This is a genomic window from Pseudomonas sp. 2024-210 (genome assembly GCF_045062345.1).
Lineage (GTDB): Bacteria > Pseudomonadota > Gammaproteobacteria > Pseudomonadales > Pseudomonadaceae > Aquipseudomonas.
Map to the genome: position 1 here is coordinate 112,822 of NZ_JBJGEJ010000010.1, position 43,257 is coordinate 156,078.

At 57.8% G+C, this 43,257-nt stretch carries 40 protein-coding genes and 1 pseudogene (1 of these 41 only partly in view); 23 read left to right on the forward strand and 18 right to left on the reverse strand.

Going from position 1 to position 43,257, the window contains the following annotated elements:
* From ACI7MX_RS15495 to ACI7MX_RS15555, 13 genes are all read left to right on the forward strand, one after another.
* Positions 1-589, forward strand: partial view of a glutamate-5-semialdehyde dehydrogenase gene (locus ACI7MX_RS15495; RefSeq protein WP_405589971.1) — the final stretch only. It extends 683 nt beyond the left edge of the window; only the last 589 of its 1,272 coding nucleotides appear in the window; its start codon lies off the left edge, out of view; the stop codon is at positions 587-589.
* Between the two features lie 64 nt (positions 590-653).
* The gene (gene nadD, locus ACI7MX_RS15500) at positions 654-1,280 is read left to right on the forward strand and encodes a nicotinate-nucleotide adenylyltransferase (protein WP_405590051.1); all 627 of its coding nucleotides are present in this window, start codon (positions 654-656) and stop codon (positions 1,278-1,280) included.
* A gap of 69 nt (positions 1,281-1,349) precedes the next feature.
* Positions 1,350-1,844: a ribosome silencing factor gene (rsfS, locus tag ACI7MX_RS15505; RefSeq protein ID WP_405589974.1), complete on the forward strand. Its 495-nt coding sequence runs from the start codon at positions 1,350-1,352 to the stop codon at positions 1,842-1,844.
* 9 nt (positions 1,845-1,853) lie between these two features.
* Entirely contained in the window at positions 1,854-2,321 is a 468-nt protein-coding gene (gene rlmH, locus ACI7MX_RS15510) for a 23S rRNA (pseudouridine(1915)-N(3))-methyltransferase RlmH (protein ID WP_003444191.1), read from the forward strand.
* 12 nt (positions 2,322-2,333) lie between these two features.
* Positions 2,334-4,229 carry a penicillin-binding protein 2 gene (gene mrdA / locus ACI7MX_RS15515; RefSeq protein WP_405589978.1) on the forward strand — a complete coding sequence of 632 codons (1,896 nt, stop codon included), beginning with the start codon at positions 2,334-2,336 and terminating at the stop codon, positions 4,227-4,229.
* Positions 4,230-4,260: 31 nt separating this feature from the next.
* Entirely contained in the window at positions 4,261-5,364 is a 1,104-nt protein-coding gene (rodA, locus tag ACI7MX_RS15520; RefSeq protein WP_314485076.1) for a rod shape-determining protein RodA, read from the forward strand.
* Positions 5,365-5,381: 17 nt separating this feature from the next.
* A complete protein-coding gene (gene mltB / locus ACI7MX_RS15525) occupies positions 5,382-6,392 on the forward strand; it encodes a lytic murein transglycosylase B (protein ID WP_314485062.1) in 1,011 nt (336 codons plus the stop codon).
* Positions 6,392-7,387: a septal ring lytic transglycosylase RlpA family protein gene (locus ACI7MX_RS15530; RefSeq protein WP_314485065.1), complete on the forward strand. Its 996-nt coding sequence runs from the start codon at positions 6,392-6,394 to the stop codon at positions 7,385-7,387. Before mltB ends, ACI7MX_RS15530 begins: the two co-directional genes overlap by 1 nt.
* 172 nt (positions 7,388-7,559) lie before the next feature.
* On the forward strand, positions 7,560-8,717 hold the full coding sequence (locus tag ACI7MX_RS15535) for a D-alanyl-D-alanine carboxypeptidase family protein (RefSeq protein WP_405589982.1): 1,158 nt from the start codon (positions 7,560-7,562) through the stop codon (positions 8,715-8,717).
* Positions 8,718-8,796: 79 nt separating this feature from the next.
* Positions 8,797-9,072, forward strand: a complete 276-nt coding sequence (locus tag ACI7MX_RS15540; RefSeq protein ID WP_405589985.1) for a DUF493 domain-containing protein — start codon at positions 8,797-8,799, stop codon at positions 9,070-9,072.
* The gene (lipB, locus tag ACI7MX_RS15545; RefSeq protein ID WP_405589988.1) at positions 9,072-9,725 is read left to right on the forward strand and encodes a lipoyl(octanoyl) transferase LipB; all 654 of its coding nucleotides are present in this window, start codon (positions 9,072-9,074) and stop codon (positions 9,723-9,725) included. The genes ACI7MX_RS15540 and lipB overlap by 1 nt, the downstream gene beginning before the upstream one ends.
* 1 nt (position 9,726) lies before the next feature.
* On the forward strand, positions 9,727-10,767 hold the full coding sequence (gene lipA, locus ACI7MX_RS15550) for a lipoyl synthase (RefSeq protein ID WP_405589991.1): 1,041 nt from the start codon (positions 9,727-9,729) through the stop codon (positions 10,765-10,767).
* A gap of 4 nt (positions 10,768-10,771) precedes the next feature.
* Complete coding sequence (locus ACI7MX_RS15555) at positions 10,772-11,743, forward strand: LD-carboxypeptidase (protein ID WP_405589994.1); 972 nt, start codon at positions 10,772-10,774, stop codon at positions 11,741-11,743.
* 358 nt (positions 11,744-12,101) lie between these two features.
* Here the strand turns inward: ACI7MX_RS15555 and ACI7MX_RS15560 are convergent, their stop codons facing one another.
* The 5 genes from ACI7MX_RS15560 to leuS all read right to left on the reverse strand — a co-directional run bounded on the left by ACI7MX_RS15560 (position 12,102) and on the right by leuS (position 18,087).
* On the reverse strand, positions 12,102-13,415 hold the full coding sequence (locus ACI7MX_RS15560; RefSeq protein WP_405589997.1) for a lytic murein transglycosylase: 1,314 nt from the start codon (positions 13,413-13,415) through the stop codon (positions 12,102-12,104).
* Between the two features lie 50 nt (positions 13,416-13,465).
* Positions 13,466-13,615: an alternative ribosome rescue factor ArfA gene (arfA, locus tag ACI7MX_RS15565; RefSeq protein WP_055102822.1), complete on the reverse strand. Its 150-nt coding sequence runs from the start codon at positions 13,613-13,615 to the stop codon at positions 13,466-13,468.
* An 88-nt stretch (positions 13,616-13,703) separates the two neighbouring features.
* Positions 13,704-14,741 (reverse strand): DNA polymerase III subunit delta, encoded by a 1,038-nt coding sequence (gene holA / locus ACI7MX_RS15570; RefSeq protein ID WP_122783220.1) that lies wholly within the window; start codon positions 14,739-14,741, stop codon positions 13,704-13,706.
* Between the two features lie 43 nt (positions 14,742-14,784).
* Positions 14,785-15,390 (reverse strand): LPS assembly lipoprotein LptE, encoded by a 606-nt coding sequence (gene lptE, locus ACI7MX_RS15575; RefSeq protein WP_314489608.1) that lies wholly within the window; start codon positions 15,388-15,390, stop codon positions 14,785-14,787.
* Between the two features lie 90 nt (positions 15,391-15,480).
* On the reverse strand, positions 15,481-18,087 hold the full coding sequence (gene leuS, locus ACI7MX_RS15580) for a leucine--tRNA ligase (protein WP_405590002.1): 2,607 nt from the start codon (positions 18,085-18,087) through the stop codon (positions 15,481-15,483).
* A 234-nt stretch (positions 18,088-18,321) separates the two neighbouring features.
* Here leuS and ACI7MX_RS15585 point away from each other — a divergent pair, with 234 nt between their 5' ends.
* Together ACI7MX_RS15585 and ACI7MX_RS15590 are read left to right on the forward strand one after the other, a co-directional pair.
* A complete protein-coding gene (locus ACI7MX_RS15585; RefSeq protein ID WP_314489603.1) occupies positions 18,322-18,618 on the forward strand; it encodes a hypothetical protein in 297 nt (98 codons plus the stop codon).
* Positions 18,619-18,764: 146 nt separating this feature from the next.
* Positions 18,765-19,526 (forward strand): YdcF family protein, encoded by a 762-nt coding sequence (locus ACI7MX_RS15590; RefSeq protein WP_405590006.1) that lies wholly within the window; start codon positions 18,765-18,767, stop codon positions 19,524-19,526.
* A gap of 113 nt (positions 19,527-19,639) precedes the next feature.
* Here ACI7MX_RS15590 and lnt read toward each other — a convergent pair whose 3' ends face one another.
* The 5 genes from lnt to miaB all read right to left on the reverse strand — a co-directional run bounded on the left by lnt (position 19,640) and on the right by miaB (position 25,066).
* Positions 19,640-21,163: an apolipoprotein N-acyltransferase gene (lnt, locus tag ACI7MX_RS15595; RefSeq protein ID WP_314489601.1), complete on the reverse strand. Its 1,524-nt coding sequence runs from the start codon at positions 21,161-21,163 to the stop codon at positions 19,640-19,642.
* A 23-nt stretch (positions 21,164-21,186) separates the two neighbouring features.
* A complete protein-coding gene (locus ACI7MX_RS15600) occupies positions 21,187-22,026 on the reverse strand; it encodes an HlyC/CorC family transporter (protein ID WP_153378967.1) in 840 nt (279 codons plus the stop codon).
* Between the two features lie 38 nt (positions 22,027-22,064).
* Entirely contained in the window at positions 22,065-22,526 is a 462-nt protein-coding gene (ybeY, locus tag ACI7MX_RS15605; protein ID WP_405590011.1) for an rRNA maturation RNase YbeY, read from the reverse strand.
* On the reverse strand, positions 22,519-23,538 hold the full coding sequence (locus tag ACI7MX_RS15610; protein ID WP_153378969.1) for a PhoH family protein: 1,020 nt from the start codon (positions 23,536-23,538) through the stop codon (positions 22,519-22,521). The genes ybeY and ACI7MX_RS15610 overlap by 8 nt, the downstream gene beginning before the upstream one ends.
* A gap of 199 nt (positions 23,539-23,737) precedes the next feature.
* The gene (miaB, locus tag ACI7MX_RS15615) at positions 23,738-25,066 is read right to left on the reverse strand and encodes a tRNA (N6-isopentenyl adenosine(37)-C2)-methylthiotransferase MiaB (RefSeq protein ID WP_314489596.1); all 1,329 of its coding nucleotides are present in this window, start codon (positions 25,064-25,066) and stop codon (positions 23,738-23,740) included.
* A 132-nt stretch (positions 25,067-25,198) separates the two neighbouring features.
* Here miaB and ACI7MX_RS15620 point away from each other — a divergent pair, with 132 nt between their 5' ends.
* Positions 25,199-25,525: a DUF1820 family protein gene (locus ACI7MX_RS15620; RefSeq protein ID WP_122783210.1), complete on the forward strand. Its 327-nt coding sequence runs from the start codon at positions 25,199-25,201 to the stop codon at positions 25,523-25,525.
* 63 nt (positions 25,526-25,588) lie between these two features.
* Here ACI7MX_RS15620 and ACI7MX_RS15625 read toward each other — a convergent pair whose 3' ends face one another.
* The 4 genes from ACI7MX_RS15625 to ACI7MX_RS15640 form a co-directional block, all read right to left on the reverse strand.
* Positions 25,589-26,137, reverse strand: a complete 549-nt coding sequence (locus ACI7MX_RS15625; protein ID WP_405590016.1) for a tetratricopeptide repeat protein — start codon at positions 26,135-26,137, stop codon at positions 25,589-25,591.
* Positions 26,138-26,359: 222 nt separating this feature from the next.
* Complete coding sequence (gene hemL / locus ACI7MX_RS15630; RefSeq protein ID WP_405590019.1) at positions 26,360-27,643, reverse strand: glutamate-1-semialdehyde 2,1-aminomutase; 1,284 nt, start codon at positions 27,641-27,643, stop codon at positions 26,360-26,362.
* Between the two features lie 30 nt (positions 27,644-27,673).
* Positions 27,674-28,297: a thiamine phosphate synthase gene (thiE, locus tag ACI7MX_RS15635; protein WP_405590022.1), complete on the reverse strand. Its 624-nt coding sequence runs from the start codon at positions 28,295-28,297 to the stop codon at positions 27,674-27,676.
* 17 nt (positions 28,298-28,314) lie between these two features.
* A complete protein-coding gene (locus ACI7MX_RS15640) occupies positions 28,315-29,112 on the reverse strand; it encodes a hydroxymethylpyrimidine/phosphomethylpyrimidine kinase (RefSeq protein ID WP_314489588.1) in 798 nt (265 codons plus the stop codon).
* Between the two features lie 286 nt (positions 29,113-29,398).
* Between ACI7MX_RS15640 and ACI7MX_RS15645 the strand changes: the two genes are divergently transcribed.
* From ACI7MX_RS15645 to ACI7MX_RS15660, 4 genes are all read left to right on the forward strand, one after another.
* Entirely contained in the window at positions 29,399-31,753 is a 2,355-nt protein-coding gene (locus tag ACI7MX_RS15645) for a 7TM diverse intracellular signaling domain-containing protein (protein ID WP_405590025.1), read from the forward strand.
* An 82-nt stretch (positions 31,754-31,835) separates the two neighbouring features.
* On the forward strand, positions 31,836-33,485 hold the full coding sequence (locus ACI7MX_RS15650) for an acyl-CoA dehydrogenase family protein (protein WP_314489585.1): 1,650 nt from the start codon (positions 31,836-31,838) through the stop codon (positions 33,483-33,485).
* 76 nt (positions 33,486-33,561) lie between these two features.
* Positions 33,562-35,034: an AMP nucleosidase gene (gene amn, locus ACI7MX_RS15655; RefSeq protein ID WP_314489583.1), complete on the forward strand. Its 1,473-nt coding sequence runs from the start codon at positions 33,562-33,564 to the stop codon at positions 35,032-35,034.
* 143 nt (positions 35,035-35,177) lie between these two features.
* Complete coding sequence (locus ACI7MX_RS15660) at positions 35,178-35,744, forward strand: pseudouridine synthase (RefSeq protein WP_167654247.1); 567 nt, start codon at positions 35,178-35,180, stop codon at positions 35,742-35,744.
* On the opposite strand, the gene ACI7MX_RS15665 is transcribed toward ACI7MX_RS15660, so the two are convergent.
* Together ACI7MX_RS15665 and ACI7MX_RS15670 are read right to left on the reverse strand one after the other, a co-directional pair.
* Complete coding sequence (locus ACI7MX_RS15665; RefSeq protein ID WP_314489581.1) at positions 35,739-35,948, reverse strand: DUF2788 domain-containing protein; 210 nt, start codon at positions 35,946-35,948, stop codon at positions 35,739-35,741. The two genes, ACI7MX_RS15660 and ACI7MX_RS15665, sit on opposite strands and share 6 nt — an antisense overlap.
* 185 nt (positions 35,949-36,133) lie before the next feature.
* Positions 36,134-36,631, reverse strand: coding sequence for an Lrp/AsnC family transcriptional regulator (locus ACI7MX_RS15670; protein ID WP_314489579.1), 498 nt, complete (start codon positions 36,629-36,631; stop codon positions 36,134-36,136).
* A gap of 394 nt (positions 36,632-37,025) precedes the next feature.
* On the opposite strand from ACI7MX_RS15670, the gene ACI7MX_RS15675 reads away from it, so the two are divergent.
* Positions 37,026-38,057, forward strand: coding sequence for a DUF6515 family protein (locus ACI7MX_RS15675; RefSeq protein ID WP_405590031.1), 1,032 nt, complete (start codon positions 37,026-37,028; stop codon positions 38,055-38,057).
* On the opposite strand, the gene ACI7MX_RS15680 is transcribed toward ACI7MX_RS15675, so the two are convergent.
* Complete coding sequence (locus ACI7MX_RS15680) at positions 38,047-38,952, reverse strand: cation diffusion facilitator family transporter (RefSeq protein WP_405590034.1); 906 nt, start codon at positions 38,950-38,952, stop codon at positions 38,047-38,049. The genes ACI7MX_RS15675 and ACI7MX_RS15680 overlap by 11 nt on opposite strands.
* A gap of 14 nt (positions 38,953-38,966) precedes the next feature.
* A complete protein-coding gene (locus tag ACI7MX_RS15685; RefSeq protein WP_314489573.1) occupies positions 38,967-39,386 on the reverse strand; it encodes a polyribonucleotide nucleotidyltransferase in 420 nt (139 codons plus the stop codon).
* A gap of 103 nt (positions 39,387-39,489) precedes the next feature.
* Between ACI7MX_RS15685 and hrpB the strand changes: the two genes are divergently transcribed.
* Both hrpB and ACI7MX_RS15695 read left to right on the forward strand, forming a co-directional pair.
* Complete coding sequence (hrpB, locus tag ACI7MX_RS15690; protein ID WP_405590038.1) at positions 39,490-42,009, forward strand: ATP-dependent helicase HrpB; 2,520 nt, start codon at positions 39,490-39,492, stop codon at positions 42,007-42,009.
* A 722-nt stretch (positions 42,010-42,731) separates the two neighbouring features.
* Positions 42,732-43,257 (forward strand): annotated as a pseudogene (locus tag ACI7MX_RS15695) (hypothetical protein); the annotation flags it as partial.

A 43,257-nucleotide genomic window follows, 5' to 3' on the forward strand; every position in this document is an offset into this window, starting at 1 on the left:
GGATGGCATTTGCCATGTGTACGTGAGTGCCTCGGCTGATCTGGCGAAGGCGCAGCGCATCGCGTTCAATGCCAAAACCTACCGTTATGGCATTTGCGGCGCGATGGAAACCTTGCTGGTGGATCAGTCAGTAGCGGCGCAGTTTTTGCCGGCTATGGCTGAGCAGTTCCGTGCCAAGGGCGTCGAATTGCGCGGCTGTGAGCGTACGCAGGCGCTGATCGACGTGAAACCCGCCACCGAAGAAGACTGGCACACCGAGTACCTGGACGCGATTTTATCGATTCGCGTGGTGGATGGGCTGGATCAGGCAATTGAGCACATCAATCACTATGGCTCCCATCACACCGACTCGATTGTGACCGAACATCAGGGCGACGCCCGGCGTTTTATGGCTGAAGTCGACTCCAGTTCGGTGATGCTCAACACGCCAACCTGCTTTGCCGATGGATTTGAATACGGATTGGGTGCCGAGATTGGCATTTCTACTGATAAGCTGCACGCCCGCGGTCCGGTAGGTCTCGAAGGTCTGACCTGCGAGAAGTACATTGTGGTCGGTGACGGCCAGTTACGCGGTCAGGAGCCAGTCTGACTTGGTCGACCTTAGCCCGATAGCGGAACAACCGGTCATCGAAGCGTTACCGCTGCGCATTGGTATGCTGGGTGGAACCTTCGACCCGGTGCACATCGGTCATTTGCGGGGTGCGCTTGAAGTGGCGGAGATGATGACGCTCGATGAGCTGCGTCTGATCCCCAATGCCAGGCCGCCTCATCGCGATACGCCAAGAGTGTCGGCCCTCGATCGTCTGGCGATGGTGGAGTGTGCGGTTGCCGGAGTGGCGACGCTCAAGGTCGACCCTCGGGAGCTGCATCGGGACACACCGTCCTACACGATTGACACCCTGGAACTGATGCGGGCCGAGCTGGCCGCAGCTGACCAGTTGTTTTTATTGCTGGGTTGGGACGCTTTTTGCGGCCTGCCCACGTGGCACCGCTGGGAAGAGTTGCTCCAGCATTGCCATATCCTGGTGCTACAGCGCCCGGATGCCGACAGCGAACCGCCGGATGCCTTGCGCAACCTGCTGGCAGCGCGCTCGGTAAGCGACCCGCTGGCCCTGAAAGGGCCGAGCGGACAGATTGCATTCGTCTGGCAGACACCGCTCGCGGTATCCGCCACCCAGATCCGTCAACTGCTGGCCAGCGGTAAGTCGGTACGTTACCTGGTGCCCGACGCGGTCCTGGCCTATATCGATGCGCACGGGCTTTACCGTGCGTCGAACTGAAAGGCGTGGTTCATGGCACGATCTAACGTGTAATGAACCCCCCGAACATACGAGCAAAACGAGTTTTATATGACTGACAAAGATGTAAGCAAAGTAAAGCGTAAAGGCACCTTCAAAAGCGCGCCACTGCCAGAAAAAACCTTCGCTGCCGAGCCTCTGAAAGGCGAAGAGCTGGTCAAGATTGCAGTGGCCGCGCTGGAAGATGTCAAGGGCCAGGACATTCAGGTCATCGACGTGCGTGACAAGCACAGCATCACTGACTTCATGATCATCGCCACCGGTACCTCCAACCGTCAGATCGGCGCGATGCTGGACAAGGTCCGTGAAGCCGTCAAAGCCCTGGGCATCAAGCCATTGGGTGAAGAAGGCAAGGGCGACAGCGATTGGGTGCTGTTGGACATGGACGACGTGATCGTACACATGATGACCGCCAGCGCCCGTCAGTTCTACGACCTGGAACGCCTGTGGGCCGGTGCTGCACAGAGCCGTGCTGAAAGCGCTGCTCACCACAGCCCGGAAAACACCCATGAGCATTTCACCAAGCTCAACAAAGACCAAGAGTAAGGGTTCGTTGTGCGCCTGCGCCTGATTGCTGTCGGTTCGCGTATGCCCAAGTGGGTGGAAGAAGGCTGGCATGAATATGCCAAGCGTCTGCCATCCGAGCTGGCCCTTGAACTGGTAGAAATACCGCTCAATACCCGCGGCAAGAATGCCGACGTGGCCCGTTTTATCCGTCAGGAAGGCGAGGCCATGCTGGCCAAGGTCGGCCCGGGCGAGCGGATCGTCACCCTTGAGGTGCACGGTAAGCCTTGGAGCACGGAGCAACTGGCGGTCGAACTCGACCGCTGGCGCCTGGACTCGCGCACGGTGAACTTTATGGTCGGTGGCCCTGAAGGGCTGGCACCGGAAGTCTGCGCCCGCGCCGATCAGCGCTGGTCGCTGTCGCCGTTGACGTTGCCGCACCCGTTGGTACGGATTCTGATTGGTGAGCAGTTGTATCGCGCCTGGACGGTGTTGTCCGGGCACCCTTATCACAAATAGTCAGCGTCCCGAATGTCTCAGCCGATTCGCCTAAAAGATCACGAGAAAGACGCCCGCCTTGTGCGCCGACGTGTCGTGGTCGGCGCATGTGTGGTGGTGGGACTGATTTGTGTGCTGATCGCCCGCCTGTATTTTCTGCAAGTGGTGCAGTACGAGTATCACTCGACGCTGTCAGAAAATAACCGGGTGCACGTACAACCGATCCCTCCGACACGGGGTCTGATCTTTGACCGCAACGGTGTGGTGATCGCAGACAACCGACCCAGCTTTAGCCTGAGCATGACACGCGAACGCTCCGGTGATTGGTCACAAGTGCTCGACACCATCGTTCAGGTGTTGGAGCTCACCCCGGATGATCGTGCGCTCTTTGAAAAGCGCATGAAGCAGGGGCGGCGGCCGTTTGAACCAGTGCCCATTCTGTTTGAGCTTAATGAAGAACAGATCGCCCGCATTGCCGTGAACCAGTTCCGCTTGCCCGGGGTTGAGGTCGTGGCGCAATTGGTTCGCCACTACCCGCAGGGCGCGCATTTTGCGCATTCGGTGGGCTATATGGGGCGAATTAACGAGAAAGAGCTTAAAACCCTCGATCCGGTTAATTACAGCGGCACCCATCACATCGGCAAAACCGGCATCGAGCGTTTTTACGAAGCCGAGTTGCATGGTCAGGTGGGTTACGAAGAAGTCGAAACCAACGCAAGGGGCCGGGTGTTGCGGGTGCTTAAACGCACCGACCCGATCCCGGGCAAAGACATCGTGCTCAGCCTCGATATCAAGCTGCAAGAGGCGGCCGAAGAGGCGCTGGCAGGGCGCCGAGGCGCGGTGGTAGCACTGAATCCGATGACCGGTGAAGTGCTGGCAATGGTCAGTCAACCCAGTTTTGACCCCAATCTGTTCGTCACCGGCATCAGCTTCAAGGCGTATGCCGAGTTGCGTGACTCGATTGACCGGCCCTTGTTTAACCGTATCCTGCGTGGCCTGTACCCGCCAGGTTCGACCATCAAGCCGGCGGTGGCTATTGCCGGTCTGGACAGTGGTGTGATCACGGCCGGCTCACGGGTCTACGACCCCGGCTATTACCAGTTGCCCAATTACGATCACAAGTACCGTAACTGGAACCGCACAGGCGATGGCTATGTGGATCTGGACACGGCAATCATGCGTTCCAACGACACCTACTTCTATGATCTGGCGCACAAGCTGGGCATTGATCGTCTGTCCACTTACATGAACCAGTTCGGCATTGGCCAAAAAGTCTCCCTCGACATGTTTGAAGAGTCGGCAGGGTTGATGCCGTCCCGTGACTGGAAGCGCGCCACCCGACGCCAGGCCTGGTTCCCGGGCGAAACCCTGATTTTGGGGATTGGCCAGGGCTATATGCAATCAACCCCGTTGCAACTGGCGCAGGCGACCGCGTTGATCGCCAGCAAGGGCAAATGGATACGTCCGCATCTGGCCAAAACCATTGAGGGCGTACCGCCGGTTGATCCGAACCCGATGCCCGATATTGTGCTGCGTGACCCGTCCAACTGGGCCAAGGTCAACCACGGCATGCAGCAAGTGGTGCATGGCGCTCGCGGTACGGCTCGGGTGGCGGGCGTTGGTGCGCAGTATTTGATTGCGGGCAAGAGCGGTACGGCGCAGGTGGTCGCGATCAAGCAGGGTGAGAAATATGACCGCTCCAAAGTACAGGAGCGTCACCGTGACCACGCCTTGTTCGTGGGCTTTGCGCCAGCCAACAATCCGCAAATTGCCGTCTCGGTGATGATTGAAAACGGTGAAGCCGGCAGCCGGGTGGCGTCGCCCGTTGTGCGCAAGGTTATGGATGCCTGGCTGCTGGACGCCGAAGGCAAGCTCAAACCTGAGTACGCCGGCCCTATGAAAGCCGAGGTTACGGCCAATGATGAGTAATTTTGACCGCATCCTCTCCAGTGAGGATGTGATGCGTCGGCGTGCCACGCTGCTTCAGCGTTTGCACATTGATGGCCCTTTGCTGATTCTGCTCCTGACCCTGGCGGCGGGCAGTTTGTTCGTGCTGTATTCAGCCAGCGGCAAAAGCTGGGATTTGCTGGCCAAGCAGGCCACCTCATTCGGTATCGGGCTGGTGTCGATGTTTATCATTGCCCAACTGGAGCCGCGTTTCATGGCGCGCTGGGTGCCCATCGGTTATCTGGCTGGCGTATTGTTGCTCGTAGTGGTGGATGTCATGGGCCACAACGCCATGGGCGCGACGCGCTGGATCAACATCCCGGGGGTTATTCGCTTCCAGCCGTCGGAATTCATGAAGATTCTGATGCCCGCAACGATTGCCTGGTATCTGTCCAAACGCACCTTGCCGCCGCAACTCAAGCACGTGGCCGTGAGTTTGTTGCTGATCGGCATTCCCTTTGGCTTGATCGTTCGCCAACCCGACCTCGGCACCGCGCTGTTGGTGCTGGCGGGCGGTGCGTTCGTGCTGTTTATGGGGGGCTTGCGCTGGCGCTGGATTATCAGCGTGCTGGCGGCAGCCGTGCCGGTGGCCGTGGCCATGTGGTATTTCATCATGCACGACTACCAGAAACAGCGCGTATTGACCTTTCTCGACCCTGAAAGCGACCCGCTGGGCACCGGCTGGAACATCATTCAGTCCAAAGCCGCGATCGGTTCAGGCGGGGTATTTGGCAAGGGGTGGTTGCTGGGTACGCAGTCGCATCTGGACTTTTTGCCTGAAAGCCACACCGACTTCATTATCGCGGTGATGGGTGAAGAATTCGGCCTGGTCGGCATCTGCGCGCTGCTGCTCATCTACCTGCTGTTGATTGGTCGCGGCCTGGTGATCACCGCCCAAGCGCAGACCCTGTTTGGCAAATTGCTGGCGGGCAGCCTGACCATGACCTTTTTTGTGTATGTCTTCGTCAACATCGGTATGGTCAGTGGCTTGTTGCCGGTGGTGGGCGTGCCCTTGCCGTTTATCAGTTACGGCGGTACTTCGCTCGTGACGCTGTTGTCAGCGTTCGGGGTTTTGATGTCGATCCACACACATCGCAAATGGATCGCACAAGTTTGATTAAGGTGAATTATTCAATGCAAGTAATGCGTGGCTGGGCCGCTCGATTTGCGCCGTGGATGGGCTTTGTTGGCCTGTTCGGTGCAGCGCAAAGCGCGGTAGCCGGCGACTATGAAGGCTCGCCCCAAGTAGCAGAGTTCGTCGGTGAAATGACCCGCGATTACGGCTTTGCCGGCGAGCAACTCATGGCCGTGTTCCGTGAGGCGCAGCGCAAGCAGAGCATCCTCGATGCCATCTCGCGCCCGGCAGAACGCGTCAAACAATGGAAAGAGTACCGTCCGATCTTCATTTCCGACGCTCGCGTGGCTCGGGGTGTCGATTTCTGGCGTGAACATGAAGCGGTATTGGCTCGCGCCGAGCAGGAATATGGCGTGCCAGCGCAGGTCATCGTGTCGATCATTGGCGTTGAAACCTTCTATGGCCGCAACACCGGTAATTACCGAGTGATTGATGCCCTGTCGACGCTGGGCTTTGACTATCCGCCGCGCGCCGAGTTTTTCCGCAAGGAGCTGCGTGAGTTTCTGCTGCTAAGCCGCGAAGAGCAGGTCGACCCGTTGACCCTCAAGGGCTCATACGCCGGAGCCATGGGCTTGCCACAGTTCATGCCCAGTAGCTTTCGCGCCTACGCCGTGGATTTCGACAACGATGGCCACATCAATATCTGGAGCAACCCGGACGATGCCATTGGCAGCGTGGCCAGCTACTTCAAACGTCATGGCTGGGTCGCCGGTGAGCCCGTCGTGGTTCGCGCACAGGTGCAGGGCGAGCGCGCAGACGAAGGGTTGACCCAAGGCATCGAACCGATCAAAACCGTCGGGGAGTTGCGAGCGCTGGGCTGGTCGAGTCATGATGCGCTGCATGACGAAATGCCCGTCACGGCATTCCGTCTGGAAGGCGCTAATGGCCCTGAATACTGGATGGGCCTGAAGAATTTTTATGCCATCACGCGCTATAACCGTAGCGTGATGTACGCCATGGCAGTGCACCAACTGTCCGACCTGCTGGTTCAAGCCCGGGGCAACAAGTAATGCCGTTTTTAGCGATCCGCACACCTTTGAAACTCGTAGCCTGCGCGTCGATCGCGCTGGTGGTGGTGAGCTGCTCCAGCAGCCGCCCGAGCACCCCGCAAAAAAAGCCTACCGTGGCCGTTGCTGCCAAGCCGGGGCTGGACATCAACCGTGCGCATAAAGATGGCGCACCGTGGTGGGACGTCGATGTTTCTCGCATCCCGGATGCCACCCCGACCCTGCACACCGGGGCTTACAAGGCCAACCCGTATACCGTGCTGGGCAAGACCTATTTCCCGATGCAAGAGTCCAAGACTTACGTGGCGTCGGGTACCGCGTCCTGGTACGGCACCAAGTTTCACGGTCAAAACACGGCCAATGGCGAGGTCTACGACTTGTACGGCATGAGTGCCGCCCACAAAACCTTGCCGCTGCCCAGCTATGTCAAAGTGACCAACCTGGATAACGGCAAAGCGGTGGTACTGCGGGTCAATGACCGTGGCCCGTTTTATTCGGACCGCATCATTGACCTGTCTTACGCGGCGGCCAAGAAGTTGGGTTATGCCGAGACCGGCACCGCGCGGGTCAAGGTTGAAGGCATTGACCCGCAAGCCTGGTGGGCTCAGCGTGGGCAACCGGCACCGTTGATGCTCAACGAGCCAAAAGTGGCTCAGGCTGCGCCGGGTCCGACGGTCAATACGGGTAAGGTCGAGCAATGGACGCCGCCCGCACAGCAGCACGCCTCGGATGTGATTCCGTTACAGACTGCTCAGAAGGGGCAGGGCACCTACTTGCAAGTGGGTGCATTCGCCAATCCTGATGCGGCAGAGTTGCTTCGCTCCAAGCTCAGTGGCATGGTCAGCGCCCCGGTGTTTATCAGCTCGGTGGTGCGTAACCAGCAAACCTTGCACCGCGTTCGCATGGGGCCGATCGGCTCGGTGAATGAAGTGCAGCAGACCCAAAACAGCGTGCGATTGGCCAACCTGGGCCAACCGAGCGTTGTGACGGATCAGTAACACTGATTAAAGCGTCGGGCATTCATGCGTGAAGGCTCGACGCAGTTGGCAGGCTCTAAAATAAAAAGCCTTTAACGGCTGACCTGCAACTGAACACGCGACAGCCTGTCAAACGGCTGCCACACCCGTTTTGCCCGTGAGGGTAAGTTTTATTAACAATTTCGAGAGACGGATGAACATCACCACCTTTGCCAAACGCCTGTGTCTGCTTGTACCGCTGATCATCACGCCCGCTGCTTGGGCCGTCGAGATGATGCCATCGGCCCCCCAGCTTGCAGCCAAAGCCTACGTTTTGATGGATGCCAGCAGCGGTAACGTACTGGTTGAGAACAATGGCGACCAGCGCCTGCCTCCGGCCAGCCTGACCAAGCTGATGACAGCCTATATCGCGACATTGGAAATCCGTCGCGGTCAGATCGGCGAAAATGACCCGGTCACGGTCAGCGAAAACGCGTGGCGCACCGGTGGCTCGCGGATGTTCATCAAGGTCGGCACTCAAGTGTCGGTCAGCGACCTGCTGCACGGCATCATCATTCAGTCGGGTAACGACGCCAGTGTTGCGCTCTCCGAGCACATCGCCGGCAGCGAAGACGCCTTCGCCGACATGATGAACAAAACCGCTGGCGAGCTGGGCATGAGCAACAGCCACTTCATGAACCCGACCGGCCTGCCGAACCCAGAGCACTATTCGTCGGCACACGACATGGCGTTGCTGGCCCGGGCGATCATTCACGAAGATCCGACTCACTACGCGATCTACTCGCAGAAAGAGTTCTTCTGGAACGGTATCAAGCAGCCTAACCGCAACCTGTTGCTGTGGCGCGACAAGACCGTTGACGGTCTGAAAACCGGTCACACCGATGAAGCCGGTTACTGCATGGTGTCCTCAGCGGTTCGTGACGGCCAGCGCCTGATTGCCGTGGTGTTCGGCACCAACAGCGAAGTGGCTCGTGCTGCCGAAACACAAAAGCTGCTGACGTACGGTTTCCGTTTCTTCGAAACCCAGACCTTCTACCAGAAGGGTGTTGAGCTGGCCCAGGCTCCTGTCTGGAAAGGCACGACTAATCAGGTCAAAGCCGGTTTGGCAGAAGACTTGACCATGACCATGCCTAAAGGCCAATTGAAAAAACTGGCTGCCAGCATGACCATGAACCCGCAATTGATGGCACCTATTGCCCAAGGTGACGTGATCGGCAAGGTAGAAGTCAAACTGGACGACAAGGTTGTGCACAGTGCAGACCTGATCGCCCTTGAACCCGTTGAGGAAGGTGGTATTTTCCGACGCGTGTGGGATAGCATCCGTCTATTCTTCTATGGACTGTTCAACTGATTGCAGTCATCTGCATGACCCCGCGCTGACACGGCGCGGGGTTATCTCTGTAGTTCTCGGCTTACGAGGCCAATACGCCATGAGCGATACCGAAGTAAAGGCGCCAAAGATCGAATTCCCTGTGACTGATTACCCCGTTAAGGTCATCAGCGACACGGGTGTTGGCAACAAGGACAAAATCATTGAAATCATGAAAAAGCACGCGACGGTCAATGATGAGCGTGTGGATGAACGCCAGAGCACCAACGGCAAGTACACCACGATCCAGTTGCACATTGTGGCGATTGATCAAGACCAGCTTTACAACATCAACAGCGAATTGCGCGCCACCGGCTTTGTGCACATGGTGTTGTGATGTCGCAGGTCCTGGGGTTTCGCGAGCTGGGCCTGGCTGACTATGAGCCGACTTGGCAAGCGATGCAGCGATTCACCGACGAGCGCAAGCTCAAGCCGGACACGCAAGACGAAGTCTGGCTGGTGCAGCATCCGCCGGTGTTTACCCAAGGTCAGGCAGGCAAGGCCGAACATCTGCTGTTACCGGGCGATATTCCGGTCGTCAAGTCGGACCGTGGTGGTCAGGTGACGTACCATGGCCCTGGGCAACTGGTGGCTTACCTGTTGCTGGATGTACGCCGTTTGGGCTTTGGTGTGCGAGAGCTGGTCAGCCGGATGGAAATTTGCCTGATTGACCTGCTCGCCAGCTATGGCGTGAATGCGGCGGCCAAGGCTGATGCACCGGGTGTGTACGTGGAGGGCGACAAGGTTGCCTCCTTGGGCCTGCGGATTCGCAATGGCTGCTCTTTCCATGGTCTGGCCCTGAATGTGGACATGGACCTGGAACCGTTTCGACGGATTAACCCCTGTGGCTACGCGGGGCTGGCGATGACCCAGTTGCGTGACCGTGCAGGGCCGATTGAATTTGCCGAGGTCGTTGCGAGGCTGCGTGCGCAACTCGTCAAACACCTCGACTATGCTGAGCAGACGACCCTTACGGGCGGAATCGATTGATATGACTACTGCGCAAGACGCTGTTCAAACCCTGATCCCTACGCTGGATATCTCCGAACGTGTGGCCCGTGCGAACGAGGCCCGTTCCAAGGTTGAGACCGGCGTCAAATTGCGCGGTGCCGAGAAGGTTGCGCGTATCCCGGTAAAAATCATCCCGACGACAGAACTGCCCAAGAAGCCGGACTGGATTCGTGTGCGCATTCCGGTTTCGCCTGAAGTCGACCGTATCAAGGCCTTGCTGCGTAAGCACAAGCTGCACAGCGTGTGCGAAGAAGCCTCCTGCCCGAACCTGGGTGAGTGCTTCTCGGGTGGTACTGCAACGTTCATGATCATGGGCGACATCTGCACCCGTCGTTGCCCGTTCTGCGATGTGGGCCACGGTCGTCCCAAGCCTTTGGACGTCAATGAGCCGCAAAGCCTGGCCGTTGCCATTGCTGACCTGGGCTTGAAGTACGTGGTGATCACCTCGGTAGACCGCGACGACCTGCGTGATGGCGGTGCTCAGCACTTTGCTGACTGCATTCGTGAAATTCGCAAACTGTCGCCGAACGTGCTGCTTGAAACCTTGGTCCCGGATTACCGTGGCCGTATGGATGTAGCGCTGGAAATTACCGCTGCCGAGCCACCTGACGTATTCAACCACAATCTCGAAACCGTCCCTCGCCTGTACAAGGCTGCGCGTCCGGGTTCCGACTACCAGTGGTCGCTGACCTTGTTGCAGCGCTTCAAGCAAATGATGCCGCATATTCCGACCAAATCCGGCTTGATGCTGGGCTTGGGTGAGACCGACGAAGAAGTCATTGAAGTGATGAAGCGCATGCGTGAGCACGACATCGACATGCTGACGTTGGGTCAATACCTGCAACCGTCGCGCAGTCACTTGCCGGTTCAACGTTTTGTGCATCCGGACACGTTTGCCTGGTTTGCCGAAGAAGGCTACAAAATGGGCTTCAAAAACGTCGCGTCGGGTCCACTGGTGCGTTCCTCGTACCATGCTGACGAGCAAGCCAAGCTGGTCAAAACCATGCTGGTAGGTGATTGATACGATGAACAGCCGGCTTACCGCGCCCGTGACTTACACGGTTCACAGCGCGGTACCCGCGCTACCCGCTGGCGGGGTGATCGGCCTGATCGCCCCGGCAGGTCCCGCTGAACTTGACCTTGAACGCGCCACCCAATGGGTGAACAGCCACGGCTACACGCTGCGGGTGTTTGACGGTGTGTGGGAGAAAGACGGCTATCTGGCCGGTTCAGACGCCGTGCGCTTGCGAGATTTGCACGCGGCCTTCGCCGACGACAGCATTGATGCCATCTTTTGCCTGCGCGGTGGGTATGGCAGTCCGCGCTTGCTTGACGGTATCGATTTTGAGCTTCTACGCGGCCACCCCAAGCCTTTTGTGGGTTACAGCGACATCACCGCACTGCACCTGGCAATCACCCGTTACGCGGGCTTCGTGACCTTTCACGGGGCGATGCTGAATGCGGACCTGTTGGGTGGTAAACATGAGCCGACGCAATCTTCACTGCTGCGTATGCTCACGGGTCAGCAAGGTGCTGTGTTGGAACACCCTAGCGCGTATCCGCTGACCACCCTGGCGCCGGGTTCGGCCAGTGGCCGACTGCTGGGTGGCAATCTGTCCATGATCTGCGCTGGCATAGGCACGGCCTTCGAGCTGGATGCCGAGGGCATCATTCTGTTTATTGAGGATGTAAACGAGCCGCTGTACCGAATTGACCGGCTGCTCACGCAGTTGCGATTGGCGGGCAAGCTCGACCGGGTTCGTGGGGTCTTGGTTGGGGATGTTGCCGGGGTTGATGGATTGGCGCTGCAGCGTTTGCTCGTGCGGGAGTTGGGGCCGTTGGGCGTTCCGATTTTGTCTGGCTGGCGCAGTGGCCATTGTGATCCCAACCTGACGTTGCCAATGGGCGCTGTGGTGCGACTGGATGCGGATCGCCAGCAGGTGGTGCTAGAGCAGGCGGTGGTTGATACCGCCAGAATCAAAAGCCCCTCACCCTAACCCTCTCCCAGAGGGAGAGGGGACTAAAAGCAAAAGCAAATGTGTGCGACGCTCCCCATCAAGCTCTTTCTCCCAGAGGGAGAGGGGACTAAAAGCAAAAGCAGATGTGTGCAACGCTCCCCATCAAGCGCCCTCTCCCAGAGGGAGAGGGGACTGAAAGCAAAAGCAGATAGGCGTAACGCCCCCCATCAAGTTCCTTCTCTCAGTGGGAGAGGGGACTACAAGCAAAAGCAAATGTGTGCGACGCCCCATCAAGCTCTTTCTCCCAGAGGGAGAGTGGACTAAAAGCAAAAGCAGATAGGCGTAACGCCCCGATCAAGCCCCCTCTCCCTTTGGGAGAGGGCTGGGGTGAGGGTGCTTACTGACTGAGCAAACTTTCCAGCAGCTTATGTGAAGGATAACCATCTGCTGGCCATCCAAACGCCTGCTGCGCACTGCGAATCGCTTTGCGGGTATTGGCGCCGATAATGCCGTCCGGGTTGCCTGCATCATAGTTGCGCTGGTTCAGCAGGGTTTGCAGCTCTACGCGTTCAGAGCGGCTTAGCGGGCGATCATCTTTGGGCCAGTCGCCCAAAATGTTACCGCCACCCCCAAAGCGCTCAGACAACAAACCGACTGCCAGTGCGTAGGACGATGAGTTGTTGTAGCGAAGTATGGCGCGGAAGTTATCCAGCACTAAAAACGCCGGCCCCCGGTAACCGGCCGGCAGCAGCAAGGTCGCCGTCAGCGCTTCAGTGCCAGCTGGTACATTTTTGCCCGCAGGCAGTGCTACGCCCAGTTTCTGCCAGTCACTGACACTTTTACGCACGGCACCATCGGCCAAAACATAGTCGAACCCTTCAGGCAGTTTGACTTCAAAGCCCCACGGCTGACCTTGCTTCCAGCCAGAACTCTGCAAGTAGTGTGCGGTTGAAGCCAGTGCGTCGGCCGAACTGTTCCAGATGTCACGGCGGCCATCACCATCGAAATCGACGGCGTGGGTTTCATAGGTCGTGGGGATGAATTGGGTCTGGCCCATTGCGCCCGCCCAGGAGCCGCGCATTTTCTCAGGCGTTACGTCGCCTTCCTGAATGATCTTCAGCGCTGCAATCAATTGGCTCTGCGCGAACTCGGGACGGCGGCCCTCATAAGCCAGTGTCGCCAACGAACGGATGACCGAATTGTTGCCCTGGAAAGTCCCGAAGTTGCTTTCCATGCCCCAGACCGAGACCAGCGCCTGACGGTCGACGCCGTAACGTTGCTCAATTCGGGTCAGCAGTTCAGCGTTTTCTTCCAGCAAGCGTTTGCCGTTTCGTACACGCAAAGGCGAAAGGGCGCCGTCGAGATACTCCCAGACTGGGCGGCTGAACTCGGGCTGGCTGCGGTCGGCCTTGATCACGCTCATGTCGGGGGTGATGCCGGCAAAGGCGCTGTCGAATACCTGCGGGGTGATACCGGCGTTAAGTGCCTGAACGCGGAAATTGGCTTTCCACTCGCTAAAGCTCTGCTCGGGCGTAATAACAGGCATGTCAGTATTGGGTGTACCTGTAGTCACCACTGGCGCGGAGGGTGTGACAGGCAAGGGTTGAGCATCGGCCGCGGTCGGTTTTTCGGCGCAGGCGACTAATAGAATGACGCTGGATGCTGCGATCAGTTGGCGCATCGGCCAACCACGTTTATGGCTTAAGGGCATGCTCAGGTCCAGGTAATGCAAATCAGATGCAGACCTTATCATTCCCGCTGTCAGGCAGCCAGAAAGTAAAAAGCCTCCCGGTCTTTCGACTGGAAGGCTTCGCGGCGATAGCTGCCTTTACCTTTGGCGGGGCGTTCCTGGCGGCTGCGGAACAAGGGTTGGGCGACGATGGATTTGGCCTTGTTGGGGCGTTTGCTCATGGCATTGACTCTCGCGTGGTTTGAACACGCGCAAATCATCGGCCAGTTTTTTTGGGTTGTCCAGTGTCAGGTTTGGCGCGGCGTCAAGTCACTCTGCTGGCAGATTCAGACGTTGCCCACACATCAACAAGGTCAATCGGCTCAGACTGCTCCAGGCGGAACCCGCAGCCTGCCCTTTGATTTGGGCATCGATACGCTGCGCATCCATGAGCAATTGGGCCCAGCGCTGCGCCGAATAGCGCTGCAAGGCTTTGCTCATCAACGGTTTGCGCTTGTCCCACACCGGCGGTCTGGCCTGGCTGAAGGCTTTATCCAGCGGGATGCCCTGACTGTATTGCAAGGCAATATTGGCCAAGACCCGTAGTTCTCGTGCCAGCGCCCACAAGATGACCGGCGGTTCAACGCCTTCACCCCGCAGGCCTTCGAGCATGCGAAGAGCGTGAGCAGCCTCACCGTTGAGTACCGCATCGACCAGGCCGAACACATCAAAGCGCGCACTGTCGGCCACCGCCGCTTGCACGGTTTCAACCGTGATCTGACCTTCTTCGGCCATCAGTTTGAGTTTTTCGACTTCTTGTGCGGCGGCCAGCAAGTTGCCTTCCACCCGGGCAGCAATCAACTCGACGGCATCATGGCTGGCGGTCAGACCCGCCTGTGACAAGCGCTGGCGAATCCATTGCGGCAACTGGTTGGCGTCCACAGGCCAGATCTGGATGAACTGGGTGTGTGAACCTTCAACCAGCGCTTTACCCCATTTGGTTTTTTGTGCGCTGCCATCGAGCTTGGGGAGGCTGATCAGCAGCAAGGTGTCTTCGGCCGGACGCGAGCAATACTCGATCAGTGCCGCAGCACCTTTGTCGCCAGGTTTACCCGACGGCAGGCGCAGTTCCAGCAGGCGTTTTTCGGCAAACAACGACATGCTCGCGCCTGCTTGAAGCAGTGAGCCCCAGTCAAAGCTGGCGTCGGCACTGAATACCTGACGTTCGTCGAAACCCTGTTGGCGGGCAGCGCTGCGGATGGCGTCTGCGGCTTCCTGGCAGAGCAACGGGTCGTCGCCGCTGACGATGTAAACCGGCGCAAGGCTGCCTTGCAGATGTTTGGCGAGTTGGGCGGGGGCGAGTTTCATAGGGGCTTGATAGATGACGGGGCGCTTGCGCGCCCCGTATGCCTTACTGGTCTTGCAGTTCGAGTGGCGACTGCTGAGGGGTTTCTTCTTGAGCCTTGCGGGCCGCTTCGATAGCGGCCGCTTCGGCTTTAGCCCGTTCATCAGCCAGTGTTTGCAGTTCGGCCAGTTTCTCAGGCGTCAGCTGTTCAAGGCGCAGGACCATTTGCTGTACGACTTCGCGACGCATTTCCTGACGGGCCATGGCAGCTTCTTGCTCTGAACCAGTGATGTTACTGGTGTCCTGCACGTACATTTTATGGACTTCGATCTTGTTGCTGAGCAACGGCAGGTGGTTCTGGCCTTCGATCTCGTAGTTCAAGACATTGGTCAGTTGATACTCAACCGTGCCACCCACACCGGTGTACGTGGCCGCGCGCTGGGATTCCTGCTCGCTGGTCAGTACCAGTTTGTACGGCGCACTCTCGGTGATTTTGACGCCGCTGCTTTCCAGTACTTGGCGCAGTTGGCGAACGGTCTCGCCGTAAGCATTGCGCGCAGTCACATCAAGCTCGGTGATGCTCAGTTGGTTTGTGCCGGTACCGCGTAGCTGAAAGCCGCAGGCGCTCAACAGAACAGCGAGACCCATCACCAGCAAATTGCGTTTGATCATGTGTAGCTCCCCTTGAAACCGGATAGGCCGACGACGCGGCCCTGAAGGCTTTAATGGGCACCCGCATTCATTGCAGGTGCCTTTTGCTGTTTAGCTGGCGACGATGTTGACCAGTTTTCCTGGTACTACGATCACTTTGCGAATCGTCAGGCCTTCGGTAAACCGCAGCACGTTTTCATTGATGCGGGCTGCCGCTTCAATCTCTTCACGGCTGGCACCGGCTGGCATGTCGATGTGACCGCGCAGTTTGCCGTTGACTTGAATAACCAGTTGCAAGGTGTCTTGAACCAGCGCGCTTTCGTCGAGGGTTGGCCAGGCAGCGTCGATGATGGCGCCGGCATGGCCCAGCTGGTTCCACAGGTCATGGCTGATGTGCGGCGTGATAGGCGCAAGAATCAGTGCAACGGTCTCGAGGCCTTCTTGCAACAAGGCACGATCTTGCTCGGTGGCCTGCGGGGCTTTTTCGAGCACGTTCATCACGGTCATGACCTGAGCGACGGCCGTGTTGAATTTGTGATGAAGACCGACGTCCTGGCTGGCTTGCTTAATTGCATGATGGATCGCACGGCGAACAACTTTTTGCTCGTCATTGAGGCTGGCGATGTCCAGTGTGCCGGGCAGGCCCTGGCCAACATGGTGGTAAGCCAGACGCCAGACACGCTTGAGGAAGCGGTGCGAGCCTTCAACCCCTGAGTCGGACCATTCCAGGCTCGCATCAGGTGGCGAAGCAAACATCATGAACAGGCGGCAGGTGTCGGCGCCGTACTGTTGAATCATGTATTGCGGGTCAACGCCGTTATTCAGCGACTTGGACATTTTCTGCGTGCCACCGATCTCGACCGGCAAGCCGTCAGTCTTCAGCTTGGCACCAACGATTTTGGCTTTGGCATCACGTTCGATTTCAACATCGTCCGGGTTGAAGTAGTCCTTGCCGCCGTTGTCCAGCGTACGGAAGTAGGTCTCGGCAACCACCATGCCCTGAGTGAGCAGGTTCTTGAACGGCTCATTGGAGCTGACCAGGCCTTCGTCGCGCATCAGTTTATGGAAGAAGCGCGCGTACAGCAGGTGCAAGATCGCGTGTTCAATGCCGCCGATGTATTGATCAACCGGCAGCCAGTGGTCAGCCGCCGATTTTTCAACCAGGCCGCCTTCATAGTGCGGCGAAGCGTAACGGGCGTAGTACCACGAGGACTCGACGAAAGTGTCCATCGTGTCGGTTTCGCGTTTGGCCGGAGCGCCACATTTAGGGCAGCTGCATTCGTAAAAATCGGGCATGCGGGCCAAGGGCGAACCTGCACCGTCGGGTACGACATCTTCTGGCAGGACGACAGGCAATTGGTCTTCGGGCACCGGAACATCACCGCAGGTATCGCAGTGTACGATCGGGATCGGGCAACCCCAGTAGCGCTGGCGGCTGATGCCCCAGTCGCGCAGGCGGAACTGGGTGCGCGACTGACCCAGGCCTTTGGCAGTCAGGGCTGCTTCGATGGCGTCGAAGGCTGCCTGGAAGTCCAGGCCGTCAAATTCACCGGAATTGATCAGCACGCCGTGTTCGTTGTAAGCATCCTGCCACGGGGCTGGCGTTTCTTCGCCAGCGCTGGTGCGCACGACCGCTTTCACCGGAAGGTTGTACTTGGTCGCGAACTCGAAATCGCGTTCGTCGTGTGCCGGTACGGCCATCACAGCGCCATCGCCGTAATGCATCAACACGTAGTTGGCGACCCATACCGGAAGTTTTTCGCCGGTCAGCGGGTGCAGCACGAACAACGAGGTCGGCAGGCCCTTTTTCTCTTGGGTGGCCATATCGGCTTCTGCAACGCTGCCGCCCTTGCATTCAGCGATAAAGGCTTGCAGCTCAGGGTTGCCTTGCGCAGCCAGTGTGGCCAGTGGGTGTTCGGCAGCCACGGCCACGTAGGTCGCGCCCATCAGGGTGTCGGGACGGGTGGTGAACACCTTGAGTGCGCCGGCTTCACCGATCGAGGCTTGGTCGTAAGGGAACTGCACTTCCATGCCGCGGGATTTGCCAATCCAGTTGCGCTGCATGGTCTTGACCTGCTCCGGCCAGCCGGGCATGTCATCAAGGCCTTCAAGCAGTTCATCGGCGTAAGCCGTGATCTTGAAGTAGTACATCGGGATTTCGCGCTTTTCGATCACCGCGCCCGAACGCCAGCCGCGGCCGTCGATCACTTGTTCGTTGGCCAGAACGGTCTGGTCCACCGGGTCCCAGTTCACGGTGCCATTTTTGCGGTAGATCACGCCTTTTTCGAACAGGCGAGTGAACAGCCATTGTTCCCAGCGGTAGTAATCCGGCTTGCAGGTGGTGATTTCACGCGACCAGTCAACGGCCAGCCCGAGGCTGCGCAACTGGGTTTTCATGTAAGCGATGTTTTCGTAGGTCCACTTGGCCGGGGCGACCTTGTTTTTCATCGCGGCGTTTTCTGCCGGCATGCCGAACGCATCCCAACCCATAGGCTGCAGAACGTTTTTACCGAGCATGCGCTGGTAGCGGGAGATCACGTCGCCGATGGTGTAGTTGCGCACATGCCCCATGTGTAGCTTGCCGCTTGGGTACGGGAACATCGATAGGCAGTAATAGGTTTCTTTGCCTGGATCTTCGCTGACTTCGAAGGACTTTTGGTTGTCCCAGAATGATTGGGCGGCGGCTTCTATTTCACGGGGCTGATATTGTTCGTGCATGGCTACTTGTACTAATAAAGGGTGGCCTAATCCTCTTCAACATACTCAGGCGTTTGCGCGCCCGGTCAGGTTGGAGCAGGGGTTACAGGAAGTTCCGTAGCATACATGACCCCACTCTATCGAGGGAAACCTTGATTGCCTCATGGCTCCGTTGGTCGCAGCACTGAACCTGTTTTTGAAGCACAGCTAAGCTATCCGGGGGGAGGATATAATTCCTTAGTGTGAGGTGGACGGATGGCAGAGATGCAACGAACCGCTATAAAAACGCAGGTGTACGAGCGGCTGATTGATCGTTTGAGTGTGGCTCTTGATTCAGCAAGAACGGCAGTGCAATTGCGTAATGAGCACCCTGTCGATTTGGAATTGCGTGGTTTGAGTCGTGCCGAGTTAGAGTTGATCAATGTGTATTTGAACCGGATAGGGCGTGAGGCTGATGTACGCCCCAACAGCAGCATGAGTGCGCAAGAAGCCCCTTATAAAGCCAAGGTCATCTGGCTCAAAGACAGGGTGCAGCAAAGTAAGGGTGCTTGAGCATACCAATCACACCCTTGTTGAAAATCGTATACCCGCGTGTGTTTCCCGGGTTGATGCAGCAGGCGTGAGCGTTCAATTGTGGTCAGTCCTGTTGATGTGTCCCTTCAGCCCCCTTAGGCTTCGGGCATCTGTGGAGATGCTCGATGCCTATTCGATATGTTGTTAAACACCTTCTATTACCGCCCGGTCTTTTTTTGCTGCTACTGGTGCTTGGCCTGTGGTTGATGTCTTCGCGTCCGCGTATTGCGGTCGCTTTATTTGTATTGGCGGTGGGCGGCTTTTGGCTGATGAGTTTGCCGGTGATGGTGCAATGGTCTGCGCGGCTCATGGAGCGTTCGCCCGTTCTCGCTACAAGCGAGTGGTCAACGCTGGCAGCGCGAGCGGATGCGATTGTCGTGCTGGGTTCAGGGCGTCAACGTCAAGATCCGGCATGGCGCAGCGATCAGCCCACCACGCTCGGGCTGGAGCGCCTGCGTTATGCGGCCAGATTGGCCAAGGCATCGGGTCTGCCAGTATTGACCAGCGGTGGTTTGCACTATGGCGCACCGCCGAGCGAGGCCCAGATCATGGCTGATTCGCTGCGTGATGATTTTGGCGTGACAGTGCGCTGGAAAGAGGAGCAGAGCCGCACGACGTGGGAAAACGCGCAAATGACGGCTGGGGTGCTATTGCCTCAAGGGATCAGGCGTGTGGTCGTGGTCACCCAGGCCTGGCACATGCCGCGCTCGGTGTGGAGCTTTCAGCAGGCAGGATTTGAGGTGGTGCCTGCGCCGGTGGGGTTTTTGGCTGTGGATAGTGCGCTGCCGATGGGCGGCTGGATGCCGGAGGCGTTAGCCTTTTGGCAGAACGGGCTTTTGCTCAACGAGGCGGCGGGGCAGGTGGCTTATCGGTTTATTTACCGATGAGCTGAAGATCAAAAGCCCCTCTCCCAGAGGGAGAGGGGCTGTCCGTGCGCAAGCTCAACCATCACCGCCAATCTGCTCCCTCTCCCTCTGGGAGAGGGTTGGGGTGAGGGTTGTTATACCGTCTTGGCAATCCGGCTGGTCACCAGCGCCCAACCCATTAACAAGCAACACAAAATAGCCAGCGGCCATGAGCGCCATTGCAGGTAGGGCGTCAGGTTGTGCATGGGCACCACTTCGCCATACATGATCGCGCGCTCGAACTGCGGTATTTGCGTGGTGATTTGGCCATACGGATCAATCAACGCCGTAACGCCGTTGTTGGTTGCCCGGATCATCCAGCGTCCCGCTTCGAGTGCGCGCATCTGTGCCATCTGCAAGTGTTGCAACGGGCCAATCGAGGTACCAAACCAAGTGTCGTTACTGATGGTCAGCAAAATATCGCTTTGAGCCGCAAGACCGGCCACGAAGTCGGGGTACACCACTTCATAACAAATCAGCGGTGCAATCTGATAGCCCTTGGCTTGCAGCATGGGCTGATCAGCCGGGCCGCGAGCAAAGTCCGACATGGGCAGGTCAAAGAACGCGATCAATCCGCGCAGCACATCCTGTAAAGGCACGTACTCGCCAAATGGCACCAGCTTCTGTTTCAGGTAATTGCCATCCGCCTCACCGACCGCTGTGATGCCGTTGAAGTAGCGCGCCACATGGTGCACGTCCTCACGTATCGGCACGCCGGTAATCAACGCTGAATTTCGATCAGCCGCGAACCGGCTCATCATGCCCAGGAACCCTTCAGCATTCTCTTTCAGTATCGGAATCGCGGTCTCTGGCCAGATGATCAGGTCAACGCGTTTGGAGCTCAATGTCATGTCGCGGTACAGCGCCAGCTGGGCATTGAGCTGTGCCGGGTCCCATTTCATGCTTTGTTCAATGTTGCCCTGAATAGCGGCCACGCTGAGCGGATCGCCCGACGGGCTTGTCCATGCGTGATGTTTAAGCACCATGCCAACGCACCAAGGGCCAATCAGTAACACCGCGCCCGCGAATATAAAGGCTTTGCGTTTGGCCTGAATCAAGCGAGGCAGGTTGCACAGCAGGGCTGCGGTCAATGCGAGGGTGAACGAAATCAGCCACATGCCGCCCAGCGGTGCGAGCCCGGCAAGTGGGCCGTCGAGTTGGCTATAACCCGAGTAAAGCCACGGGAAACCCGTCAGGAACCAGCCGCGAAACATCTCCTGGGCCACCCACAGAGCCGCAAACGCCAAGGTGTCTGCCAGCGGGGCTTCGTTGCGACGTATCCAGCGCGCCCAAACCCAGGCGGGCAGGGCAAAGAACCAGGCGATTGCTGCGGTGAAGGCCAGCATCAACAAGCCTGCCAGCAGTACGGAGGCGCCGCCAAAGTTATGGATGCTGTAGTAAATCCAGCTGGTGCCGGCACCGAACAGGCCAAAGCCGAAGCACCAGCCCCGGCCCAGCGCCTGCTTGGGCGACAATTCGCGCAAGCCCAGGTAGAACATGGCCAGAGCAACCAGTGCCAGTGGCCATATATCGAAAGGCGCCAACGCCAAGGTGGTCAGTGCGCCGGCCACCACGGCCAGCAGGTTACCGGGCCAGCCGGGGGAGGTTATCCAGCGCATTTCAATCCTTGGGGTTGGGAGGTTTAGCGGGTGATAGGCGTCAGTCGAATCAAGTGAATCCGGCGGCTGTCGGCATTGAGGATGCGGAAGCGATAAGGACCGATTTCAGTGACTTCATTACGTTTTGGCAGGTGCCCGAACGCGCTCATGACCAAGCCACCTACCGTATCGAACTCATCGTCTGAGAATTCGCTGTCGAAGAACTCGTTGAAGTTCTCGATAGGGGTCAGGGCTTTGATCAGGAAATCTCCGCTTGGCAGCGGTTTGATGTAGCTGTCTTCTTCTACGTCGTGTTCGTCTTCGATGTCGCCGACGATCTGTTCAAGCACGTCTTCGATGGTCACCAGACCGGCCACACCGCCGTATTCGTCAATCACGATGGCCATGTGGTTATGGTTGGCACGAAACTCACGCAACAACACGTTCAGGCGCTTGGATTCCGGGACGAAAGTCGCCGGGCGCAGCAAGTCCTTGATGTTGAATTTATCGCCGTTTTCTTGAAGGATCAGCGGCAACAGGTCTTTAGCCAAAAGGACGCCCAAGACGTCATCATGGCTTTCCCCGATCACTGGATAGCGCGAGTGCGCAGCATCAATGATCGACGGGAGAAATTCGCGGGGTGTCTGGGTCGCCTTGATGCTGATCATCTGCGAGCGCGGAACCATGATGTCCCGTACTTGCAGGTCAGCCACTTGAATGGCGCCTTCGACGATGGCCAGCGCTTCACTGTCCAACAGTTTGTTCTGGTGTGCTTCGCGCAGCAGCTCAAGCAGCTCCTGGCGGTTTTTCGGCTCATGGGCAAAGGCCTGGGTCAGTTTACCTAACCATGACTTTTGCCCGTTGCTCGATCGGTCTTCGCTCATAGCGATTTACTCGTATCCCTTGGTTGTTTCAGTGGGTGTTATTCAGTGTCGTCGTCAGCGTACGGGTCTGGATGACCCAATTCGGCAAGCAACGTTCGTTCCAGCGCTTCCATTTCTTCGGCTTCGTCATCTTCTATATGGTCGTAACCCAGAAGATGCAAGCAACCGTGAATCACCAGGTGAGCCCAGTGAGCTTCAAGTGCTTTACCCTGTTCAGCCGCCTCGCGTTCAACCACGGCGACGCAAATCACCAGATCGCCCAATAACGGGATATCGAGAAACTCATCAGGCACGTCGGCCGGGAAGGACAGCACGTTGGTGGCGTAATCTTTCTGGCGCCACGTGTGATTTAACTCACGGCCTTCAGTTTCGTCTACCAGACGAATGGTCATTTCTGAATCAGCTGTGCGCTGGCGCAAAGCCAGTTCGCACCATTGCCGGAACTGGGCTTCGCTGGGGGCAGTGGCGTCGGTCGCCAGTTGCAGGTCAAGCTCAAGCATCTTTGCGGTAATCCTTGGCAGCAGGCAGTGCGGCGAGCTTGTCAGCGGCTTCCTGTTCATAGCGCCCGTAGGCTTCGACGATGCGCTGCACCAATGGGTGACGCACGACGTCTTTGGACTGGAAATGGGTAAAGCTGATGCCGGGCACATCCTTCAGCACTTCGATGACGTGATTAAGCCCCGATTTCGTGCCTTTTGGCAGGTCGATCTGGGTGATGTCACCGGTAATCACAGCCGTAGAACCAAAGCCGATACGGGTCAGGAACATCTTCATTTGCTCAACGGTGGTGTTCTGGCTTTCGTCGAGAATAATGAAGCTGTTGTTCAATGTGCGCCCGCGCATATAGGCCAGCGGTGCCACTTCGATGATCTGGCGCTCAATCAGCTTGGCTACGTATTCGAAACCCAGCATTTCGTACAACGCGTCATAAAGCGGGCGCAGGTACGGGTCGATTTTTTGCGACAGGTCGCCGGGCAGGAACCCCAGCTTCTCGCCCGCTTCAACCGCTGGACGCACCAGCAGGATGCGGCGGATTTGCTCCCGTTCTAGGGCATCGACGGCGCAGGCCACGGCCAGATAGGTTTTACCCGTACCGGCTGGGCCAATGCCGAAGTTGATGTCGTTACCCAGAATCTCTTTGACGTAGCGCTGCTGATTGATACCGCGGGGGCGAATCATGCCCTTTTTGGTGCGCAACGAAACGCTGGCTTCAGCCACCGGGTTACTGGCGAGGTCTTCTACGGCAGATTCTTGCAGAAACAGGTGCACCATGTCCGGCGAAAGCTCAGAGGCTTGCGTTTCGCGGTACAGACGGCGCAGCAGGATTTCTGCGGAAGAAGTCAGTTTGGGGTCGCCAATCAGTTCGAATTGATTACCGCGATTGCGGATTACGATCGTGAGGCGTTGTTCGATCAAGCGTAAGTGCTCGTCGAATTGCCCGCACAGATTGGCGAAACGGCGAGCCTCAAACGGCTCGAGAAGAAAACGATGTGGTTCGATGGGTGCGTTCAAGGTCGTATTTAGCCGCCCTTAGGCAATTAAGATGAATTGAAGGATAACGCTAGCAGGTCATGGGCGAAAGGGTTTACTGAGGCGACAGTAAAACCTGTAGTCGCTGGCGCAGGCTGCGAACGTCCACGCAGTGGACGCACGTTTTTCAGGGCTGAAGATCCTGGCGGATCTTATCGCAGCCTTCGGCAGCGGCTTCAGGTCAATTCAGCAATGAACCCCGCAACGAGTGCGGTTGCGCCGCATCGATGTGCACGTCGGCAAACTGCCCGATCAGTTGCGGATTGTCGCAGCGGAAGTTGACGATGCGGTTGTTCTCGGTCCGGCCTTGTAATTCGCCGGGGTCTTTTTTCGAATAATCGGTGACCAGAATCCGCTGAGTGGAGCCCACCATTTGTCGGCTGATCTCAAAACCTTGCTGATTGAGACGATGTTGCAGGGCGTTCAGGCGTTCTTTCTTGCGCTCTTCCGGGGTGTCATCAGTCAGGTCGGCTGCGGGCGTGCCCGGGCGTTGGCTGTACACAAACGAATAAGAGAAATCGAAACCAACGTCTTCAATCAGCTTCATGGTCTGCTCGAAGTCTTTTTCAGTCTCGCCCGGGAAGCCGACAATAAAGTCAGAGCTGATGCAAATGCCCGGCACGGCCGCACGCAGTTTGCGCAGCTTGGATTTGTACTCCAGTGCCGTGTGGTTGCGCTTCATGGCCGATAGAATGCGATCCGACCCGGACTGCACCGGCAAATGCAGGTGCTTCACCAGCTCAGGCACCTCGGCATGTGCCTGGATCAGGCTGTCGGAGAACTCCAGCGGGTGTGACGTGGTGTAACGAATGCGTTCGATCCCGTCGATGGCCGCGACCACACGAATCAATTCGGCAAGATCGGCCAAACGACCGTCTTCGGTCAAGCCGCGATAACCGTTGACGTTCTGCCCCAGCAACGTGACTTCACGCACACCGTTTTCAGCCAGGTGAAACACTTCTGCCAGCACGTCGTCGAACGGACGGCTGACTTCTTCGCCTCGCGTGTACGGCACTACACAGAATGTGCAGTACTTGCTGCACCCTTCCATTACCGAGACGTAAGCACTGGGTCCGTCAATACGAGGTTCTGGCAGGTGGTCGAATTTTTCGATTTCAGGGAACGACACGTCCACTTGTGGCAGCTTGGTGATGCGCGCGGCGTCGATCATTTCAGGCAGGCGGTGCAGGGTTTGCGGGCCGAATACCACGTCAACGTAGGGCGCCCGGTCACGGATGGCGGCGCCTTCCTGGCTGGCAACACAACCGCCAACGGCAATCACCATGTCCGGGTTGGCCAGTTTCAGTTCGCGCCAGCGGCCCAATTGCGAATACACACGGTCTTGGGCGCGTTCGCGGATCGAGCAGGTATTGAGCAGAATGACATCCGCGTCTTCAGCGCGCGCCGTGACTTCCAGGGCTTGATGTTCACCCAGCAGGTCGACCATGCGTGAGCTGTCGTACTCGTTCATCTGGCAGCCGTGGGTTTCGATGTAAAGCTTCTTGGCCATGGGTGTTCATCAAGTGATTCAAAGAACCGCGCATTATAGGGGGCATGGCCTTTGCTTCCTAGCGTTGTGCGTCTGGTGGCTATGCTATAGTTCGCGCCCTCTTTTATATCCTCAGATGTTTACCCGCCCACCATGACCAAACGTGACGCTCCAATCTACAAGGTGATTTTCCTTAATCAGGGCCAGGTGTTCGAGATGTACGCCAAGCAGATCTATCAAAGTGATCTGTGGGGGTTTCTGGAAGTGGAGGAGTTCGTCTTCGGTGAGCGTACGCAAATGGTCGTCGACCCGAGCGAAGAAAAGCTCAAGGCTCAGTTCGAAGGTGTGGTGCGCAGTTTTGTACCGATGCACTCGATTGTGCGCATCGACGAAGTGGAACGACTGGGCACCCCGAAAATCAGTGAAGCCCGTGGCGTCAGCAATGTGATGCCATTTCCGTTTCCGATGCCCGAGAAGTGAGTAAGCCAGTCTATAAAAGCGTCAGTCAGGCTGGGCAGTAGATAGTTTTTAGCGGGTGGCCTATCAAGGCAACGGCGAAAACGGCGAACGCCCGTCGGCTGATTGCAGTTCAAGCAGGTATTTGCGGAAGATCTGTCCCAGCACCTGGGTCGCGGTTTCGAGCTGGTCGCGGGGCATTTGCTCTGCCACCTGATCCGCTGTGTCCAGTGCCTCTTCGGCGCCATTGACGGCCGCCATCTTCAATACGATATACGCCTGAATGTTATTGGCCGGTACACCTTCACCCTTGAAGAACATCGTGCCGAGCTGGTATTGGGCCATGGCGTGACCTTGCAAGGAAGCCTGCTCGAAGTAGCTCAAGGCTTTATTGAGATCGCGGGGAGTGTTTTTGCCGTCGTAATAGAACTCGCCCAACTCGTATTCAGCTTCAGCATCTCCGGTTTTGGCGGCTGCTTCGCAGGCGGCCATCGCCTCAGCCAGGTTTTCTGGCTGTGTATCGAGGGTGCAGCGACCCATTGCCGGAATCAACAACGAGTTACCGCCAGCCTGGACAAGCAGCGGCTGCAGGAGCAACAGGCAGCCCAGTGCAAGGGCGCGGCCGGTGCGGTTCATGAGATTCGACGTACCTCTGAAAGGGGGGCAAGTACAACCAAGGGGTTTAGGCGCGCATTATGAAATAAGCAGAGGCAACCTTACAAAGTCTTTACTCGTTTTTCTGCTGCCTGACCGAGATATCCGTTGATTTAAGACGATTTTGGACGGGTGGCGTAATTGAATGAGCCATTAACCGCCTAAAAAGCCGGCAAGGACGAAAATCCTTGCCGGTTTCACGTCTTATTTCAGCGCGGCGAAGGCACGCTCGGCCGCGTCGAGGGTCAACTTCAGCTCGGTGTCGCCGTGGGCAATCGAGGTGAAACCCGCTTCAAAGGCGCTAGGGGCCAAGTACACCCCGCCTTCCAGCATCAGGTGGAAGAAACGCTTGAACAGGTCTGCATCGCTGGCCATCACATCGTCAAAGGTAACAATGTCATCGGCGCCGCTGAAATACAGGCCGAACATGCCACCGGCCTGGGTGGTGACAAATGGAATACCGGCCGCATCGGCGCGTTGTTGCAGGCCGTCTAGCAGGCGCGTGGTGTAGTCGCTCAGCTCGGCATGAAAGCCCGGGCGGCTGATCAAGCGCAAGGTGGTCAGGCCGGCAGCCATGGCCAGTGGGTTACCCGACAGGGTGCCTGCCTGATAAACCGGGCCCAGCGGGGCAATGTGCTGCATGATTTCGCGTTTGCCGCCGAAGCAGCCGACTGGCATGCCGCCGCCGATGATTTTGCCGAACGTGCTCAGATCGGGCGTCACACCGTAGTGCGCTTGAGCACCGCCCAACGCGACACGGAAGCCCGTCATCACTTCGTCAAAAATCAGCACCGCGCTATGTTTGTCGCACAGACTGCGCAGACCTTGCAGGAAGCCCGGCGCGGGCGGTACGCAGTTCATGTTGCCCGCGACGGGCTCAACGATGATGCAGGCGACGGTGTCGCCCACTTCGCTCAGCAGTTTTTCAACGGCGTCGAGGTCGTTAAAGGTAGTGGTCAGGGTGTGCTTGGCGAAATCAGCAGGTACACCCCCTGAGCTGGGAACGCCCTGAGTCAGTGCGCCAGAGCCGGCTTTGACCAACAAGCTGTCGGAGTGGCCGTGGTAACAGCCTTCAAACTTGAGAATATTGTCGCGGCCGGTAAAGCCACGTGCCAAGCGGATGGCGCTCATGGTGGCTTCGGTGCCGGAGCTGACCATGCGGACCATTTCCATCGACGGCACAATCGAGCACACCAGGTCGGCCATCTCGGTTTCCATGGCAGTTGGCGCGCCGTACGACAGGCCGTGCTCCAGTTGCGCACGCACAGCGTCCAGTACATCCGGATGGCTGTGGCCCAGAATCATCGGGCCCCACGAGCCGACATAATCAACATAGCGCTTGTCGTCTTCGTCGGTGACGTAAGCGCCTTCGGCGTGCTTGAAGAACAGCGGTGTGCCGCCCACGCTTTTAAACGCGCGAACGGGCGAGTTGACGCCGCCTGGGATGTGTTTCTGGGCGTTGGCAAACAAGGTTTCGGAACGAGACATGATGGGCTCTCTCTGAATCAGGATTCGGTATTAAATAGACAGCAATTGGTTGAATGCCTTGGCGCGGCGAGTCACTTCCCGAGTGCTGTCAGCACCGAACAGGCCATGCACCACGGCCAGTAAATCGGCACCGTGGGCGACCAGGGGCGCGGCATTTTCGAGGGTGATACCGCCGATTACACAGACTGGCAGTTTAAGCTGCGATCGAGCCTGGTCGAGCACGTCGAGGGTCGCAGTCGGGGCGCCGGGTTTGGTGCTGGAATTAAAGAAGCGACCGAAGGCGACATAGCTCGCGCCTTCTTTGGCAGCCTGCTCGGCCAGATTAATCTGACTGTGACAGGTCGAACCGATGATCGCCTTGGGGCCGAGCAGTGCGCGGGCCGGGGTCAGCGGGCCATCTGTCTGGCCAAGGTGCACGCCAACGCCCAGACGAGCTGCCAGCTCGGCATCATCATTGATGATCAACCGGGTGTTGTAACGCGCGCACAAATCGCGCAAGGCCTCGGCTTCACGCAGTCGACGGGCTTCATCGCTGCTTTTATCGCGGTACTGCAACAGGGTAAGACCGCCTTCAAGGGCCGCCTCTACATAGTCGAGCAGTTTGCCAGCGAGCAGCTGGCTATCAGTGATTGCGTACAGGCCTCGCAAGGTCATAGGTCGAGCCTCTCGCGTTACGAACAGAAATCCAGTGGCAGGCGACGGGGCACAAATTGTCCCTGGCCCAATTGCTCGGCATCACGCAGCGTGCGCCACGTGTAGTTGAGCGCAGTTTCGACGGCGCTGACCAGGTTTTCACCGATGGCCAACCGACCGGCCAGCGTACTGGCCAGTGTGCAACCCGAGCCGTGGTAACTGCCGGGCAAGCGATAGCAGGTAAACGTGTGTCGGCTGCCGTCGCGGCTGTACAAGCGGTTATGGACTTCATGTTCGTCACCGTGGCCGCCGGTGATCAATAAATGTTTGCAAAAGGGCAGGAGCTTTTCCGCGCACTCGTCGGCACTGCCGTCAGGCAGTTCGGCGAGAATCCGGGCTTCGGGCAAGTTTGGCGTGGCAATAGTGGCCAAGGGCAGCAGGCGCTCGCGCATGGCGAAACCCACTTCGTCCTTGCCCAGACGTCCCCCGCCGCCAGCGCGCAGGACCGGGTCGCAGACCATCGGCAGATGCGGGTTGGCTTGCAGCAAGTGGACGACGGTGTCGACCATTTCCAGTGAGCCGAGCATGCCCAGCTTGACGGCCGCAACGCAGGAGTCGGTGAGTACGGCATCGGCTTGCGCCAGCACCCACTCGCGATCCAGCACACGGAAATCGCGCACATTGACTGTGTTCTGCACAGTCAATGCGGTGATGACCGGAGCGGCGTGACAGCCTTGAGCCAGCAGGGCTTCGATATCTGCCTGCAAACCGGCACCCCCACTGGGGTCATGGCCGGAGAGACAGAGGACAACGGGGCGAGAACTGTAGATATTCATGGTGCGCGAGCTTACCACCAAACGGTTTTTTCAGGCGCGTTGGCCGATGCCTGATGCATAGAGCGCGCTCAATCAGAAGTGGGCGTTTTGCCACTATCTTTCATTCGTTTAAATATCGCTGTAATGCCCGGTTTAGAGCCACTAAATAGAATATTTGAGTGATGCATATTTGCCACTACTGGCTATGTTAAAGTGGCCGCAAATTAATAACAGGTTGTCGGGTCAGTGGGATCTCAAAGGGAATGAGCGGATTACCCATACTGCCAGGCAGCCACGTTGGGGCTGTATGCGCTATTTGCTGATGATGTTGTTGGGCTGGCTGCCGATGCTGGCCAGCGCAGTGGATTTTGACGAAACCACACAGAGCCTGCCCTTGGGCCGAGTGATGCAAGTCTTTGAGGATTCGGCTGGTACCGCAAAGCTTGCAGATGTCATCGACCATGACGAACTGTTCAAGCCGCTTAATAAAGACACCTTGAACGCCGGCTATTCTCAATCGGCCTTCTGGATCAAGCTGGACTTGCGTTATCAGCCGCAAAACCCCGACCTACAGCGCACATGGTTGCTGGAGTTGGCGTACCCGCCCATGGATCAAATTGATCTGTATACCCAGGACGCGACCGGGCACTATCACCTGGCCGCCCGGACGGGTGACTCCCTGCCTTTCGACAGCCGCGAGATAAAAGAAAACAACTACCTGTTCGAGCTCACCTTCAAGCCCGGGCAGGCTCAGACGGTGTATATGCGGCTGGCCAGCCAAGGGTCGGTACAGGCACCGATTACCTTGTGGTCAGCGCAGTCCTACCTCGAAAATCAGCCCGTCAGAATTTATATATTGGGCCTGATCTACGGCGTGTTGCTGGGGATGCTGGTTTATAACCTGTTTATTTACCTCAGCGTGCGCGACACCAGCTACCTCTATTACATCTTTTATATCGCCTCTTTCGGGTTGTACCAGCTGTCAGTCAATGGCGCCGCGGTGCAGTATTTTTGGCCGAACAATCCGTGGTGGGCCAATGCGTCCACACCGTTTCTGATCGGTTCGGCGGCCTTTTTTGGCTGCCAGTTCGCCCGCACGTTTTTGCAAACGGCCACCCTTAGCCGCAAGCTTGATTGGGCATTGAAAGTCCTGATGGCGGTGGGTGTGCTGGTGATGGTGCTCGCATTGGCGACGAGCTATGCCGTGTCGTTGCGTTTGGCGACCGGGTTGGCGCTGGCCTTTATCGTCACTATTTTTACCGCAGGTATCGTTGCCTGGGCACGCGGCCTGCGGGTCGCTCGCTACTTTGTGATTGCCTGGTCGGCCTTCTTGCTGGGCGGGCTGATCAATACCTTAATGGTGCTCGGTTACCTGCCTAACGTGTTCTTGACCATGTACTCCAGCCAGATCGGCGCAGCCATTGAAGTGGGCCTGCTGTCGCTGGCGCTGGCTGACCGGATCAATGCGATGCGCGACTTACAAGCGCGCACGTTGCAAGAGTCCGGGCAAAAGCTGGCCGCCATGAACCAGCAATTGGCACGTACCAATCAGCTCAAGGACGAATTTCTGTCAACGGTGACCCACGAATTGCGAACGCCCATGAACGGCGTGCTGGGGTCAATAGAGCTGATCAAGACCCTGGATTTAAGCCCGGAGCTGGAGTTGTATACGCAAACGGCTGAAGGCTCGGCCCGAGAAATGATGCACATGGTTAATGGCATTCTGTCCCTGACTGAGCTGCAAGCCGGGCGCTTGATCGCACGTCCTCAGCCTTTTGGCTTGAAGGGGCTGGTGCAGGATTTGAACGCCCAGTTTGCTCCATTGGCCCACAGTAAAGGGTTGCAATTCTCGTATGAAATCGCCAGCGACCTGCCTGATCAATGGGAAGGGGATTGCGACAAGATTCGCCAATGCCTGGCGTGTCTGTTGGACAACGCGATTAAATTCACCAGCGTAGGCGGCGTGATTTTGCGGGTTACGGGCAGTAGCTCTGAAGAACCCGGTCGCTGGGCGCTGACCTTTAATGTCATCGACAGCGGTATTGGTTTTGTTCATCAGGAGCAGGGCGAGTTGTATCAGCATTTCTTTCAGGTTGATGGCTCCATGACCCGTAGCTATGGCGGGCTGGGAATCGGCCTGGCTATTTGTCGGCGCTTGGTGGAATTGTTGGGCGGTCAGCTCACGCATCATTCGCAGCCGGGCAAGGGATCTCAGTTCCAACTGTTGCTGATGCTGGCTTCGCCTATCCAGCCGCCGAGCGCGGTAGCGGCCAGAAGCTCACATGAATGTGTGATTTTGCTGGTGGAAGATAACAGCGCCGATAGCAGGGTACTGCGTGGCATGTTGCTCAAACTGGGCTATCGACTGATCAATGCCGACAGCGGCGAGTCGGCGGTGGCTGCTTTGCGTCGCGAACGCGTTGATGCGGTGATCGTCGGATGCCCGGTTAACCTCGTCACGCAGGCATCGGCAGGCAGGCAACTGTTTAGCTTGGCCCACTGCGCGCAGTTGCCCGTGATGGCGTTATTTGACTCTCAGGCGCAAGCGCAGCAAGTGCGTGAACAGGTCGATGGCATTAGCGACGACTGGGTCAGGCCTCTGCGTTTTGAAGAGGTCCAGCGTACGCTGCGGCAACGGTTGTTGATGGGCAAGACGGCATAAACGCCGGACGTTAGGCGCTTATGCCCCTTGTGGTGGCGGCCATGCGTGCTTCACTGGGTTCATTGAACTCAGGAGCCTCGCCATGAACCTGCATCAATTCGCCGAAACCCATCAGGTCACCAATCAGCCGCCGTCTCTGGACGGCACCAACCTGTACCGCATCGACCTGCCGTTGCAGCAGTGGGGCCAGCATTTCGGGGCCGGCTGGGCGCAGGCGCGTATTGATCAGTACGGCGCATTGGCAGGCGGCCCCTTGATGGCGGCGGGTTTTCTGGCCAATGAAAACAAGCCTGTTTTTGTCAGCCATGACCGTTTTGGCCATCGGATTGATCTGGTGGAGTTTCATCCGGCCTATCACGAGTTGATGCGTACGGCCATTGAGCACGGTTTGCCGTCATTGCCCTGGACCGACCCTCAGCCCGGAGCCCATGTGGCTCGAGCCTGCATGACCTATTTGCACTCGCAGGCAGAGGCCGGCAGTGGCTGCCCCCTGACCATGACCTTTGCCAGCGTTCCGGCCCTGCGGCTGCAACCGGACATTGCCCAACTGTGGCTGCCTAAAGTGCTGTCGACCCAGTACGACCCGCGCAACGTCGACATCAGCCAAAAAGCCGGTGTGACCCTGGGCATGGCCATGACCGAAAAACAAGGCGGTACGGATGTGCGGGCCAACACCACGCGGGCCTACCCTGTGGGTGCCAGCGGGCCGGGGCAGCCGTATGAGTTACTGGGGCACAAGTGGTTCTGCTCTGCCCCCATGTGCGATGGGTTTCTGACGCTGGCGCAGACCGATAAAGGCCTGAGTTGTTTTTTACTGCCGCGCCATCGCCCGGACGGCAGCCGAAATGAGTTCTACATCCAGCGTCTGAAAAACAAACTGGGCAACAGCTCAAACGCCTCCAGTGAGGTCGAATTTCGTGGGGCGCTGGCGTGGATGCTGGGCGAAGAAGGACGTGGCGTGCCGACGATTATTGAAATGGTCGCCATGACCCGCTTCGATTGCATGGTCGGTTCCAGTGCCTTGATGCGTCAGGCACTGACCCAGGCCAGCCATCACTGTGCGCATCGTCTGGTCGGCGGCCGGGTGCTGGCCGAGCAGCCCTTGATGCAAAATGTACTCGCCGATCTGGCCCTGGAAAGTGAAGCCGCCCTGGCCTTGAGCCTGCGTATGGGACGAGCGCTGGATCATTTGGATGATGCCCAAGAGGCCAAGTTCGCGAGGCTGGTAACGGCCGTGGGCAAATACTGGATCTGCAAACGGGCTCCGGCCATGATCAATGAAGCCGCCGAGTGCATGGGGGGCGCGGGATACGTGGAAGACAGCATTCTGCCGCGTCTGTATCGCGAGGCGCCGGTCAACTCTACGTGGGAGGGCTCAGGCAATGTGCAATGCCTTGACGTCTTGCGGGCCTTGTCCAAAGAACCCGGTGTGCTTGACGCCTTGTTTGCCGAACTGGGGGATGGCCATGGCGATGTACGTTTGGCCACGCATATCCGCACCTTGAAGCAAGCCTTTAAAGACACTGAGGATATTCAGTACCGTGCACGGCAATTGACCGAGGACATTGCCTTGGGCTTGCAGGCCAAGCTGTTGTTGGAGGCGGGCAACAGCGATGTCAGTGACGCGTTCATTGCCAGCCGGTTGCACGGCAGCGCCCGGGTGTATGGCGTGTTGCCCCGTGGCCTGAATATCTGCGCTATCGTCGCCCGCTCAACACCGCAAGTGTTTTGATAATCCCGCGCCAGACCGCTCTGTGCTTTGCGCAACGATGCAGGCAAGATAAAGGTCAGCCCGTTCTGAAGACAGGATGCTTATCGTGACTGAAGATTTTATTGTCGTTGCAACCGCTGAAGAGGCCGTCGATCGCCTCGCAGCCCTCCACGAACGTGCAACCAAGGCGTTGAGCCAGGCGCTCAAGCGTTATCTCAAAGACCGGCTTGAGCCCACGGCCGAGGAGCGCGCCCAGTTTCGCTACCCGGAACTGCGTCTGGTCTACCGGATCAATGGCGAAGTTCCGACGACCACTCGCGCCTATGCCAAGGTTCAATTGCCCGGCACTTACAGCGTGACCGTCACTCATCCGGCGGCCTTCCGTAATTATTTACTGGAACAGCTGGTGCCGTTGATGCGCGATTTTACCGTCGAGGTAGAAGTGGGGGTCAGTCAGCAAAACATTCCTTATCCCTACGTGGTCGAGCAGGGCGATGAGCTGGCCGGCTCCGGTGTGACCGCCGCTGCGCTGGCTCGGGTGTTCCCGAGTACCGATTTGTCGGCCGCCACCGATGGCATTGCCGACGGTCTGTACGATTGGGAAAACACCGATCCGCTGCCGTTGGCGCTGTTTGATGCGGCCCGCGTCGACTTTTCGCTGCGTCGTCTGGTGCATTACACCGGCAGCGACTGGCGCCATGTTCAGCCGTGGATCCTGCTGACCAACTACCACCGCTATGTCGATCAGTTCATCGTTCACGGGCTTGAGCAATTGCGCGATAACCCGCGTTTTGTGCGCATGGTCTTGCCGGGTAATGTGATGATCGAAAAGGCCATGGACTATGGCGAAGCTCAAGCGATTGCCGCTGGCGTGGTGTGGCACCGTTACCAAATGCCCGCTTACCACTTGCAGGCCAGTGATGGTCATGGGGTGACGCTGGTGAATATTGGCGTTGGCCCGTCCAATGCGAAAAACATCACCGATCACCTGGCGGTATTGCGCCCGCATTGCTGGCTGATGATCGGTCACTGTGGTGGCCTGCGTCAGTCGCAGACCATTGGCGACTACGTACTGGCACACGCATACATGCGCCGCGACGGGATTCTTGACCGTGTAGTACCGCCCAATATTCCAATCCCGGCTTTGGCTGAAGTTCAGTTGGCGCTGCAAGAAGCCGCGGCGCAAGTCACCGGCGAACATGGCGATGAACTGAAGAAACGCCTGCGCACCGGTACCGTGCTGACTTACGACGACCGCAACTGGGAGCTGCGCTGGGCGCAGGAGCGACCGCTGATCAACCTGTCCCGCGCGGTGGCGGTGGACATGGAAAGCGGCACCATTGCCGCTCAGGGTTATCGTTTGCGGGTGCCTTACGGCACGCTGCTGTGTGTGTCGGACAAACCCTTGCACAGCGAGATCAAGCTGCCGGGTTCGGCCAACGCTTTCTATGAGCGGGCGGTGAACCAGCATTTGAAAATCGGCATCGCTGCCGTGGAATTGATGCGCAAGCAACTGGCATCGCTGCATTCGCGCAAGCTGCGCAGTTTCGACGAACCACCGTTCCGCTGATAGACGATGGTCATTTGGCGATCAGGGCACTAGCATATTGAGCCCTGATCGCTAGATGTCCTTTTGTCATGTCCCGTCCTGCCCATCCCCCTGCACGCCGTCCGGCGCCCAAAAAACCTGCTGCGAGTGCAGCCGGTCGCCGCGTGGCCAAAGCCCCACCGTCTGATCCCAAGTTATTTCTGTTTAACAAACCGTTCGATGTGCTCACCCAGTTCAGCGATGAAGGCGGCCGGGCGACGCTCAAGGATTTTATCCCCATTCCCGGCATCTACCCGGCCGGACGCCTGGACCGCGACAGTGAAGGTTTGTTGTTGCTGACCAATGATGGTCAGTTACAAGCTCGGATTGCCGACCCCAAGCACAAACTGCCCAAGACCTATTGGGTGCAAGTAGAGGGCGAACCGACGCCTGAGCAGTTGCAACAACTGCGCGACGGCGTCGAACTCAATGATGGCAAGACCCTGCCCGCCGAAGCGCGCGCCCTTGAAGAGCCCCAGCTATGGCCACGCAACCCGCCAGTGCGGTTTCGCAAGAGTGTGCCGACATCATGGTTGGAGCTGGTGATCCGCGAGGGACGTAATCGTCAGGTGCGACGCATGACGGCGGCGGTCGGCTTGCCGACCTTACGGCTGGTGCGGGTGCGCATTGGCGACTGGACGATTGAGGGGCTGGATCAGGGTCAATACAAAGAAGTGCCGGCGCGGCTATAACGCGCCCGACTCGATCAGGCCGATCACCACGCTTTTGATGATGAACGCCACCACGCCCAGTCCCAACACGAAGAACAGGATAAACGAGCCAAAACGCCCGGCCTTGGACTTTTTCGCCAGATCCCACACGATAAAGGCCATAAAAATAATCAGGACGCTGACCAGAATCGTCATCATCCATTCTTCAAGCAGGGCCGGGTCCATCGGTGTTCTCCAGTGGTATGGAAGATGAAAGTCGGGTTTCGTAGCAGCTGCCGAAGGCTGCGTCCGATTGCGTAGCGATCGTAAATGCAGAGTCCCGGGTTTGCAGGTACGCCCAGGTGCATGATTTTACGACGGCTTCGCCATCGGACGCAGCCTCCGGCAGCTGCTACGAAAATGAGCAGGGATCACGTGCGCAGATGAGTCAGCGGCAATTCGGTGCTGTTGAGTACCTGATTGAGCACAAAGCTGGAGCGCACGCTGGTCACGCCGTCGATGCGGGTCAGGTGGCCCAGCAACAGTTTTTGATAGTGGTCCATGTCCGGCACCACAACTTTCAATTGATAGTCAGCGTCAATGCCGGTCACCAGGCTGCATTCCAGTACCTGCGGCAACGTGCGAATCTCTGCTTCAAAATTCTCGAAGCGCTCCGGCGTGTGGCGATCCATGCCGATCAGTACATAGGCGGTCAACGTCAAGCCCAACAGCTTTCGGTCCAGTAATGCGACCTGGCGCGAGATATACCCGTCATCCTCCAATTGCTTGACCCGGCGCGAGCACGGGGAGGGGGACAGCCCAATGCGTTCTGCCAGCTCCTGGTTAGAGATGCGCGCATCACGCTGTAATTCCGCCAAAATACTCAGATCGTATCGGTCGAGTTTGCTCACGAAGACACCCATTGTCATAACTATTGCGTGAAAGTATCCACCTTAAGCCAAAAATTGCGCAAGTAATGTTTTATTCAGCAATCTTCGCAATCCTCTGCTACCGCCTCAAGCCTATGCTTATCACCAGAATCACTGCCCGGACATAGCGTCCACTGCGGCCCGCCGAATCAGGCCAGCCGCGGCCGCCAACCCCACAGGGTTGCCCCGGCCCCCGGGCTACACACTGTCCACAAGACGGCGTGAGGTGAGCCAACATCACGAGTGTTGAGCCAGGACCGAAAAATTCAAAAGGCGACCGACGGGTCGCCTTTTTTTGTGCCGAAAATAAGAGGCGCACCTGTTAGGCTTCCGCAGAACCGGACCCCGGTTTCTCAGTCTTATGTTGACGCCCCAACCCCTCGTGAGGAACACCATGAAATCGCGCATCTGGCGTTTGGCTACTGCTGGTCTGATCTGCTTGAGTGTCGGCAGTCAGGCGCTGGCCGAAGAGCGAGGTGATGGACCCCCTCAACATCAAGGTCGCCCGGATGGTGGGCAACAGCATGGCCAGCAAGGGCAAGGTGGCAACAATCAATCGCGTCCCGAACAGGGGCATTGGCAGGGGCAGGGTCGGCCACCAGGTCAGCAGTGGAATCAGCATCAAGGCAATCAACCGCGCCCTGACAACCATCAGCCTTCTGGCCGACCTGGTCAGCCGGGTAATAACCTCGTGATCCAGCCGCGTCCCGATGCGGTGCAGCAAAGCCAGCGTCCGCCCAATGGTCATTGGCAAACCGCGCCGCGACCGCAGGGCAATTCCTCCCATTGGCAGGGCGGCGACCACCCAAGGCCGGGCTACAATCCGGGTGCCAGCAACGGTCGTCCTGACGTTCAGCACTGGCCGGGACGGCCCGGTGGACACGGCAATGGCTGGGGCCCGGGGCCGCAATACCGTCCCGGTTACATTGTTGACCGGTTCCCTGATCGCCACTGGCAAGTGCCGTATCGTGGGCAGAACTACTTCTTTTCCGGCGGCTACTGGTATCGCCCCCAAGGTCCGAGGTACGTCGTCGTGCAGCCGCCTTACGGGATTCGCGTCGGGTATTTGCCGGACTACGCGCGAGAAGTGTGGATCGGGGGTTCGTTGTTGTTCCTCGCAGCCGGCGCTTATTACGCCTACCAACCGGCCTCACAGGATTACATTGTGGTACAGCCACCGACCGCCATTGCGCAGCCGATGCCGCAATCCCAAGGCAACGGTTATGACGTGGTGGCCTACCCGGCCAATGGCCAGAGTGCTGCGCAAATCGATCAGGATCGCTACGACTGTTATCGCTGGGCGGTCGATCAAAGTGGCTTTGACCCGGCCAAAGTGACCTATGCCCCTTCGCCCGCCGTGGTGCAAACCTATCGGCAGGCCCAAGGCAACTGTCTGGGCAGCCGTGGCTATCAGGTCAATTATTAAGTGAAGTGGCTTGAGGTTTAACGACTTCCTGCGGGTCGGCGTGCACCAGCACTTCGGCCTGTGGATAAACCTGGGTAATGGCGTGTGCCGCGTTGTCACTGATGCTGTGCGCTTGGGACAGTGTCAGTTCGCCTGGCAATTCAAGGTGCAACTGAACAAACCAAACATTGCCGGAGATGCGAGTGCGCAGATCATGCGCACCTAATACGCCGGGCACGTTACACGCCAAGGTCAGCATGTTGTCACTGACATCGGCGGGTAACTCTTCGTCCATCAGCACAGAAAAACTCTCACGGGCGATCTGATACGCGCTCCAGAGGATATAGACCGCAATGCCCAGTCCGAACCAAGCGTCCAGTTGCGGGAAGCCCACGCTGGCCAACACCAACGCCACCAAAATACTGCCGTTGAGCATCAGGTCTGATCGGTAGTGCAGCGAGTCTGCGCGTACGGCGTTGGAACCTGTGGCCTTGACCACGCGATGTTGTAACACCAGCAGCCCGACGGTCATGACCAGTGAAAAGATGATCACGCCAATCCCGATCCACGCTGCGCCCACCGGTTCCGGATGTTTCAGCCGTTCGACGGCCTGAAACGCAATCAGCACCGCACTCACGCCAATAAACAGCGCTTGCGCCATCCCGGCCAGTGATTCGGCCTTGCCGTGGCCGTAGCGATGATCCTCGTCTGCCGGGCGCAGTGCGTAATGGACGGCCAGCAGGTTAAGAAACGAGGTGACACCGTCGAGCAACGAATCGGTCAATCCAGCGAGCATGCTGATCGAACCGCTGAGCCACCAGGCGATGGCCTTGGTCACGATCAACAGGCCTGCCACCGCTACAGACGCACGGGTGGCCAGGCGTAATAGGCGAGCGTGTTCCGCGCTGCTGGTCATAAAGCGTCCTTGGGTCAGGCGGCTGGAATCAAACCGTAAAGGGCCAACTGTTGGGAACTGCCTTTGTGTTGGATCAGGCGTGGGTCGTTCAGCGGGAAGCTATGGCCCAGCTCACTTTCAAGGATCGCCTGAAGTTTGCTGTTGTCGACTTTGCCATCGGTGCTGACGGCCTCGCGTAGTTTTTCCGGGGCGATGTAGGCGGTTTTGCCCGGCGGGTAGTAAATAGCACCGGTCGCGAAGTCGACGCCGAACGCAATCAGGCCCGGGATCACATAAAACAGCAGGCCCACGGCATCCAGTACCACGATCATCGGGTCAATCTTGCCGTCGATCTGACCGCGCCGGTCAGGGAAGAAAATACTCCCGCAGGCGGTCATCTGGGTCAGCAAAGCGGCCACTACAACGCCGCCAATCACACGAGAAGGGATACGCATACACAAGACCTCATTCAAGCTTAAAGAATCGGACTCAACATTAAGACCGTGCTTAATGCCGAACTGTTCGCCGTTATACTCGTCGCACTGTTCTGGAGCCACCATGATTTGTTTGCCGATTGATGAAGTTTTACCTGCGCTGCGTCAGGCTTTGCGTGAACGCCATGAAGCGGTGCTCGAAGCCCCGCCCGGCGCCGGTAAAACCACGCGGGTGCCGCTTGCCCTGTTGAATGAGCCGTGGCTCGCCGGGCAGAAGATTGTGATGCTCGAGCCCCGGCGTCTTGCAGCCAGAGCGGCGGCTGAACGTTTGGCCAGCGAGCTGGGCGAAAAGGTCGGCGAAACCGTGGGCTATCGGATTCGACTGGACAGTAAAGTCGGGCCCAACACCCGTATCGAAGTCGTCACCGAAGGCATTCTGACCCGCCGTTTGCAGCACGACCCGGCCTTGGAGGGCGTGGGCTTACTTATTTTTGACGAGTTCCATGAGCGTAGTCTGGATGCTGATCTGGCGTTGGCGTTGAGCCTGAATGGGCGTGAGCTGTTTCGCGATGAACAGCCACTTAAACTCTTGCTGATGTCCGCCACTTTGGAAGGCGAGCGCTTGTCCAGTTTGCTGGACAATGCCCCTGTTATACGCAGCGAGGGCCGCATGTACCCGGTGGACCTGCGCTGGGGACGACCGTTTGTACCCGGCGAATTCATCGAGCCGCGGGTGGTGCAAACTGTCCTCGATGCCATCAACGACGAAAGCGGTAGCCTGCTGGTATTCCTGCCCGGTCAGGCGGAGATCCGGCGAGTCAATCAACAACTGGCTGAGGCGCTGAGTTCACGAACTGACATCCTGCTTTGCCCTTTGCATGGCGAGTTGGATCTGGCCGCCCAACGCGCGGCCATCGAACCCGCGGCCAACGGTACACGCAAGGTCGTGCTGGCGACCAATATTGCGGAGACCAGCCTGACCATTGATGGCGTTCGGGTTGTGATTGATGCCGGGCTGGCGCGGGTTCCGCGCTTCGATCCGGGCAGCGGCATGACCCGACTCGACACGCAGCGCATCTCCCGAGCCAGCGCCACCCAGCGCGCGGGCCGGGCCGGACGCCTGGAACCGGGCGTGTGTTATCGCCTGTGGTCGCAAGACCAACATGAACAACTGGCCGCTTATGGCAGCGCCGAAATAGTGCAGGCCGATCTGGCCGGGTTGGCGTTGCAACTGGCGCGCTGGGGTGTGACCCCGCCTGAACTGGTGTGGCTCGATGAACCGCCCGCCGCCAGTTATGCACAGGCTCGGCAATTGCTTGAGCGCTTGGGCGCGCTGCGCAACGGCACACTCACGCCCCACGGTGAAGCAATGGCCGAATTGCCGGCGCATCCGCGCATCGCTCATTTGTTGTTGCGTGGGCAAGCGCTCGGGCTGGCTGACATGGCGTGTGACGTCGCAGCCTTGTTGGGTGAACGCGATATTTTGCGTGGCGCCGGAGCTGATGTTCACAGCCGTCTCGTCTTGCTGTCTGGCGAAAGCCGTGCGGTACGCGGCGGCCAGGGCGGTGTGCAGCGGGCAAGGCAACTGGCCCGCCAATACCGCGGCATGTTACGGGGCCAAGCCACGCAGCCGGTGGCAGATCCTGATCATCCGCGCTGGCTTGGCGCTCTGCTCGCGCTGGCCTACCCCGACCGCGTTGCGCAGCAGCGCAAGCCGGGGGGTGCGCAATATCGGCTGGCCAATGGCCGCGCAGCACTGTTCGGCGAAGTTGACGGCTTGATGAAACAGCCTTGGTTGGTGATTGCTGACTTGGGGAGTCGTCAGGGGCAGCGTGAAGAGCGCATTTATCTGGCCGCCGAATTTGATCCCGCCTTGCTGGACGGCGTCCTGAGCGAGCAGGTCAGCGTGGTTGATCAACTCGACTGGGACGAACGCGAAGGCGTACTGCGCGCTGAACGCCAGCGCAAAGTGGGCGAGTTGGTCCTGAGCCGTGAACCGTTGACCGGTCTTGAAGAAACGGCCCGCACCCAGGCATTGGTCAATCTGGTGCAGCGCAAAGGCCTTGAACTGTTGCCGTGGACGCCCGAACTGCGGCAGTGGCAGGCCAGAGTCGGGTTATTGCGTCAGCTTGATCTAGAGGGGCAGGGGCAAAGCGAATGGCCGGATGTCAGCGATGCCGCTTTACTGGCCACCCTTGAAGAGTGGCTGGCACCTTATCTGGGGCGGGTATCGCGGTTAAGTCACTTTGCCAACCTCGACCTGTCGAGCATTGTGCGCAACCTGTTGAAGTGGCCTTTGCCGCAGCGTCTTGATGAGCTGGCTCCGCATCACATCACAGTTCCTTCGGGCTCATCAGTGCGTCTGGACTACAGCGAAAACCCGCCGATACTGGCCGTGCGCTTGCAAGAACTCTTCGGCTTGGCCGATACGCCGCGAATTGCAGGTGGGCGCCAAGTGGTTAAATTGCATCTGCTGTCGCCAGCCCGGCGTCCGGTGCAAGTGACACAAGATCTGGCCAACTTCTGGCGTAGCACCTATGCAGAGGTAAAGAAGGACCTTAAAGGGCGGTACCCCAAACATTACTGGCCCGATGATCCGTTGGTTGCTGATGCAACGGCCCGGACAAAGCCACGTACGGGGTAGTGGGTGGGCTGTAGCGCTGTTGCGCTCTTTCTGAGGAAGGCTGGGGGAAGACGCGACGTGCGCAGAATTTCTGGTGGGCGTTTCTCTCACAGCAAAACATATAGGTATCGACGGTTTTATACGCATTGTCTACTGTTATAAGTAACAGTTTATATTTCCCGATTACCGAGCTTTACTGTGGAAATGGAAGTGCAAATTAGGAACAACGCTTATGAAAAAAAACGATGAAGCAGCGAGTAAAGGTAAAAGGGAATAAAGGTTATTCCTAAACTTACCCAATCGACAGGCTCCTGAGCGTTTACCTACTGCGGCTCATCCCTCGGAAGGCTTAAACTCGTTAATTCTTGGGTCGAAGTCGAGCGGTTTGCAGAGCCTTCGAGCAGGTCGGCGCGTGTGAAAGACATTAATACTCATATTTAGAGGTGTTTGAGAAGGTTCTTATGATTGCGCGTGTGTAGGGTTTTTCCTGTTGGTTTGTAGGGGGCGGATTATGGTTTATTCAACGGCTCTTTTTTGTTTGATATGAGTTGACCGTGACTATGCGCGTCACTAGTATTCGCGTCCGCATTTAAGTCAGGGCGAAACATCTCGTGTCAGTTATTTTTAATAATTAAAAATACGGCGTGAAGTTTTGAAGTAAGGCAAGTGATTGGGAGTTCGGGGGTTGCAGCACGGCTTTCTATCATTGATATAACTCGATTTTCTCAAGCAAGGTGGTTGATATGAACAGGAAAGGAATACATAGCGTCCCTTTCGTCGTGAACGCCCTCAGTGTTGTGGTAATGGCTAATGCATTAAGCCTTATGTCAGCCACAACTGTTAATGCGGGCGCTCTTTCTGGACCTGGTGTTGATATCACTGTTGAACCTGGCGATATTCCTGAATCATGGACGGTCGCGAACAGCGCGGAATTGACACTGGACCCTGGTGCTCAAGCCACCACGATTACTCTTTTTAGTCTAGGGACTGTCAATATCAATTCAGCCACCACATCGACTATCCTTGCACAAGATGGTTTCGTCAATATAAATGCTGGTTCTAGCGTGGTCAGTACGAACAATGCCGGCTTAACGCTTGCTTCTAATTTTGGAGAGGATTCAGAAAGCATCGCCATTGTTGAAGATAGTTCTATTAGCGGTTTTCGCTTGGGCGTTTTTCAGGCATCGGGCTCACAGTTAACCCTTACCGGCTCTTCCGTGTATGGCCGGGATAACGGTGCAAACGGTTTGGTGGACGGTGGTGTGGGGG

Bases quoted from the DNA above. Each gene is read 5' to 3' on its own strand.
- ACI7MX_RS15590 (WP_405590006.1), top strand. From the start codon at position 18,765: ATGCCTATTCGATATGTTGTTAAACACCTTCTATTACCGCCCGGTCTT.
- miaB (WP_314489596.1), bottom strand. From the start codon at position 25,066: ATGGCCAAGAAGCTTTACATCGAAACCCACGGCTGCCAGATGAACGAG.
- arfA (WP_055102822.1), bottom strand. From the start codon at position 13,615: ATGAGCAAACGCCCCAACAAGGCCAAATCCATCGTCGCCCAACCCTTG.
- ACI7MX_RS15620 (WP_122783210.1), top strand. From the start codon at position 25,199: ATGACCAAACGTGACGCTCCAATCTACAAGGTGATTTTCCTTAATCAG.
- ACI7MX_RS15535 (WP_405589982.1), top strand. From the start codon at position 7,560: ATGAACATCACCACCTTTGCCAAACGCCTGTGTCTGCTTGTACCGCTG.
- ACI7MX_RS15675 (WP_405590031.1), top strand. From the start codon at position 37,026: ATGAAATCGCGCATCTGGCGTTTGGCTACTGCTGGTCTGATCTGCTTG.
- ACI7MX_RS15685 (WP_314489573.1), bottom strand. From the start codon at position 39,386: ATGCGTATCCCTTCTCGTGTGATTGGCGGCGTTGTAGTGGCCGCTTTG.
- mltB (WP_314485062.1), top strand. From the start codon at position 5,382: ATGCAAGTAATGCGTGGCTGGGCCGCTCGATTTGCGCCGTGGATGGGC.
- ACI7MX_RS15555 (WP_405589994.1), top strand. From the start codon at position 10,772: ATGAACAGCCGGCTTACCGCGCCCGTGACTTACACGGTTCACAGCGCG.
- nadD (WP_405590051.1), top strand. From the start codon at position 654: ATGCTGGGTGGAACCTTCGACCCGGTGCACATCGGTCATTTGCGGGGT.
- mrdA (WP_405589978.1), top strand. From the start codon at position 2,334: ATGTCTCAGCCGATTCGCCTAAAAGATCACGAGAAAGACGCCCGCCTT.
- amn (WP_314489583.1), top strand. From the start codon at position 33,562: ATGCTTATCGTGACTGAAGATTTTATTGTCGTTGCAACCGCTGAAGAG.
- lipA (WP_405589991.1), top strand. From the start codon at position 9,727: ATGACTACTGCGCAAGACGCTGTTCAAACCCTGATCCCTACGCTGGAT.
- rsfS (WP_405589974.1), top strand. From the start codon at position 1,350: ATGACTGACAAAGATGTAAGCAAAGTAAAGCGTAAAGGCACCTTCAAA.
- ybeY (WP_405590011.1), bottom strand. From the start codon at position 22,526: ATGCTTGAGCTTGACCTGCAACTGGCGACCGACGCCACTGCCCCCAGC.
- ACI7MX_RS15645 (WP_405590025.1), top strand. From the start codon at position 29,399: ATGCGCTATTTGCTGATGATGTTGTTGGGCTGGCTGCCGATGCTGGCC.
- ACI7MX_RS15670 (WP_314489579.1), bottom strand. From the start codon at position 36,631: ATGACAATGGGTGTCTTCGTGAGCAAACTCGACCGATACGATCTGAGT.
- ACI7MX_RS15680 (WP_405590034.1), bottom strand. From the start codon at position 38,952: ATGACCAGCAGCGCGGAACACGCTCGCCTATTACGCCTGGCCACCCGT.
- ACI7MX_RS15600 (WP_153378967.1), bottom strand. From the start codon at position 22,026: ATGAGCGAAGACCGATCGAGCAACGGGCAAAAGTCATGGTTAGGTAAA.
- rodA (WP_314485076.1), top strand. From the start codon at position 4,261: ATGCGTCGGCGTGCCACGCTGCTTCAGCGTTTGCACATTGATGGCCCT.
- ACI7MX_RS15560 (WP_405589997.1), bottom strand. From the start codon at position 13,415: ATGCCCTTAAGCCATAAACGTGGTTGGCCGATGCGCCAACTGATCGCA.
- ACI7MX_RS15650 (WP_314489585.1), top strand. From the start codon at position 31,836: ATGAACCTGCATCAATTCGCCGAAACCCATCAGGTCACCAATCAGCCG.
- ACI7MX_RS15530 (WP_314485065.1), top strand. From the start codon at position 6,392: ATGCCGTTTTTAGCGATCCGCACACCTTTGAAACTCGTAGCCTGCGCG.
- ACI7MX_RS15540 (WP_405589985.1), top strand. From the start codon at position 8,797: ATGAGCGATACCGAAGTAAAGGCGCCAAAGATCGAATTCCCTGTGACT.
- lipB (WP_405589988.1), top strand. From the start codon at position 9,072: ATGTCGCAGGTCCTGGGGTTTCGCGAGCTGGGCCTGGCTGACTATGAG.
- hrpB (WP_405590038.1), top strand. From the start codon at position 39,490: ATGATTTGTTTGCCGATTGATGAAGTTTTACCTGCGCTGCGTCAGGCT.
- leuS (WP_405590002.1), bottom strand. From the start codon at position 18,087: ATGCACGAACAATATCAGCCCCGTGAAATAGAAGCCGCCGCCCAATCA.
- lptE (WP_314489608.1), bottom strand. From the start codon at position 15,390: ATGATCAAACGCAATTTGCTGGTGATGGGTCTCGCTGTTCTGTTGAGC.
- lnt (WP_314489601.1), bottom strand. From the start codon at position 21,163: ATGCGCTGGATAACCTCCCCCGGCTGGCCCGGTAACCTGCTGGCCGTG.
- holA (WP_122783220.1), bottom strand. From the start codon at position 14,741: ATGAAACTCGCCCCCGCCCAACTCGCCAAACATCTGCAAGGCAGCCTT.
- hemL (WP_405590019.1), bottom strand. From the start codon at position 27,643: ATGTCTCGTTCCGAAACCTTGTTTGCCAACGCCCAGAAACACATCCCA.
- ACI7MX_RS15665 (WP_314489581.1), bottom strand. From the start codon at position 35,948: ATGGACCCGGCCCTGCTTGAAGAATGGATGATGACGATTCTGGTCAGC.
- thiE (WP_405590022.1), bottom strand. From the start codon at position 28,297: ATGACCTTGCGAGGCCTGTACGCAATCACTGATAGCCAGCTGCTCGCT.
- ACI7MX_RS15640 (WP_314489588.1), bottom strand. From the start codon at position 29,112: ATGAATATCTACAGTTCTCGCCCCGTTGTCCTCTGTCTCTCCGGCCAT.
- ACI7MX_RS15585 (WP_314489603.1), top strand. From the start codon at position 18,322: ATGGCAGAGATGCAACGAACCGCTATAAAAACGCAGGTGTACGAGCGG.
- ACI7MX_RS15625 (WP_405590016.1), bottom strand. From the start codon at position 26,137: ATGAACCGCACCGGCCGCGCCCTTGCACTGGGCTGCCTGTTGCTCCTG.